48 protein-coding genes, 1 rRNA gene and 3 pseudogenes (1 of these 52 running past the window's edge) are annotated in these 57671 nt (G+C 38.8%); 24 read left to right on the top strand and 28 right to left on the bottom strand.

What is annotated here, in order from left to right; genetic code table 11:
• Positions 1-103, bottom strand: partial view of a tRNA dihydrouridine(20/20a) synthase DusA gene (dusA, locus tag IE199_RS03580; RefSeq protein WP_189767375.1) — the 5' portion only. It extends 875 nt beyond the left edge of the window; only the first 103 of its 978 coding nucleotides appear in the window; it begins with the start codon at positions 101-103; the stop codon falls past the left edge of the window.
• Between the two features lie 289 nt (positions 104-392).
• Between dusA and zur the strand changes: the two genes are divergently transcribed.
• The 4 genes and pseudogenes from zur to IE199_RS03560 all read left to right on the top strand — a co-directional run.
• A complete protein-coding gene (gene zur / locus IE199_RS03575; protein WP_189767374.1) occupies positions 393-830 on the top strand; it encodes a zinc uptake transcriptional repressor Zur in 438 nt (145 codons plus the stop codon).
• Positions 831-1050: 220 nt separating this feature from the next.
• On the top strand, positions 1051-1515 hold the full coding sequence (locus IE199_RS03570) for a chemotaxis protein CheX (RefSeq protein ID WP_189767373.1): 465 nt from the start codon (positions 1051-1053) through the stop codon (positions 1513-1515).
• A 148-nt stretch (positions 1516-1663) separates the two neighbouring features.
• Positions 1664-1936: pseudogene (locus tag IE199_RS03565) on the top strand (secondary thiamine-phosphate synthase enzyme YjbQ); the annotation flags it as partial.
• Between the two features lie 172 nt (positions 1937-2108).
• Positions 2109-2339: pseudogene (locus IE199_RS03560) on the top strand (transposase); the annotation flags it as partial.
• A gap of 312 nt (positions 2340-2651) precedes the next feature.
• Here the strand turns inward: IE199_RS03560 and IE199_RS03555 are convergent.
• Genes IE199_RS03555 through IE199_RS03545 form a run of 3 tightly spaced genes read right to left on the bottom strand, consistent with a single transcriptional unit; the run spans position 2652 to position 13757 of the window.
• The gene (locus IE199_RS03555) at positions 2652-3563 is read right to left on the bottom strand and encodes a hypothetical protein (RefSeq protein ID WP_189767371.1); all 912 of its coding nucleotides are present in this window, start codon (positions 3561-3563) and stop codon (positions 2652-2654) included.
• Between the two features lie 59 nt (positions 3564-3622).
• Entirely contained in the window at positions 3623-7900 is a 4278-nt protein-coding gene (locus IE199_RS03550; protein ID WP_189767370.1) for a hypothetical protein, read from the bottom strand.
• Positions 7901-7919: 19 nt separating this feature from the next.
• Positions 7920-13757: a hypothetical protein gene (locus IE199_RS03545; RefSeq protein ID WP_189767369.1), complete on the bottom strand. Its 5838-nt coding sequence runs from the start codon at positions 13755-13757 to the stop codon at positions 7920-7922.
• A gap of 268 nt (positions 13758-14025) precedes the next feature.
• On the opposite strand from IE199_RS03545, the gene IE199_RS03540 reads away from it, so the two are divergent.
• On the top strand, positions 14026-15504 hold the full coding sequence (locus IE199_RS03540; RefSeq protein WP_189767368.1) for a hypothetical protein: 1479 nt from the start codon (positions 14026-14028) through the stop codon (positions 15502-15504).
• Positions 15505-15843: 339 nt separating this feature from the next.
• Here the strand turns inward: IE199_RS03540 and IE199_RS03535 are convergent, their stop codons facing one another.
• Positions 15844-15996, bottom strand: a complete 153-nt coding sequence (locus IE199_RS03535; RefSeq protein WP_189767367.1) for a hypothetical protein — start codon at positions 15994-15996, stop codon at positions 15844-15846.
• A gap of 237 nt (positions 15997-16233) precedes the next feature.
• Here IE199_RS03535 and IE199_RS03530 point away from each other — a divergent pair.
• A pseudogene (locus IE199_RS03530) lies at positions 16234-16398 on the top strand (YjbQ family protein); the annotation flags it as partial.
• 31 nt (positions 16399-16429) lie between these two features.
• Here IE199_RS03530 and alr read toward each other — a convergent pair.
• The 6 genes from alr to rpmE all read right to left on the bottom strand — a co-directional run bounded on the left by alr (position 16430) and on the right by rpmE (position 21616).
• Positions 16430-17509: an alanine racemase gene (gene alr / locus IE199_RS03525; protein WP_229854562.1), complete on the bottom strand. Its 1080-nt coding sequence runs from the start codon at positions 17507-17509 to the stop codon at positions 16430-16432.
• Positions 17510-17520: 11 nt separating this feature from the next.
• Positions 17521-18936 carry a replicative DNA helicase gene (dnaB, locus tag IE199_RS03520; RefSeq protein WP_189767364.1) on the bottom strand — a complete coding sequence of 472 codons (1416 nt, stop codon included), beginning with the start codon at positions 18934-18936 and terminating at the stop codon, positions 17521-17523.
• A 305-nt stretch (positions 18937-19241) separates the two neighbouring features.
• Positions 19242-20186: a DUF4097 family beta strand repeat-containing protein gene (locus IE199_RS03515; RefSeq protein WP_189767363.1), complete on the bottom strand. Its 945-nt coding sequence runs from the start codon at positions 20184-20186 to the stop codon at positions 19242-19244.
• 10 nt (positions 20187-20196) lie between these two features.
• A complete protein-coding gene (locus IE199_RS03510; protein WP_189767362.1) occupies positions 20197-20691 on the bottom strand; it encodes a hypothetical protein in 495 nt (164 codons plus the stop codon).
• 1 nt (position 20692) lies between these two features.
• Entirely contained in the window at positions 20693-21262 is a 570-nt protein-coding gene (locus IE199_RS03505) for an RNA polymerase sigma factor (RefSeq protein ID WP_189767361.1), read from the bottom strand.
• Between the two features lie 141 nt (positions 21263-21403).
• Positions 21404-21616 (bottom strand): 50S ribosomal protein L31, encoded by a 213-nt coding sequence (gene rpmE / locus IE199_RS03500; protein WP_189767360.1) that lies wholly within the window; start codon positions 21614-21616, stop codon positions 21404-21406.
• A 225-nt stretch (positions 21617-21841) separates the two neighbouring features.
• On the opposite strand from rpmE, the gene priA reads away from it, so the two are divergent.
• The 5 genes from priA to IE199_RS03475 all read left to right on the top strand — a co-directional run bounded on the left by priA (position 21842) and on the right by IE199_RS03475 (position 29085).
• A complete protein-coding gene (priA, locus tag IE199_RS03495; RefSeq protein ID WP_229854519.1) occupies positions 21842-24055 on the top strand; it encodes a primosomal protein N' in 2214 nt (737 codons plus the stop codon).
• 115 nt (positions 24056-24170) lie between these two features.
• Entirely contained in the window at positions 24171-24728 is a 558-nt protein-coding gene (locus IE199_RS03490) for an SPOR domain-containing protein (protein WP_189767359.1), read from the top strand.
• A 92-nt stretch (positions 24729-24820) separates the two neighbouring features.
• Positions 24821-25339, top strand: coding sequence for an ATP-dependent protease subunit HslV (hslV, locus tag IE199_RS03485; protein ID WP_189767358.1), 519 nt, complete (start codon positions 24821-24823; stop codon positions 25337-25339).
• 18 nt (positions 25340-25357) lie between these two features.
• Entirely contained in the window at positions 25358-26686 is a 1329-nt protein-coding gene (gene hslU / locus IE199_RS03480) for an ATP-dependent protease ATPase subunit HslU (protein WP_189767357.1), read from the top strand.
• Between the two features lie 227 nt (positions 26687-26913).
• Complete coding sequence (locus IE199_RS03475; protein ID WP_189767356.1) at positions 26914-29085, top strand: M3 family metallopeptidase; 2172 nt, start codon at positions 26914-26916, stop codon at positions 29083-29085.
• Between the two features lie 83 nt (positions 29086-29168).
• Here the strand turns inward: IE199_RS03475 and IE199_RS03470 are convergent, their stop codons facing one another.
• Positions 29169-31028, bottom strand: a complete 1860-nt coding sequence (locus IE199_RS03470; protein ID WP_189767355.1) for a methyl-accepting chemotaxis protein — start codon at positions 31026-31028, stop codon at positions 29169-29171.
• 132 nt (positions 31029-31160) lie between these two features.
• Positions 31161-33164 (bottom strand): putative bifunctional diguanylate cyclase/phosphodiesterase, encoded by a 2004-nt coding sequence (locus IE199_RS03465; protein ID WP_189767354.1) that lies wholly within the window; start codon positions 33162-33164, stop codon positions 31161-31163.
• Positions 33165-33344: 180 nt separating this feature from the next.
• Here IE199_RS03465 and rraA point away from each other — a divergent pair, with 180 nt between their 5' ends.
• Positions 33345-33830: a ribonuclease E activity regulator RraA gene (gene rraA / locus IE199_RS03460; protein WP_189767353.1), complete on the top strand. Its 486-nt coding sequence runs from the start codon at positions 33345-33347 to the stop codon at positions 33828-33830.
• 5 nt (positions 33831-33835) lie between these two features.
• Here the strand turns inward: rraA and IE199_RS03455 are convergent, their stop codons facing one another.
• The gene (locus tag IE199_RS03455; protein WP_189767352.1) at positions 33836-35416 is read right to left on the bottom strand and encodes a GGDEF domain-containing phosphodiesterase; all 1581 of its coding nucleotides are present in this window, start codon (positions 35414-35416) and stop codon (positions 33836-33838) included.
• A 77-nt stretch (positions 35417-35493) separates the two neighbouring features.
• Positions 35494-36735 (bottom strand): imidazolonepropionase, encoded by a 1242-nt coding sequence (gene hutI / locus IE199_RS03450; protein WP_189767351.1) that lies wholly within the window; start codon positions 36733-36735, stop codon positions 35494-35496.
• 149 nt (positions 36736-36884) lie between these two features.
• Here hutI and hutC point away from each other — a divergent pair, with 149 nt between their 5' ends.
• From hutC to IE199_RS03425, 5 genes are all read left to right on the top strand, one after another.
• Positions 36885-37595: a histidine utilization transcriptional repressor HutC gene (hutC, locus tag IE199_RS03445; protein WP_189767350.1), complete on the top strand. Its 711-nt coding sequence runs from the start codon at positions 36885-36887 to the stop codon at positions 37593-37595.
• A gap of 163 nt (positions 37596-37758) precedes the next feature.
• Positions 37759-38481 carry a helix-turn-helix domain-containing protein gene (locus IE199_RS03440; protein WP_189767349.1) on the top strand — a complete coding sequence of 241 codons (723 nt, stop codon included), beginning with the start codon at positions 37759-37761 and terminating at the stop codon, positions 38479-38481.
• A gap of 146 nt (positions 38482-38627) precedes the next feature.
• Complete coding sequence (locus IE199_RS03435; RefSeq protein WP_189767348.1) at positions 38628-39080, top strand: NfeD family protein; 453 nt, start codon at positions 38628-38630, stop codon at positions 39078-39080.
• 45 nt (positions 39081-39125) lie between these two features.
• Entirely contained in the window at positions 39126-40046 is a 921-nt protein-coding gene (locus tag IE199_RS03430; RefSeq protein ID WP_189767347.1) for an SPFH domain-containing protein, read from the top strand.
• A gap of 20 nt (positions 40047-40066) precedes the next feature.
• Positions 40067-40981, top strand: a complete 915-nt coding sequence (locus tag IE199_RS03425; protein WP_189768349.1) for an SPFH domain-containing protein — start codon at positions 40067-40069, stop codon at positions 40979-40981.
• Between the two features lie 15 nt (positions 40982-40996).
• Here IE199_RS03425 and IE199_RS03420 read toward each other — a convergent pair whose 3' ends face one another.
• From IE199_RS03420 to IE199_RS03405, 4 genes are read right to left on the bottom strand one after another with little or no spacing between them, the layout of a single operon-like run.
• On the bottom strand, positions 40997-41284 hold the full coding sequence (locus IE199_RS03420; protein WP_189767346.1) for a hypothetical protein: 288 nt from the start codon (positions 41282-41284) through the stop codon (positions 40997-40999).
• A 16-nt stretch (positions 41285-41300) separates the two neighbouring features.
• The gene (locus IE199_RS03415; protein WP_189767345.1) at positions 41301-42140 is read right to left on the bottom strand and encodes an NAD(P)-binding domain-containing protein; all 840 of its coding nucleotides are present in this window, start codon (positions 42138-42140) and stop codon (positions 41301-41303) included.
• Positions 42141-42620: a nuclear transport factor 2 family protein gene (locus IE199_RS03410; RefSeq protein ID WP_189767344.1), complete on the bottom strand. Its 480-nt coding sequence runs from the start codon at positions 42618-42620 to the stop codon at positions 42141-42143. It lies immediately after the preceding gene.
• A 1-nt stretch (position 42621) separates the two neighbouring features.
• Positions 42622-43512 carry a bifunctional GNAT family N-acetyltransferase/hotdog fold thioesterase gene (locus IE199_RS03405; protein ID WP_189767343.1) on the bottom strand — a complete coding sequence of 297 codons (891 nt, stop codon included), beginning with the start codon at positions 43510-43512 and terminating at the stop codon, positions 42622-42624.
• A gap of 41 nt (positions 43513-43553) precedes the next feature.
• On the opposite strand from IE199_RS03405, the gene IE199_RS03400 reads away from it, so the two are divergent.
• Entirely contained in the window at positions 43554-44318 is a 765-nt protein-coding gene (locus tag IE199_RS03400; RefSeq protein ID WP_189767342.1) for a class I SAM-dependent methyltransferase, read from the top strand.
• Here the strand turns inward: IE199_RS03400 and dtd are convergent.
• From dtd to IE199_RS03385, 3 genes are read right to left on the bottom strand one after another with little or no spacing between them, the layout of a single operon-like run.
• Positions 44280-44717, bottom strand: a complete 438-nt coding sequence (gene dtd / locus IE199_RS03395) for a D-aminoacyl-tRNA deacylase (protein ID WP_189767341.1) — start codon at positions 44715-44717, stop codon at positions 44280-44282. The genes IE199_RS03400 and dtd overlap by 39 nt on opposite strands.
• A 5-nt stretch (positions 44718-44722) precedes the next feature.
• A complete protein-coding gene (pip, locus tag IE199_RS03390; protein WP_189767340.1) occupies positions 44723-45682 on the bottom strand; it encodes a prolyl aminopeptidase in 960 nt (319 codons plus the stop codon).
• A 2-nt stretch (positions 45683-45684) separates the two neighbouring features.
• Positions 45685-46545 carry a virulence factor BrkB family protein gene (locus IE199_RS03385; protein WP_189767339.1) on the bottom strand — a complete coding sequence of 287 codons (861 nt, stop codon included), beginning with the start codon at positions 46543-46545 and terminating at the stop codon, positions 45685-45687.
• A 106-nt stretch (positions 46546-46651) separates the two neighbouring features.
• Between IE199_RS03385 and IE199_RS03380 the strand changes: the two genes are divergently transcribed.
• Both IE199_RS03380 and IE199_RS03375 read left to right on the top strand, forming a co-directional pair.
• Positions 46652-46876 (top strand): hypothetical protein, encoded by a 225-nt coding sequence (locus tag IE199_RS03380; RefSeq protein ID WP_189767338.1) that lies wholly within the window; start codon positions 46652-46654, stop codon positions 46874-46876.
• Between the two features lies 1 nt (position 46877).
• A complete protein-coding gene (locus IE199_RS03375; protein ID WP_189767337.1) occupies positions 46878-47534 on the top strand; it encodes a DUF2959 domain-containing protein in 657 nt (218 codons plus the stop codon).
• A gap of 33 nt (positions 47535-47567) precedes the next feature.
• On the opposite strand, the gene IE199_RS03370 is transcribed toward IE199_RS03375, so the two are convergent.
• From IE199_RS03370 to typA, 3 genes are all read right to left on the bottom strand, one after another.
• The gene (locus IE199_RS03370) at positions 47568-47732 is read right to left on the bottom strand and encodes a hypothetical protein (protein ID WP_189767336.1); all 165 of its coding nucleotides are present in this window, start codon (positions 47730-47732) and stop codon (positions 47568-47570) included.
• Between the two features lie 36 nt (positions 47733-47768).
• Positions 47769-47948 (bottom strand): hypothetical protein, encoded by a 180-nt coding sequence (locus IE199_RS03365; protein ID WP_189767335.1) that lies wholly within the window; start codon positions 47946-47948, stop codon positions 47769-47771.
• Between the two features lie 323 nt (positions 47949-48271).
• On the bottom strand, positions 48272-50089 hold the full coding sequence (gene typA, locus IE199_RS03360; protein WP_189767334.1) for a translational GTPase TypA: 1818 nt from the start codon (positions 50087-50089) through the stop codon (positions 48272-48274).
• A 301-nt stretch (positions 50090-50390) separates the two neighbouring features.
• On the opposite strand from typA, the gene glnA reads away from it, so the two are divergent.
• The 4 genes from glnA (at position 50391) to glnG (ending at position 55004) form a co-directional block, all read left to right on the top strand.
• Complete coding sequence (gene glnA, locus IE199_RS03355; RefSeq protein ID WP_189767333.1) at positions 50391-51797, top strand: glutamate--ammonia ligase; 1407 nt, start codon at positions 50391-50393, stop codon at positions 51795-51797.
• 112 nt (positions 51798-51909) lie between these two features.
• The gene (locus tag IE199_RS03350) at positions 51910-52440 is read left to right on the top strand and encodes a DUF4124 domain-containing protein (protein ID WP_189767332.1); all 531 of its coding nucleotides are present in this window, start codon (positions 51910-51912) and stop codon (positions 52438-52440) included.
• Positions 52441-52518: 78 nt separating this feature from the next.
• Entirely contained in the window at positions 52519-53607 is a 1089-nt protein-coding gene (glnL, locus tag IE199_RS03345; protein ID WP_189767331.1) for a nitrogen regulation protein NR(II), read from the top strand.
• Positions 53601-55004 (top strand): nitrogen regulation protein NR(I), encoded by a 1404-nt coding sequence (gene glnG, locus IE199_RS03340; RefSeq protein ID WP_189768347.1) that lies wholly within the window; start codon positions 53601-53603, stop codon positions 55002-55004. Before glnL ends, glnG begins: the two co-directional genes overlap by 7 nt.
• Before the next feature lie 47 nt (positions 55005-55051).
• Here the strand turns inward: glnG and IE199_RS03335 are convergent, their stop codons facing one another.
• From IE199_RS03335 to IE199_RS03325, 3 genes are all read right to left on the bottom strand, one after another.
• Positions 55052-55435, bottom strand: a complete 384-nt coding sequence (locus IE199_RS03335) for a MerC domain-containing protein (RefSeq protein WP_189767330.1) — start codon at positions 55433-55435, stop codon at positions 55052-55054.
• A 113-nt stretch (positions 55436-55548) separates the two neighbouring features.
• A complete protein-coding gene (gene epmA, locus IE199_RS03330) occupies positions 55549-56508 on the bottom strand; it encodes an elongation factor P--(R)-beta-lysine ligase (protein WP_189767329.1) in 960 nt (319 codons plus the stop codon).
• A 1062-nt stretch (positions 56509-57570) separates the two neighbouring features.
• Positions 57571-57671 (bottom strand): 23S ribosomal RNA (locus IE199_RS03325); the annotation flags it as partial.

The raw sequence follows: 57671 nt of genomic DNA, 5'->3' as shown, positions 1-57671 counted from the left end.
CATGTTTTGACATCGTTCTGTAAAAATAACGACAGTGGCGATCTGTCCAATCGAGCATGGGCGCAACACTTAATAAGTGTTTATATTCTTTGGATTTATTCATGATTAATACTTGGCTTGTTTTCAAATTCTAAACAACACAGCTGGATAATGATCCGCAGTCATTTATGATAAAAAATAACTGCGGCGATTGTACCACATTGTTTCTGTTGTTCCGCGTTATAATTTAGCCTGCGCCTTTTAGGTGATGGTCGGCGTAACGTTTTTTTGTTCAAACGCCAGAGGGCTTCTAAATCGATTTTAAAGACAACAGAACTAGTTTGAACTAAGTTATGTCATGATAAATTTCACTGTGATAGACTGCCCTTAGAGCAAAAAGAGAACCATTTAACATGAATTTAGAAAAGCTAATTGAGCAAGCTAAACAGCAATGCATTAGACGCGAAGCACGATTTACACCGACAAGAGAACAGGTATTTCGTTTACTAGCGGAAAAACAAGGGGCAATTGGTGCTTATGATCTTTTGGATGAATTGAAGAAAACGGATCCTGCTGCCAAGCCTGCAACTATCTATCGCGCTTTAGACTTTTTAAGCCAACAAGGTTTTGTTCATAAAATAGAATCAATTAACGCTTTTGTTATGTGTCACCATTTTGGTGATTGTAATCACCCGGTGCAACTTCTAATTTGTGATGAATGTGGGCATGTTGATGAGATTCAATCGAATGACTTTTATAAGTCGCTAAAAGAAATGGCGGTAAATAAAGGATTTAGTATTAGCCACCAGATTATTGAAGCGCACGGTAGATGCAATAATTGCCGAGAATAAAATTTTTAAATGATTATTGGTAAAAAAACGAATAGTCGTCGATACTTGTACTGACAACTTAGTTCGCAAGTAATAACCGATTGCAAAAATATTCAATACTGGTTTAAAAGTAGTACTACGGGCAACATCTAAAAAGAACAATTTTTATTCTTGATTTACTTTTTAGATTAATACGTGCAAAATCAGAATACTAAAACTGAAAAAGGCTTTGTAAAACTTCATGAATGTAGAGTTTATTAACCCGTTTCTATCATCAATGCTTAACGTTATGACAACCATGGCTCAAATGGAGTTAACTCCAGAAAAGCCAAAAGTGAAAAAAAATGAAGTTGCTATGGGTGATGTATCAGGCCTAATAGGTATGGTTAGTGAACAAACCAAAGGCTCGTTGTCTATTACATTTGATGCACCGCTTGCGCTTGCTACAATGAAAAACATGGTTGGTGAAGCACCTGATGAAGTTAATGAAGAGATCACCGACCTAGTGGGTGAAATTACTAACATGGTGACAGGTGGCGCCAAACGGATGCTAAGTGAAAAAGGCTATGAGTTTGATATGGCAACACCTATGGTGGTTTCTGGTAAAAATCACACCATTAATCACAAAGCAGATGGGCCAATTATCATCATCCCGCTCAATGCGCCTCAAGGCAAAGCCTATATAGAATTCAGTTTTGACAAATAAGAAACCTCTAACGAGGTTTTTTATTTTCTATTGGATTATTCATCCCCCTATTTACAGGCGTATATTCCGTTAACAACAAAACGACTAGCCTTTTATAACAGTAACTGTCATTGATAATACGGTTATTGGTATTTCCTCGGTAAATAATATGTGGTTCCAAGAAACAATTGTACTTCCAGCCAAGCCAAGAGGCTTTCATCTGATCACTAATGAAGTGTTAGCTTCTGTACAAAAAGTACGTTTAATCGATGTTGGTCTATTACATTTTTTTATTCAGCACTCTTCTGCTTCTTTAACAATTAATGAAAATGCCGATCCTACGGTACGAGCAGATATGGAAAGGCATTTTAATAAATTTGTCCCTGAACGAGCTCCTTATTATCAACATACCTACGAAGGTGACGATGTACACCTACACATTTTACATACCACTTCGTAGCTATACACATTTGACAAGTTGAGAACCACTATTATGGTAGTTACTTACATATAAATTTATATGTAAAAGCATGACTTGTTAGATCGTTGATAAGCGGTAGCTAAACAAGACCCTTTGATAATGGAATGTTTGCATTTAGGGGAAAATCAGGCTAAATGTTCGTGCCTTGTTTGATTATCCGGACGATATTCGCAAAGCGGTTCATACGACTAATGTGATTGAATCTTTCAACTCGGTAATCCGCAAAGCAATCAAGAAACGTAAGGTATTCCCGCATGATGATTCTGCTAAAAAAGTGGTGTTCCTGTTAATTGAGGCGGCATCTAAAAAATTGACGATCCCCATTAGAAATTGGAAAGCGTCATTAAATCGGTTTATGATCTAATTTGAAGAACGCTTAGTGGATTATTTTTAAATCAGTCGGTTACAAAAATCTGTTACAGGGTTGATCGGCATCATGTTATTACGCAAAAGTTATAAAGCGTCCAATCTTTTCCTTGGTATTCTTTACTTTGCGCAATGTTAGCAGTTAGAAAACTAGCAACCAACATCAATGTTAAAACAACATTTTTACTACTTAACATGTTTAGACCTTTTAGTTTAATAAACAGCTTTGTTCAAAATAAACCACAAGACCTTTATAGTGATATCTCTATTGCATCGGCATATGAAAATTCGATGAAAAGCTTTATATCGTCTATTTATCTGTGACATTAATAGTAACATTGTGCCCATTTGAAGGATTTATCGCATTATATAATCGCGACATTTCGGAAGGTCTAATCACAATACAGCCGTCAGATGCCGATGGGCTAGTACCTTTATGAATAAAGATATCTTCGACTGTAGAACCCGGAGTAGTGGCACCTTTTATATATACCGAAATATAGCCTTTGGTTGCCATCACAGTTTTTGAACAATTTTTATATATACGTGCTTCTATCTCTTTGCCTCCTTCCCACCAACACGGGGTTTCAATGTTAGTAGAACCATCTTGAAATCGCAGCGTACCAGAATCTGCACTTTCTCTAACTACATCAATTGTATAGTATTTATCGGGCGTCACATCTAGAGGGCCATTGTTTCTTGATGAAGGGGTTTCTGAAACCGAAAACAATGCCTTTATACGAGCAAGTCCAATTTGAAGTATATTTATTATTTCATGGAAAATTGCTGCACCACCAGCAAGTAGACCTCCTGATATAACAACATCAATACCATACCAACAACTTCTAAGAATAAAAGTAGTTGTCGCTGATCCAGCCACAGGGATACCAAATACGTCCATAAGTCTCACACCGGCAAATGCGGCCAAAACACCTAATATAAGGCTAGCTTTGGCAGCAATAATCTGCGTTGCATGATTCTTAGCTGACAGGGATAAACAAGCCGCGCTATTTCCATTTAACCCATGGCTATTTAGATATACTTCAACAGAACGTTCAATTAAAACAGCGACAGCCATCATCAGTGCAAGACGGCTTTGTAAATTTTGTGACCAATTTTGTTGGAATTGAAAACTCGGTTCACCGAAAGCGAGAAAGATCCCCGAAAAAAGTAATATACCGCCTACGATCCAGGCGCTTTTATTAATTGTTTCTTTGTCCATAACTTTCCCCAAAACTCCAATCTTTTTATCATATTTTTTTAGTTAATTCTGAAAAGTATCTAAGGTAACTTAACGATCGCTTGAAATACGCAACGCTCAGTTGTTTCAACCGTCTTTTTATCTAGTTCTTTCCAATATAATGAATCTTGATCCATCTGTTCATATTCTTCTATCATCACCCACGAGCTAGCATTCGAACCATCAACTCTAAAATCAAACTTAACTTTATTATTATCAAATTCTCTCTTTATTGGTTGCTCTTTACTTTCCCATATTTTAACCACATCAATCCAATCATATTGTGTTGCCGTTAAATACGTTTTGAACTTGTCTGTATTTTCACGTTTGTTTTGACGAGTGACATAGATTTCACGTTCAAAAAGTTTATTACCCTTTTTAACTTCAATAGAAAAGTCAGGTAGAACGGATACAGTTTCACTAATAGGTGGAGAAACAAGGTTGTTGCATTCAGCATGTTCCTGATATCGTACTAGCCCTAAATGCAGTATGTTGATATTATTTTTTTCCTCGGCAAAGGTAAGGTCAGCATAAAGCCCTTGCTCAGGGCTAAACTTCACTTCTAACGGCAATATCTTTACTTTTAACGTTTTAAGATCTCCTGCATCATTAGGCAAAAGTGATAAATTTACGTCCTTTATTTTCTGCCCTTGTTCATCAAAATGCTCAGCTCTTAAAAACAAAGGCGATTTGTCTCCTTTTAGATAAGCCAACCTTGCAGGCCTACTGATAAAATCTTTAAATGGTTTCAATTCATCTTTTTCAAAACAGTCAACCGACGTGACATGGCTATGATAATCATCATGTAACAGAACAACACCCAACTTCTCACCTTCACCCGTCGCATACCAGTCTTTATCCAAATGAAACCTAAGTTTATTGGTACGTTCCATTGTGTAGTTTTCGTTGCGTGATTCTTTCTTATCCCAAATTAATACTGGATGTATTTTTCGAATTGTTGGTTCTGGTGGGCGATACGCACAATTAAGCCATATGGCATATTCATTAGAAAAAGGAGCTGATGCTTTATCAAATGGCCCTACTGATGCAACGGGAGTTTCATTATTATCACTATCATCTATCACTCCGTCAGGATAAAAATGAGAAAATCGCGATGTAGCGACCAATTGTAGCCTTAACTTGCGTGCACGTTGATCGGTAAATTTCACATCTAACGAGCCCTCAAACGCTGTACTAGGTTGGTTTAAATCAAGTCTGTGTCCATCGCGATCAAAAAATGGTTTTAAATCTATTAGAGTTTCTTGCCTTCTCGCTAAATTTTCAGCCCAAGTTCCGTCAGGCAATTCCACGTATGTACCTGGCGCATATTCATCCCACTCGGCATCACACCGAATCTTTCCTACAACTCTACGATCTAAATTATCAATGAAACCACTCATTACTGCTAAGTCTTCTTTTTGGTCTACATTACTTAACTGATTGGGATCTTTGATATTAAAAGCAATCTTAAGAGTCGGACGATGACCATCCATAAAACTAGGTGAAAAACGAGGTCGGCGAACCGCATGAACAACATTGATTGTTTGAATTCTCTTCTCTAAAGGTTTTACTTCCGCGCCGCGAATGTTTTCCGGTAAGGCCTCTAGTTCAATTATTCCCTCATCACCTTCTTCTAATTCAACTCGAATACAAGGTAATGTCCTAACTTTTTCATCAATGCAAAAGAGCCTATCAGTACTTTGATTAATAATTCTAGTTTGGTTTCCTTTAAATACCTCTAATAAGATAGGGTTTGCATCTTCTGGCTTCTCATCTGATTGCCAAAATTTTCTGAGAGTTCTATCACTTTCAAGTGGGTTCCAGTCTGTAGGATCTATTGATATTACGTTAATTTTTAAGCGACATACAAGAGTAGAAGACTCCTTAAACGGGAAAAAACCCTCTGAGAAATCTAACCTACGAATCTGATTATTAGGTTCACCAATAATAAAAACAGAACCACGGCTTTGGGAACCTTCCTTTTGAGCCATATAACATTGTGGGATACTTACACTTTTCCCTCCTTTTATTGGTAAACTGTGAAAAAATGTTGCTTCATTATCATCGCCAGCGTTTTTTTCCACAGGTTCAGTTTTGTTGTACCAAAACTCTACTTGCCGTGGTTCTGCTTTTTTTGCTTCGGGGAACATGGCATCTTGGGTAAACATCCACGCAGGAAAATGACTATTTAAACTGAATGCACCGGTAGGAAAATTAACACCTGTTAAATGATCAAACTGGCCTTCTAATTCAGCTTCAGTAAAACCTATCCTCGGCGGTGTAATAATTCTTTTTCTGCTCTTTTCTGGTCCTACTACAAGATAATTTGCCGCCTCAACAGGGTGTGTTTTTTCAGGCTGTTTTTCTTTTACTAAAGGATCATCTTTCCATAAAAGGTGAATATCAGGCGCACCTGATTGATGCCCTTCATACCTTATTGGTTCGGATCCTGTCGCTTGCGTGTAATTTAGCAACGCATTTTTTTTATAAAGAGTTTGTGCTTCTTTTAAACCGATACTAATGCCCAAAGGAAACACAAATCGACAACCTAAGTTATAAGATTTATCGACTCTAAGACGCGGAAGTAACTTATCGCTAATATCTGGATCTGTATCGTCATTCAACTCCGGCAATGCGTATTCTCGTTCCACCCCTAGATCTTCAGCTTTTGTTTCATATGCCGGTAATTCTTGGTATTCGACGCCCGCAGGTTCGCCATTCCACATGAACACATCATCACTTTTTCGTTTTTGTCCTAAAAATAATGTGCTATTACTGTTATCTACCGGAAAAGTATCGGGAACTGGCCAAGGAGAAAAACCATCATCTTGCAATGTCGCTACTGCCTGTATTACATCTGAATGCCAGAATTCACTGAAAAGATCATTGTTTAAACTGCCAAACTGCCAGTTTATTCTGCGCTGCATAATTGAATAAAACTGAGTAGACTCTTCGGGGACTTTATTATTTTGTATGGCAAAATCAGGCCTTAACCCAATCACTAAATCTTCTAAATAATTTACCTCTGGTTTGTCATATTCTTCATTAATTCCGGCATCATAAAACACCAAGGCGCGTTTTTGTGGCAATGAATTTTTCAATTCCTCATTTTTATTAGCAGCAAGCCTATTTGCACGATCGATAATATCAAAAATTGTGGCGGTAGGAGTGTGGTTCGAGAATTTAAAACGATACGCGCCTGTTGGTATTTTACTAGAAAAATCAAGGCAATGGCCATTACTGAAAATGTTGATATTGCGGGGGACAACTTCAACACCCCAAATTTCATCGTCATCTTTTGTCAGCCGAACCATTGTTTTAGCTGAGATTCCAGAGCCATCAGAAAAATTAACTGCTAGCTTATAGTTGTTGTCAATGGTTAACTTAAGTTCATCTTTTGGAATTTCTATTTTTAATGGCACCGCACAACCGAGCCAATAAGCCAAAGAAGGGTGAGACATAATGCCGGCTAGCCGCCGAGTTGCAATTTCCAAAGCATTGTTATCTTCTTCATAAAAGACCGTTCTATAACTTTTTGGAACTTCGCCAAGCTTTTCGAAACAAGCTAAAAAATCAACAAAATTATGATAAAGCGTACTAAAACTACTGATAATAACCTGATCGCTAACATCTGCATTCGACCCCCCTAATGTTTGTTCATCAAAAAGCAATTCTATTTCTTCTTGGGGAACAAAGGCTTCCTCTTCTCCTTTTGTTAAAGCAGCATTATAACGCATTGCACTTATTTCAGTTTTATCGATACTATTTAAAGCCACTAACGCCACTCTACATAGTCTTTTATCAGCAATTTTTTGTTTTATATCACTTTTATCTGAACCAGAGGCTGCAACTGTCGCTAATTCTCTTTCGAAGCGTTCAAAAAAGTCAGCAAAAGCTGCTGTTCTATAGTTTTGTTGGCCAGGAAGTTGATTGGCAACAAGGTTTTGGGCATTACCTTTACTTTGCAAAGCTTTTTTTAATGATTGAAATCCACCACCGCCACAAAAAACTTGTTTCCATGTGTCCACCATTGCTTGACGCCGGTCAGCATTATCGTTGACCAAGTCACCCGTTAGATAAGCTAGTTCAGATTCAACATCATAGGTAAAAATATCCTGATTATTTTCTGATGTAAAAGTTACTGACATTTGCTGACTCAGCAAAGCAATGCTTTCAGGCCATTCAACGAGTTCAATTGATGTACTGCCTTCAGTCGATGGCGACACTTGCACCGCAAGGTTAAGTACTAGAACATTGTCTTTCGTTTTAGTCGATACTGGGATCGCCAGAAGTTCCGCGGCTACTTTGAGATCGTCCATATTTTTCTCTCCTTCTTGACTACTCAGCAAAATGACTGGAATACTTTTTCCATTGTGTTCGCTTATTTGGTACTTTTGTGGTTACTTTTATCAATTCACCATCGTCAAAATTTATACCTATAGCTGCATTTTCTTGATTTTTACCTTTAAAGTTTTTACGCGCAGTCACCTTATATCGAAACTTTGCGAACCCCACTTTAAATTTAAAAACCATTTTAACTTCGCCATTCATATCGCCCTGACTGGTTTGCGACAAGGTCATTCGAATAAAAACAGAAATAGAGAAAAACGCGACTTTACCATGAGCACCGGCCTCAAACAGGCCAGTTAAGGTCCAATTTTTTTCTATTTTTAAGTACCAAATGCCGACAAAGGCATAAGCTTGAGCTGATAATGGTCCGTAACGCATATACACTTGACCACCAAAAACTAAACCGACACTAATAAGAGAGCCAACTTCGCCTTCACCAAATGGTCTTTCAATATTTAACCACCCTCCACCTGCGTATGGAGGACTGGATATTAAAAAAGGCCTATCTTTATTGGCTAGATTTAGATATGCAATGGCTTTATCACCAGAAAATGGCAGATGTGCACCAATATCAAAATTAACATTGAGTATTTGAAATGTGCCCATTTGAATTAATCCGGCAGTATAACGCACGCCAGCACTGACTTTATTTGACGTTAAATTGATGTATGCCCCATTGCCTTTATTGCCAAAATAAGGAGCCAAAGCATTAAGAAATTGTAAAGCACCATGAATCTCAACATTGTCTATCTCCATCGTTAATTTAGGGCTTTCACCATTTGATGATTTAAAAATTGATTTTTTAAAGTTGATAGTGCATCCGCGAGGACTTGGTGGAATATGTATCTTAAAAGGCTGTAATATTCCTCGTATACTCGCTTCTGTTTCGCCTTTAATGGGGTCAACCATAAATGATGCGTTTAAAGATAAATCCGGAACCGCTTTACTCCCTTTTTTAGCCATTTCAAAAACTGGCGTTCTATCATTCGGGTAGCTTTTTAATTCGAATTGACTTTTGTATGTGGTGGTAAAACGTGAAGGAACCATTTGCTCAAGCATTAAAGTGGCTTGTTCTTCTATATTGCGCAATGGTTCAATAAACTGCCCAATAACATCTTCAAACACTTCTTTTAACTTGATTCCTTTTAACGATGTCAAGATGAGTAATAGCCCACCTTGTAATTGTGAATAAGGAATTAGCAACTCCTGCTCAATAACTTTCCACACTTCAATTAAAACAGGTGTACTGTTAGGGTTATTTCTTAATCTATCAATTAGCTCATTTGCGGTCTTTATTTCATCATTTATTTTTACTCGACCAGGTTCAAGATCAGCTAACAAAGACTTAAAAAAGACTCCAATTGGCGTTTGTTTAATAGCGTCCTCAAAAGTTTGAATTAATTCTTCAACTTTGTTCAAACCTATAGTTAAATTCCCTAATAGAATTTTGCTTTGTTTTCTCGCAGGTTCGTTTAGATACTGGACTAACTTTTCACCGTATGCCAAAGGAGACATTAAAATAGACGCTAATTTTCCTTCCAATATCTCTCTATACGGAACTAATTGTTGTTTAACAAATTGATGTAACTTTCCAGGTTGAATAGTCGATAATGACGACTCTGCTTGTTGCTGGTGATCTTTGAAGTCTTCTAGAAGGCCTTCCAATTCATCTGCCTCTACCCCTAGCGACTTTAATATCGCAACGGATTGATTTAGCTTGACTATTTGATCTTTTTTAACATCCGCTGCAGCAATCTGAAACATAAATTGAGCAATTACAGGAATAATGTCTTCGAAGTCTGCATGAATACTCGTGTTTGCTTGATATACATCATCTAATCGTTCACCAATAACTAGCAGTATGTTAAGTAAGTCCCCTCTTAACCCTGTAATGCGAATTAATAAACCAAGGGCTTTTCCAGGTTCACCACATATATCCGTCGAATTTAGCTGTTTCCTAGTGTTATTTAAAGCAGCTAATGTACGATTTTCGATATCATCCATGTCAGATAAAATACGATCTTTGATGCGTTTTACAAAATCGTTGTTTGGAGTCCAATTGATAACCTGTTGTTTTAATTGGTTAAAAGATAGTTCTAAATCTTGTTCACTAGGCAATAATTCCGATGCGAGTAACCTTAAATAACTCGCCAATTCTCGACAGGCATCTTCGGGTTTTCTGGCGATTAACGGAAGACCAAATAGATCGGGTACAACGACTAAACTTTGTTTTATTAGCCAATAACCTAGCTCAAATTGACCTTTTTTTGCTACTTCAACCGCAGGTGCTAATTTTGCTTTTATTAACTCAATTTCTTCAGTTAGCTTTTCGACTAAAGCGTCTAACTCCTTGTCGACGATTATCATCACTTCGTCTTTAATGCTGCTAGGCACACCATTTTCTAATACTGTAGCGTTCTTTATAAATTGGCTAAACTTTGCTTTTTCGGTTTCGATGTCTTGCGGTAAATTATTTACAAGCTCAAATAATTGACATAAAACTTTATCAAGTTGCCCTTTTTCTCCAGTAACAATTGCTTGAAGTTTTCCAGCCCACAACTTCACTAAACTGTCTAGATATTGATTAATTTTTTTCTGTACAAAATCTTTATCACGAATAGATTCAGCGGCATCTTTTAAGCTATCTTGATAGATATCTACCGCCCTATGTGCAGCAAGTTCAATTCGTTTTTTTACTTTTTCAATGTTAATAGCTTTTGGCCACGAAACACCATCCAATAATGCAAATACCGTTTCAAAAAGCGTCCATATTTTCTCAGTTCCATAATTCAATACGCCATCTTGCATTGCCCTTAAAGCTTGTTGCGGATTGTTGAGAAAATCACTATCTGTAAGCCCTAATGGGCCAAATAATGCCTCACCATATCCTTGTTCATCAATTGCTGTGGTAAAGCCATTTACTAAATAGCTAGTCACTTCTTTTACAACAAGGTGTAAAGCTCGTTTTAAAATGGAATCTAAATTACCATTAAAAAATTTTAACCAATTCTTATACTGTTCAATGATCTGATCAATAGCGTCGGGTATTGGATCATTAACAAACCTATCAATTGCTTTGCTTAGTTTATTGAGGTATTCATAAAGATCATTGATTGGCTTCATTATGCCTGAAGGATTTTGAGCATTTATAATAGCATTCAGATCTTTTTTTACCGCTGCTTGGTCACTGATTAAAGGTTGAAGCGCATTAAATAGCCGCGGGTAATAATGCATGAAGTTTTCTGGGCGACCGGTTGTATCATCAAACCTTTTAATAAATTTCTTAGTTTTCTCTACAAGTTTGTCTGAACCATACAACAGCTCATATAACGATTCTGCGATATCTTGAACAGTATCAAATGCTTCTCGCACGCCATATTCAACAGTTTCTCTAAGTTCAGGCGCATTTTTAAAATTACTATCAACTTCTTGAATAAGGCTATTCAGGTCAATACCTAAAACAAGGCCGTTAGGTAAAAATTCTGTTGGCGAATAATTTCCGCTTAACGCTTTGGTCACATCAAAGCTACCTGAATTCTTTGCAAGTGAAGTTGCGTTTGTACCACCAATTAAACCTCTGCTGCGCGATATAGCGCCTACATTAACCTGAGGCCCTGCAAAACCGCCCACAGTATTTGATTTACTGTTTATATCTAAAATTGAATTTTTATCCTTAACCCTCAAAAATATTTCTGGGCTGACTGTTTTTTCAACCGCTGTTTTTGCATTTGTTTCAAAGCCATGTTTTACATAATGCTCATGATAGACAACATGCGATACCTTTGATGATTCACCACTAATTGCAGCAATGGTTTGCAATCGAATATCTGCCTTTTCAAGCCTCGGATATATCGGAATTTGTTTCGCCGCAACCATCCTGCCGTCACGGTTAAAATGTTCTTCATCGCTACCATTGTCGATACCTAGTCTTCCTTGAGTGGCCATCAACCAAGAAACGGTATTAAAAGAAGTATCACCGAGCGTTTTACTCTCAGCATATTGGTGACGAACTCCTGCTAAAGAAGCAGTCCTTTTCTCAATATTGGTATCATTATATGCTTTTTTCACTCTCCCCATAATTGCTGGTTTATCGATGGCACTATAGCTCAAAAACATCAGTTCACTGGTTATTTTAGGCGCGTCTTTTGTGCGCCAACTAAACACAAAGGGTTTATCCGTTGTGTTATTCGCCTTATCGTCAAGTATTACCCAAAAGGCTTCTGATACTGGAATACCATTTCCAATACAGGCTTCTTTATGCTTTTGATTTATGCGGGGAGTTTTCTTTGTTAGCATTTGTACGCTTTCGGCAGGAAATCCTCTACCTTCATACGGTTGATAAACGGCAGGATAGGCCTTCCAAGCTGTGTCACATACAATAAATTTATATTGATGGATAAAACTCACCCCATCTTTTTCGCCTTGTGGCCCTTTAGTAATGCTACGCTCAGTAACAGAAACCAACGTTGCGGAAACACCCAATGGCAATAAATACCCTGTTTCCACAGTAACTAGTTTGTGAAGGTGCCCCATTGTATATTTTGAATCAAATGATTGAAGCGAAAATCCTTGAGTAAGATCCTCTGGGTAAATGCTAGGTGGAAGAACAGCCCAACTGGCTTTATGAGTTGAGCCGTAACTTGAAAGCAACAAATTAAATGACTTAAAGGGGTCTGCTTGCAACAACCCTAATTCACCAGACAGCCCTGTTTCTTTCTCTATAAGGTCAATTATTTCAACAGTTTCATCTTTTGTTAACTTAGGTCGAATTATTCGCGGATTAGCGATATCTATATGACTTAACCTAGCCTCTTCGGTTTCATTCTGTTCAAATTTTTTATCATCTGCTGGACGCAACGCAATAAGACCATACAAACTGGTACGACCGACTATATCCCAGTGGTATTTTTGCTCAACTACTGTATCAAAATAGTCTATTGTATCAGGGGGTGGGTTCGAAATATCGTGGCTAGGTAATTTGCCTGTTTCCAAATGCTTCGACCATAATGCCCGAACGGACTCTCTTCCCTGCCTATCAAACGACACACTAAAAATTGGTTGTTCGTTGCTTAATTTCCCGGTTCCTTTTCCTGCAACAGGTGAAGAAGGTCGCCATTTTGTTTCATCTGACGCCGACATAATAATTCTAGGAATGACTTCAAATTGACTGACATCCGAGTCAGGTGGCTGCATAGCTTTATTTAATAACTCTCGCCACTTATCTTTATCACTTGGACCTGCCTCAGATCCAAAAGTTGAACTTAATTGATCTTTCCAACTATTTAACAAACTAGCCCTAGCGCGTTTGTCTATCTGCAAATCGCCGGTTGATAACATCTGAAAAAATTCATCAACCTTAATGACGATGCGTTTACTTTCTTTGTAATCAGGCTTAATAACTATTTGGCTTTTTCCACTTAACCTCACATCAACCGGTTCTTTAATTTGGCTAGGCTCTTCTTTGAAGACTTGTTCCATCACTATTTGAGGAGGAAAAATAAAAGCGATACTTAAATTGTCTTGTCCAGCGCCTTTTTTTCTAAATAGAAATGGTCCTTTTCTTTTGAAGAAATCTCCTTGCTTGGAGCCCAGCTCAAATCCGAGTGCTACAATTGTTAAATCGGTAAAATCTTGGGGCCTTTTGACTTTGATTAACACCCCCTTAGAATAAGAGACCACTTCAAAGGTTTCATACACCTTTTTAGATTTAGTAAGATGTGTCCGAGGTGTATAGGAAATAGCAAACCTAAGAGGATTTGAACGCTTACTACCAAGTTTTTTTATCCACGCCTGTAATAAGTTACTGTCGTTATCAAACCCTTCCATGTGCGGCCCTCCTGACTGCCTTTTGGTTTTAATGACTTCACTACCTAACTACGAAGATTTTTTAATATTCACAACAACATAGAAACTTGTTGATGCTATTTTTGATAGACGTTGGCTCTATCCAGATAAGAGAACTATTGTTAACCTGTGTACAAAAATAAGTCAACTGATTAATAATTAAACTTGAACATCCGCACATTAGCTCTAAAATCGTAATTGATTTATCGATGAAGTGAAAATAACAAATCAACATCACAAGGAAATAAGTATGAATCATGCCCCTAATAAAAATACTGTTTGTCCTATAGATTCTCTGCAATATTTAGCTGTTGGCGATCAAGGTGGATATTCTTCAAGTGGAAATTGTACAAGCTCAGCGTCAAATGTTGATCAAATCATCAAGCATATAAAAAATACAGGAATAGAGCATGTAACCCTTTATTTTCATGGTGGATTGGTTAATGAAGCTGACGGTGCACCAAGCGTTAATAACGTCTGTAAATCAGCAATGCTTAGTCCACTAGCAAATCACCACGCCGTGGGCTTTCTTTGGAAAACTGGTTTTAGCGAAACGGTCATAGACAACCTTAAAGATATATTTGATCGAAGATTCGGCAAAAGTGTGATGCGGTGGGCGATACGTGCAGTATTAAGACGATTAGAGAAAAATAGCCCTTCATCTAAATCTGATACCGGCGTATTAAGTATTGACGACATCAGTGCAGAGTGGGAAGCCGCCTCAAACAGTGGCCGCCCTCCTTTTGAATCTCTCGAAGCTAACATTCATCAACAAGTCATCGGGCTTTGTGTTGACGATGTACCTGAATATGATGAAGAGTCGATAGCATTAATTGAAAAAGACATGCAGGATCGCTACCAAACAACTGATACCGTGCAAGAATGGGGAAAAATAAACAGCAGAATTCAACCTACACAAGAACTCATCGACGCATACCCTATACGTGAATCAAAACAGGTTATCTTTAGCTGGTTAAAAATAGCAAAAGCAGTCGTAAAAATAGCTGCACGCGTTATTTGGCGGTACATCAAAAAAACAGATCATGGATTACAAGCGACCATTGTTGAAGAAATTCTTAGAGCCTATTACTTGAGTGAATTTGGTCAGTGGGTTTGGGGCGGAATGAAAGAAAAAGCGCGAGAAATGTTTGAGAAGCCGGGAAAAGTAGGATTTGATTTTCTTAATAAACTCAGCATCGAATGCCCAACAGTAAAACTAAACTTAGTGGGTCATAGCGCTGGTAGCATTTGTATTTTGCATTTATTACAACATAAGCGAAAATTTGGTTGGGCAAATGAAGTTCGTAAAACTATATGGTGGGCTCCTGCCTGTAAGTATGATCTGTTTATTAGAGAGTTGCTTAATCATCCTAATGACTTTGGCGAATTTAGAATGTATACCATGCCAGATAAGCTTGAAAAAGTAGATTTTCTAATTAATCAAATTCCTTGGTTATACCCTTCCTCGTTATTGTATTTTATTTCAGGTGTACTGGAAAAAAGCAGGGATTACGCCTTGGGTGGTATGCTTCGTTACTATACGGGGAAAAAGCCTTATACATCATCTGAATTAGGAAAAGTCAAAACTTTCATTGAATCCAATAAACAACTAGTGAGAAGCAACTCAATCTCTATCGATCCAGGTATGCAATGTGGCGCCGACGATCATGGTGAATTCGATGGAGATGAAAAAACCTTAAACAGCATGCAACACTTTTTGAGTAATTAAACGGCCAATAGCCAATAATTTGAGGCCAACAATCGATTTTGGTTATGTTGAGCAACTAAATTGATTGAGACTAGTTTGCCTGTGGTTTGGTATTTTGAGGTGAGAGTTTTTACGAGCACCAATAAATTGCAGGTAAACAAAGCTTGTAAAGTTTAAAGTGTATGAGAATACCTAAGAGACTTGGCTGCAGATGATATAGCGCTATCTTAAGCATTTTGTTCGATTTCCTTATCCATTAATATTCTCTTAATTTTTGGTATTTATTTAACTGACAACACTGCATTAGGCAATTTGCACCATGGCTCCATGATAATTATCAACCACTAAATTAGTAGTTCGTCAGTCATATATATTAACGCCTTGAGGCCATAATCTCTCTTGAACATCATTTAACTCATCTTCAGTCATGTTACTGCCTGTTTGCCATTTTCCTTCAACTGAATTTTGAACATAACTTAATCCTTCTGACTGAAGAAAAAGTCGACAAATCATTTTATACATGCTTGTCATCTAATGATAGTGTATTGGCCTTGGACTGGTAAGCTTTATTGTGCACATATGGCATCTAAATTTGCAATTGTACGGTTTACGATAAGTTGAAAATAATCTTTAATGTCCTCAAGTTTTTCTCAACTTTTTACAATGAATATTCACAACTTTGCAAAAACATCTCTACCCCTAGTTTAAAGGGAATTCACAATATTCATAATAGGTTTAAGTGTAACGGTGGATATGATGCCAGCTCACATTAAAGCAAGTACGTTAGGTTCTAGTGTTAGCATTCCCATTACTAATGGCAAGCTCAATATGGGAATTTGGCAAGGAATTTATTTAGGTGAGCACCGTGATTACGCGTCTAGTAGAACTATCATTGCTACGGTTCATGGTGAATAATGCTTAACCTTAAACGAGCACATTTACACCATTAAGGTAATGCGTATTGTGTTTGCACACGTCGGCTAATATTACATAAAAGCTCGTACGGAATAGTGGTCGCATATGTTGCAATTTCGGCAACAGTGAGCTCTTTGCCCCACAATGTTGCAACATCTCCTACTTGGTCTTTTGGAGCAGGCCCTAAATCAACGGTAATCATATCCATTGATACACGCCCAACTAAAGGAACCCTGCGACCGTTTAACAGCACAGGTGTACCGTTAGGGGCGTGCCTAGGATAACCATCACCATAACCGATAGCTATAATCCCCAAGGTCGTATCAGAAGTACTTTGCCAGTTACCACCATAGCCAACCGTTTCATTTGCTCTAATTGCTTTAATTGCAATTAAACTTGCCTGTAATGTCATTACCGGTTTCACAGGTGAAACACTAGCATCATTTGGTAATAACGGCGAAATACCGTACAACATCAATCCTGGTCTTATCCAATGATAATGGCTGTTTGGCCAAGCCAAAATGCCTGCGGAGTTTGCCATACTTTTTTCTTCAGCAAGTGTTGACGACAACGCCTCAAATACCGCTAGTTGCTGCTCTGTTGTAGCACTTGTTCTATCATCAGCACATCCAAGATGACTCATAATTACAATATCATTTTGTACATTAGGGCACTGCTTTAATCGTTGATAAAACGCATTGAACTGTTCAGGGTATATGCCTAGACGATGCATACCAGTATCAATTTTTAGCCAGACTTTTAATGGGCGATCAAGCTTTGCTTTTTCTATTGCTTGCAGCTGTTGCTCGTTATGTACAATAGTTTGTAAATTATTAACAGCTAACACTGCTAAGTCATCACCGGTAAAAAAGCCCTCCAGCAAAACAAGGGGTTTAACTACACCTCCTGCTCTTAAAGCTAGCGCTTCATCAATTCGAGCAACGCCAAAGGCGTCGGCTTGTGGTAAGGCTTTGGCGATACGTTCTAGGCCATGCCCATATGCATTAGCTTTTAAAACCGCTAAGATTTTACTCTTTGGTGCCATCTGTTTGATGGCATTAAAGTTATATACTAATGCTGACAAATCTATCGTTGCCGTTGCACTTTTGATCGCCATTGAACTTAATCTTCCTCAAGCACGTGAGGACCAGCGTAATTATCAAACCGAGAAAATTGACCTTGGAAAGTCAATGGAACACGCCCTATCGGACCATTACGCTGTTTACCGATAATAATTTCTGCCATGCCTTTAAATTCAGAATCATCGTGATAAACCTCGTCACGATAAATAAACATGATCAAGTCGGCATCCTGCTCGATAGAGCCTGATTCACGAAGGTCAGAGTTTACAGGACGCTTATCAGCTCGTTGCTCTAGACTACGGTTTAGCTGAGAAAGTGCAACAACTGGCACTTCTAGCTCTTTCGCTAGAGCCTTAAGTGAGCGTGAAATTTCGGCAATTTCTAATGTTCTGTTGTCTGAAAACTGTGGTGCGCGCATCAATTGTAAGTAATCGACCATGATCAAGCTAATGCCACCGTGGTCTCGGGCGATACGACGAGCTCTTGACCGCACTTCTGTCGGTGTTAAACCCGCAGCGTCATCTATGTACATTTTGCCTTTTTCAATGAGCATGCCCATCGTAGATGACAATCTAGCCCAGTCTTCATCATTAAGCTGGCCGGTACGTATTTTGGTTTGATCTATACGCCCTAACGATGCCAACATCCTCATCATGATTTGTTCTGAAGGCATCTCTAATGAAAAGATCAAACAGGGATAATCCGAAGTCAGTGCAGCACTTTCACACAAGTTCATGGCAAAGGTCGTTTTACCCATTGATGGACGTGCCGCTACGATAATCAAATCTGATGGTTGCATTCCAGCAGTCATTTTATCGAGATCAGAAAAACCAGTCGTCACCCCTGTCACACCATCGTGAGGTTGTTGATAAAGCTTTTCAATTCTATCAACGGTTTTTTCTAATACAGTGTGAATATTTTCAGGGCCTTCCGATTTGCTAGCTCGCTTCTCAGCAATCTGAAAAACTTTAGTTTCAGCAAAATCCAATAAATCTGCACTGGTACGCCCTTGAGAATCAAAACCTGCCTCAGCAATGTCGTTAGCTACGCTGATCATTTCTCGTGTAACAGCGCGTTCACGCACGATCTCAGCATAGGCAGTAATATTGGCCGCACTTGGCGTGTTTTTCATCATTTCAGCCAAGTATACAAAACCACCTGCATCATCTAGCTTTTGGTCATTTTCTAAAGATTCAGATAAAGTTATTAAGTCTACTGGTTCGCCCTGTTCTATTAGGCGGCCAATAGTTTCAAATACAAGACGATGAGAGCGACTGTAAAAATCTTCCGCTACAACACGTTCAGATACTCGATCCCAGGCTTCATTATTTAGTAGTAAACCGCCCAGCACTGACTGTTCCGCTTCTAAAGAATGTGGTGGAACTTTTAACTCATCAACTAACTTGTCATGTTGCTGTTTGTTTTTCGATATGTTGGCTGGCTTACGATCTGCCATGAATAATGCACCTGTACGTTAAATCTTGCCCTGTAACACGTTAACAAGACATACATAAGATAAGGGGGGTTATTATGGCTTAGAAGCGGATTTGAAGTAAAGCAAGATAACTTTAGGTTTGTATAAGACATAGTGCTAAGCCAAAGAAAAACAACTTACCAACCTATTATATTTCTAGCTTGATATTTTTGTCTGGATTTAAAGATTTTTGGAGCTGAAGTAACTAGCTACTCCAACTCCAAAATAACGTAGATATCAGTAAAAATAGTACTTATACACGCATTACTTATGCGAAACTGAGGTTGTTATTTACCAAGGCGAATAGTACCACTAACCGTTGTTCCTTTTACCGTAGCACTTGCATTACCTGTGGCAAAAGTAAGTTTTGAACTTGGGCCATATTTCGCTTCTTTTGCTTTTTCATCAGTGATGCGGTTAACTAAGTTACCGCCAGCATTAGACTTTAATCTAAAACTTGCTTGGACATCATTATTAAATTTAATATCAATGTCGCCACTCACTGTCGACATTTCTAATCGGCCATTGTCGTTTAACGATAACTTGCCCTCAATTTCACCGCTGACTGACGAAACTTCTAATTCGTCAACTTTTGCTAATGAAAATTCAATATCACCAGAGACCACGCTTAAATCTACATCTTTCGCATTAGACTTAGTATCAACCTTACCACTGACAGATCTTAACTTTAATTTACCTGATGAACTCACATCATTAACATCACCACTAACACTAGTCATCTGAATTTTTCCGTGAAGATCTTTAGCATCAATATTGCCACTTACCGTAGACAATTCTGCGTGACTTTTGATCGCCGACGCTGTGATATTGCCACTTACTGATTTTCCTTCAACGCCACCTTCAATATCTGCAATACTAAAATCTGAAGATACGCCATTAAACTCTACCCTAACATTCTGCGGCACAGAAATGTTCAGATCGGATCCATCTTCGTCATTGAAATTTCGTTGATTATTATGAACTTTAACTTTAATGACTATGGTTGACCCTATCTTTTCAAAAACAAACTCTTCTGTTTCATCATCTAGTTCACCCGATACGTCAACCTGCTCTTTCGACCAACCTTTGATCTTTACCTCGCCACGCAGATTATCAATACAGACTTTAGTAACGTCTTTAGCTGACAACGATTTATCAACTTTTTCCCCCGCTAATGCCGGTAGAGAAATAGCGATAATCGCCAACCCGCCTAATAATTTTGAAAAATGCATACTTGCTCCTTTAAATTGTTTGCCATTTAGGGCTGTAAATTTGCTTTAGCAAGTCCAACTCTTGCTTTTGGGTCCAGCGCAATAAGTTCAAAAGCTCAACACTGGTTGGATCGTTTTCGAGTGCTTTACTAATGGCTTGCTGCGCTTTCTTAAGTTCATCAAACTGTTTTTGCATGTCTGGTGATAATTGCTTTAAATCTGGCTGTCCAAGATTCACCAACATTAGTTGCTTTTGCTCATTAAAGTCTTGCTGCATTACTTGAGCAATATCAACATTAGAGGTTGATGTGCCAGGTTGCGGAGAAAAGCTCAACCACGATACTAGTACTGCAACAACAACAGTTGCCGCCCAAGCCACAGGATAAAATGGCCTTTTTACATTCGATCGAGATTGTTTTGCCATCGCTTTTTCTATACCTGGCCATAAATCTCTTTCAGGCGACATTTCTTTAGATAATTCATCAACTTGTTGTTGAAGTGATACATCAGTTATTTCATTTTTCATACTACTGCTCACTTAACGCTTCTCTTAATAAGGATTTTGCGCGGTGAAATTGCGCCTTACTTGAACCAACCGCCATTTTCATCATGCTAGCAATCTCTTCATGTCGGTAGCCCTCTATAGCAAAAAGAACAAATACTACTCTTGCTCGCTCAGGCAACGCCTGTATTTTTTGGTCTAACAACGACAATTCAGCGTGATCAGACATTGGTGTATTACTTTCTTCCACTCGCTGTTCTTCAATACTAAATACTCGCTGTAACCAGTTTTTTTGCTTTCGTAAATGCCCAAGCACTATGTTAGTGGCTACGCTGTGTAACCAGGTGGCAAATTTACTTTCACCACGGAAATTGCCAATTTTTTGCCACAATTGTACAAACACTTCCTGACAAACATCTTCTGCACTGTCTTTATCAGCAAGCATACGCCAGCACAAAGCGTAAACACGCTTATGGTGCAATTGATATAATGCATGAAATGCTTGTTGATCCCCTTGTTGTGCTCGAGTCACTAGCTCACTGTCTTGGTCGTGGCTAAACAACTGTTGGGCATCAATTACTGTTGAGGTATTCAAATACGAACTTCCCACAATCTCTTTGTTTAATTGATTAGATGCAGTATGCCGAAATAGGGTTTAAATAAAAAATAATTTTTCTTAGGTACAAAAAAAGCGCCTATTAGGCGCTTTTTAAACAAACAGTTTACTGTGGGTGAATTACTTCTTACCCAAAACAGCGAAACGCTTGTTGAATTTGTCAACACGACCACCAGTTTCAGCAGCTTTTTGCTTACCAGTATAGAACGGGTGACACTCTGAACATACGTCTAAGTGAATATCTTTACCTAACGTTGAACGAGTATTGATTACGTTGCCACAAGAACAGTTTGCTTTGATATCAACGTAATTAGGGTGAATACCTTCTTTCATGGAAAACCTCAAATAATGGGCCGTATCGCCACTTGGTCATACCTTTTATGCCAAGCACCATACGAGTTAAAATTAACGGTGGCGAATCATACTGGATCACTGCTCGCTATTCAAGCAATTTAAACGCTTTTATCAACATTTCTTAGCAAAGACAATTTCCCTTGAGAACTTATCATTAACGTCGCAAAATACCGACCTATCGCTAAAAAGAACCAGATTACCACATTGACTATACATACCTTTGTTCAAGTTGCTGTACCTGTTCCATTAAGACAACTTTTTACCTACAGCATTCCACAAGAATTACAAAGCCAAACCTTAGTTAGTGGTCAGTTGGTAGAAGTTCCTTTTGGCAATAGGCATTTAGTTGCAATGGTAATTGAAACTAACCCCGCTATTGATTCAACAATAGATTTAGGCAAAATAAAGCCGATAACTCGTGTTTTTACTCATCAACATCAGTTACCACAAAGTATTATTAAACTGCTGCACACTGCAGCTAACTATTATTCTCACCCCATAGGTGAAGTAATTCAATACGCTTTACCAGTCTTAATGAGGCAAGAAGAGCCTGAGCCGTTAGAACAAATAACTTATTGGCGAACAACATCAGAGACCTTAGAAGCCGGCCTTGAACAAATCAATGTAAAACGAAGTCCTAAACAAGGAGAGTTGTTTGCACTTCTTTTCAGTCATACACAACTAACTTGGCCAGAAATTAGAACCTTAGGTTTTAGCAAAACTCAATTAGAAGCCTTGGTCAGCAAAGCTTTAATAGAACCTTATCAAAAGCCCATTATCCCTTTAAATTGGGATAACGAGTGTATTAACACTGCAGATAAACACCATTTAACAGCAGAGCAAGCAATTACCGTCTCTTCTATTACTACAACGTTAGATCAGTATGCTTGTCATCTAGTACACGGTATTACAGGAAGTGGGAAAACCGAAGTTTATTTGCAGGTAATGGAACAAGTCTTGGCAAAAAGTAAACAAGTACTTGTGTTAGTGCCTGAAATAGGACTGACGCCGCAGATGTTGGCTAGGTTTGAACAAAGATTTAACGTGCCTATTTTTCTACACCACTCAGGACTTAACGACAAAGAGCGATTTACTACTTGGTGTCAGGCACATCAAGGCCAAGCAGCTATAGTCATAGGTACACGCTCGGCTCTGTTTACCCCTTTAGCTCAATTGGGGTTAATTATCGTAGATGAAGAGCACGATACCTCATTTAAACAGCAAGATAGCTTTAGATACAACGGCAGAGATCTCGCTATTGTAAGAGCCAATCAAGGTGCGATTCCAATCGTTCTGGGCTCAGCCACACCAAGTTTTGAATCGTTGGCCAATGCAAATAGCGGCAAGTATTTCTATCACCAATTGACCCAACGCCCAGGTAAGAGTGTTAAAGCGAAGCTTTCTTTAGTCGACATCAACAATCAACAACTATCTAGTGGTTTGGCCGCCTCAACGATTCGAGATATAGAACAAGTTTTGGCGCGTAAAGAGCAAGTACTCGTTTTTTTAAATAGGCGTGGCTTTGCCCCCGCGATCAATTGTAAGGAGTGTCATTGGGTAGCAGACTGCACACGCTGTAATAGACCATACACCTTACACAAAAACCAAGGCTTATTGATATGCCATCACTGCAATAGCCAAAAACGAATTCCACACCAGTGCCCTAGTTGCGGCAGTATCAGGTTGACCCCAGTGGGACAAGGTACAGAGCAAGTTGAACAGTGGTTAGAACAACACTTTAACGATAAAAGCATCGTTAGAATTGACCGAGATAGCACGCGCCGCAAAGGTGAGCTTGCTAAACGACTGGAGCAAATCAACCAAGGTGAACATCATATTTTAATTGGTACTCAAATGCTCGCTAAAGGTCACCATTTTCCCAATGTAACCTTAGTTGTAATGTTAGATATAGACGGTGCATTATTTAGCTTTGATTACAGAGCTGCCGAGCATATGGCTCAGCAGCTCGAGCAAGTTGCAGGTAGAGCTGGGCGAGCGAGTAAACCAGGAAAAGTATTAATACAAACACAGTACCCGCAGCATCCGCTATTGATGCAATTGGTAAGTGAAGGCTATAGTGAATTTGCCAAACAAGGTTTAGAAGAGCGTCAATGGGCGAAACTACCACCATTTGGACATCAAGCCTTAATTCGAGCGGAAGCCAATAAACCCCATTTACCTGAGCAGTTTTTACGTGATATATCACAACTTAGCTTTGGTTCAGATATCGCAGGCCCAATGCCTGCAGCCATGGAGAAAAAAGCGGGTAAATTCCGGTTTCATTTATTATTCCAAGCCGCCAATAGAAAGGTCGTACATCAAGATTTACACACCCTCATTGCATTTGCAAAGCAACACCCACTAGCAAACAAAGTGAGATGGTCAATTGACGTTGATCCTATTGACTTAAGTTGGTAACGCTTTGCTTTTATCATTGGATAATTAAAAAGTACAAATAAGTGACTAGGAATTTCTGTCCACTTGGTTAAAATAAAGCAATTCCTTAATTCTAAGCTACATTGTACAGCAGTTAATGACGCACCAAGATTACGTTTCTCGCTCAAGAAACACTAAAAATAAAAAAAGCCCTTATAAACAGCAAGAAGCTGTTCAACCTGCAATACCTGCAAGAATGAAGTTACTTGCACTTTGTACGTTAGTTGCCTGTGCAGGTTTTGGTTATTTTTTGTGGTCCATAAAAGATATAGAGCCTGAAGTTCCAACAGTAACAAAACCAAAATCTTCAACTGAAAAGAAATCCTCTGATATCCCAAAACCACCAGAAGAAAAGTGGCGTTATATCGAAGAATTAAAATCCAAAGAAGTCGAAGTCGGCGAGTACAAAGTAGAAACCAAGGGACCTTGGAAAATGCAATGTGGCTCTTTTAGAACGCTTAACCAAGCTGAAAAAATGAAAGCAACCATTGCTTTTGCTGGCCTTGCATCACAAATTAGCGTTTCTAATGGCTCTAATGGTACTTGGCACAAAGTATTCTTGGGACCTTACGAGAAAAAACGAGAAGCTGAAAAAGATAAACGTAAATTATCTAACAACAATATTTCTACTTGCCAGATTTGGTTATGGAATTAATTTAGCATTACCCTTGAATTTTCACGATTCATTCTTATGTTAGCTACATTGTTACATGCCGCAATACGCGGCAATCAGTGTAGAGGTTTACAGTGACTACCATAGTTTCAGTTAGACGCAATGGCAAAGTAGCCATAGGTGGTGATGGTCAAGTATCACTAGGCAATACCGTAATGAAAGGTAATGCTAAAAAAGTTCGACGTTTATATAACGACAAAGTTTTAGCGGGTTTTGCTGGTGGCACCGCAGACGCATTCACACTATTTGAACGCTTTGAGAGCAAACTTGAAATGCATCAAGGCCACTTAACAAAAGCGGCTGTTGAATTAGCAAAAGATTGGCGCAGTGACCGCGCCCTACGCAAACTTGAAGCATTATTAGCTGTGGCGGATGAAACGGCTTCATTAATCATTACGGGAAATGGTGACGTTGTTCAACCTGAACACGATTTAATTGCCATCGGCAGTGGCGGTAACTTTGCACAAGCTGCTGCAACAGCACTTCTTGAAAATACTGAGTTATCTGCTCGTGAGATTGTAGAAAAGTCTCTTACTATCGCCGGTGACATTTGTGTGTTCACCAACCAAAGTCAAACAATCGACGAACTATAACCGCAGTAAGGAAAATCTATGTCTAATATGACCCCCAGAGAAATTGTTTCAGAACTAGATAGCCATATTGTTGGTCAAGCTGATGCAAAACGTGCAGTAGCTATTGCGTTACGTAACCGCTGGCGCCGCATGCAGCTTAACGAAGAGTTACGCACAGAAGTTACACCGAAAAATATTTTAATGATTGGCCCTACCGGTGTCGGTAAAACTGAAATCGCTCGCCGCTTGGCCAAGCTTGCAAACGCACCTTTTATTAAGGTAGAAGCCACTAAATTCACTGAAGTGGGTTATGTTGGTAAAGAAGTAGAGACCATTATTCGTGATCTTGCTGATATGGCATTTAAAATGACCAAAGAGCAAGAAATGGCACGTGTAAAACACCTTGCTGAAGAACGTGCTGAAGAGCGAGTTTTGGACGTTTTATTACCAAAACCACGTGATAGTTTTGGTAACGAAGAAACGGCTGACAATGCAAGTACAAGGCAAGTATTTCGTAAAAAGCTACGTGAAGGACAACTTGACGATAAAGAGATTGAACTTAACTTAGCAGCGCCACAAATGGGTGTGGAAATCATGGCGCCACCAGGCATGGAAGAAATGACGTCTCAGTTGCAAAGCATGTTCCAAGGAATGAGCAGTGAAAAAACCAACAAACGCAAACTAAAAATTAAAGATGCGATGAAAGCACTTCAAGAAGAAGAAGCTGCTAAAATCGTCAATCAAGATGATATTAAAGTAAAAGCGTTAGAAGCAGTTGAGCAAAATGGTATTGTGTTCATCGATGAAATCGACAAAATCTGTAAACGTGGTGATACTTCTGGTCCAGACGTATCACGTGAAGGTGTACAGCGCGATCTTTTACCTTTAGTTGAGGGCTCGACGGTTTCAACTAAACACGGAATGGTAAAAACTGACCATATTCTATTTATTGCCTCTGGTGCTTTCCAAATGGCAAAACCTTCTGATTTGATCCCAGAGCTACAAGGCCGATTGCCTATACGTGTGGAACTTCAAGCATTAACTAGCGAAGATTTTGTTCGTATTTTAACAGAGCCTAATGCTTCACTTACCGAACAATACACGGCATTAATGGCAACAGAAGGTGTTAACTTATCATTTAGTGAATGTGGTATTAAAGCGATCGCCAATGCTGCATGGCAAGTGAATGAATCAACTGAAAATATTGGTGCTCGCCGCTTACACACTATGATGGAACGTTTAACAGAGGAAATTTCCTTTACTGCCAACGATCGCGACGGTGAAAGCATAGAAATTACAGAAGATTATGTGAATAACACCCTAAATGATGTTGTTAAAAATGAAGATTTAAGCCGCTTTATTTTGTAACAAACGACATTTGACGGTTTCATAAAACCTATTTTAAAAGCCAGTTAACTCGATAACTGGCTTTTTTTCACCTGCGTTTAGCATACGACAACCTGAAATGCTTAGTAGTCCAACGAATTTTCATGGCATCGTATATTAAATTCTGGCAGGCTAACACCAATTGAAATATATATTGAATTCAATTGGTAAAACTAAGACTTAATAAAAATCACAACCAGAGAACAAAAATGAAAAAACTCACCTACTCTCTAGTCACTGCTGCGATAGTCTGCGCACTATCAGCATGCGGTAATCCATCAAAAGCTCCAGAATCGACCCAAACGAAAACAGAAGCTCCAGCAGTTCAACCACAGTCACAAAACGTTTTATTGGCAGAATTTCAAGGGCCTTATGGCGGTGTACCAGCTTTTGATAAGATGGACTTATCTTTGATCAAACCTGCTTTTGATGAAGGAATGCGTTTAAGCCTTGAAGAAATTGACGCCATTACCAACAATTCAGAGCCTGCTACTTTTGACAATACGATAGCAGCTCTTGAACGCTCTGGCAGTGCTTTATCGCGCGCATTTACTTATTACGGAATTTGGTCATCTAATAAATCTAGCCCGGAGTTTAGAAGTATTCAGAAAGAGTTGGCTCCTACACTTTCAGCTTACAGCTCAAAAATAACGCAAAATGAAAAGCTGTTTAAACGAATTGAAACTGTTTATAGAAGTGAAGCTTTTAAATCGCTGACACCTGAGCAACAGCGCATTACATGGTTAAGATACAATAGCTTAACTCGCAATGGCGCCACCTTAAACGAAGAAGCTAAAAAGCGTTATGCTGCCATTAACCAAGAATTGGCGACATCGCACACTCAATTTGCATCAAACGTACTTGCCGATGAAGAGAACTATGTTGTTTATCTAACTAAGGAACAACTTTCAGGTTTACCTGACTCTGTTGTTTCGGCTGCCGCTGCCGCTGCGGAACAACGTGGTAAGGCTGGCCAATACGCTATCACAAACTCTCGCTCTTCTATGGATCCTTTTTTAACCTACTCAACAGAGCGAGAGCTTCGCAAACAGGTTTGGGAAAACTACTATAGCCGCGGCAACAACGGTGATCAGTATGACAACAGTGAATTGATTGAAAAAATATTAACGCTACGTCACGAACGAATTCAGTTACTAGGTTATGACAACTACGCACAATGGCGCTTAGAAGATCGCATGGCTAAAACACCTGAAAACGCCATGGACTTAATGAACAAAGTTTGGCCTGCAGCAATTGCACGTGTTAAAGAAGAAGTCGTTGACATGCAAGCAGTTGCCGACAAAGAAGGTGCAAACATTACCATTGAACCTTGGGATTACCGTTTTTACGCAGAAAAAGTAAGAAAAGAGAAGTACGCGTTAGATTCAGACGAAGTAAAACAATACCTTCAGCTTGATAAGTTACGTGACGCAATGTTTTTTGTCGCAGGCGAGTTATTCAACTTTAACTTCAAACCGGTACCAGAAGGCAGTGTTCCAGTATTTCATCCAGACGTAAAAGTATGGGAAGTTACTGATAAAACATCAGGCGAGCATATTGGCTTATGGTACTTAGATCCGTTTGCCCGACAAGGTAAACGCTCAGGCGCTTGGGCCACTACGTATCGCAGTCATACAACGTTTGATGGCAAAAAGACGGTTTTATCATCAAATAATTCAAACTTCGTAAAAGGGCCAGAAGGTCAGCCAACACTTATTTCATGGGACGATGCCGAAACATACTTCCACGAATTTGGCCACGCTTTACACTTTTTATCAGCCAATGTTGCGTACCCAACTTCTCACTCTGGAGTGAGGGATTACACTGAATTCCAATCTCAGTTACTAGAGCGCTGGTTATCGACAGATGAAGTGATCAACAAATACCTAGTGCATTACAAAACAGGTGAGCCAATTCCACAATCTTTAGTGGAGAAAATCAAAAAGGCTGCAACATTTAATCAGGGCTTCAAAACCACTGAATATATGGCATCAGCAATGATGGATTTGCTATACCACACCACTGCTCCTAGCAAAATAGACGCTGAAAGCTTCGAACAACAGGAACTAACAAAATTAGGCATGCCTAGTGAAGTGGTTATGCGCCATAGAAGTACACATTTTGGGCACATATTCTCTGGTGAAGGCTACTCTTCTGGGTACTATGGCTACATGTGGGCAGAAGTATTAACGTCTGATGCGGCGGAAGCTTTTGCTCAAGCACCTGGAGGATTTTACGATAAAGATATGGCAGATAAGCTAGTTAAACATCTTTTTTCAATTCGTAATGCAATGGATCCTGCCGAAGCATACCGCTTATTTAGAGGCAGAGATGCACAAGTTGAAGCATTGATGAGAGACAGAGGTTTTCCTATCAAATAGGAATAACAATGTCAAAGATAAAAAAATCCGGTCTGTAGATACAGACCGGATTTTTTAATGACGAAGTATTTTGAAAGAGTTTATTAAACCCTAAACTGATTAACTTCCTTATCTAGCACTACAGCTTGTTGCGATAACTCTTCACTCATTTGTGCGTTTTGCTTCGCTGCTTCACCAGCTTCTTCAGCAACATCACGAATCATCACGACATGTTCATTAACTTCACTTGCCACAGTACTTTGTTCTTGAATTGCCGTTGCAATCGCACTATTCATTTCCATGATCATTGAAACATCTAGTGTGATTTCTTCTAACATCTTACCCGCAGAAGACGCTTGGTCTGCACTTTCTTGCCCCTGCGCTCGACATTCAGCCATATGAGAAACAATATCTTTAGTACGTGATTGTAAAGAGCTGATAATACCTTCAATTTCTTTAGTCGACTCTTGTGTTCGACTGGCCAAGGTTCTTACTTCATCAGCAACAACGGCAAAACCTCTACCCTGCTCACCTGCCCGTGCAGCTTCTATTGCAGCATTAAGTGCCAATAAGTTAGTTTGTTCTGCAATGCCACGAATTACATCAAGGACAGAGCCAATAGTATCACTGTCTTTTGCTAATTCTTGAACTACGTTCTCAGACTCTAATAAAGTTCCCGATAACAGATCAATGCGCGCAATGGTCGAATCTACACCCGCTTTGCCTTTTTCAGCGTTTTGATGTGTTGCCTCTGCTTTACTCGCTGCTTCATGCGTGTTGTTGGCAATTTCTTCTACTGTTGCCACCATCTCTGTAACTGCCGTTGCAACTAGGTCGGTTTGTTGAACTTGGGTATCAACCCCTTCATTTGCTTTGTGAATGTTTTCAGACAAGCTTTGAGTTGCAGTATTAACACATTCAACAGAGTGATTAACCTCGACAATAAGCTTTCTGAAACTACCAATCATAGTATTAAACACTCTGGCCATTTCAGCTAATTCATCTTCATTATTAGTTTCAACTTGAATAGATAAATCTTTAGATTCAGCCACACGATTCATAGTGTCTTTCATGTTATCAATGGCATTTAAAATACTACGTGTCACAACAGCTGCAAAGCCTATTGCAATCACTAAAACGACAATAAAAACAGAAAGTGATAATGTGCCAACAAACGTCGTATGATCTTTCACCGCTTTAACACTGGCCGAGACTAAAGCAGATAAGTTCTGATCTACCTGATGTACTGCTTCGCGCATTTTACCTTGCAACCCCTGATCAGGGGCATAACCTAACAATCGCTGTGCATCGGCCAGCGTTTTAAATGAAGTTTGGTAAACACCTATGTTAGTGATAATTTTTTCTTTTGTACTGGCAGGGAGTTCACTATCTTTAACATCACGAATAAATGTCGCGGCATTTTCATTCCATTGGTCGACATATTTATCATCTAAACGCAACATAAAATCTTTTTCATTGCGTCTAAGTTGCAACATGTCACTCAGTAAGCGGTAATCTTTGCTTCCTACAAGTTCTTCAAAACCATGAACAGCACTTCGTAAATTACCATAGTGGCCATCTTTTGGGTTAAGCCCAATGATTTTTTGTGCTTCGACTAAGTCATCAAAGTTTATTTTGTATTGCTCAGTAACGCGCCTTAAGTTTGAGATTTCCGAACGATTTTGACCAATTTCTAAAAATGCTTGATCAAGTTCATTAATTTTATTAACCAAAATTTGGTAGCTAGTCGAAAATTCATCAGCATAGGTCAAATCCTTTCTGGCTAGAAAATCCTTTTCTTCTCGTCTCAACTGCAGAACATTACTCTCAACTTCACCCAATTTTTGTGCGATGAGAATGTTGCTTTTTAGTGATGATTCAGAATACGAAATCAACCCCAACATAAACAACATTGCAATTGCCAAAATACTCGTATTAGCAATCAGTTTGTGTTTTATCAACATAGACAGTTAAACCTTCTTGAAAAGATAAAATGCAAAATTTTATTTACCTGTTCAAGTATAGTATTAATCTGAATAAGTGTTATAAAAATCAGGGATTTATTACTTTTTTTTTACAACTAACTGAGCTAGTGGCTATTTTCTAACCAAGTAAGTAGCTAATTTCTGTTGGGGAAGTGGTGGATTAATATAAAAACCTTGCACAGCATCGCAACCTAATTTACGTAACAGTGACAATTGCTCCTCACTTTCAACACCTTCTGCAAGTACTCTTTTTCCTAAGCCGTGTGAAAGTTTTATCATTGATTTAACAATGGTTAAATCGGAATCATTACTGGCAAAATCAGTAATAAAGCTGCGATCTATTTTAATTTTATCTATAGGTAATTTACGTAAATACGATAAAGAAGAATAACCCGTTCCAAAATCGTCAATGGAAACTTTTATCCCCATATTTTGCAACATAACGATGGTATCCATTGCAGAAACCATATCTGTAATGACAATATTTTCGGTAATTTCTAGCTCTAAATATTTCGGTGGAATTTCAAATTCAACTAATAGTGATTGAATTTTTGCGACAAGTTTAGGGTCTTGGAATTCCACCGCACTAAGGTTTACCGCGATAGTTATTCGACGTTTATATTCACTATACCAATGTGCACCAATTTCACAGGCTTGTTTAAGCACGTAGCTATCTAATTGGCCGTTCAGCCCTAGCGCTTCAAAGTCGGGTAAAAATTGATCTGGACTCAATATGCCTTTTTCCGGGTGATCCCATCTAACTAAGGCTTCTACCCCATCAATACGATTTGTTAATAGATTTAATTGAGGCTGAAAATAGAGGACAAATTCTTTATTTTGTAAGCCTCGCCTTATTTCCTTTTCAGCCGCTGGTAAGTGGCTACCGTGCGCTTGCATTCCCGAGGTATATTTAACACTCGCTATATTTTTACTTTCAGCTTGAAATAAGGCTAAATTTGCTTTGTGCAGTAAATCTTCAGCTTCCATCCCATCAACTGGAGCTAAACAGTAACCGATACTCGCTTGTAGATGAATTTCTTGATGTTGCACCTTATAAGGGTGCGAAATGACGTCATGTAAATGCTGAGCCACTTTTTCTTGTTGATAGTTATCGTTAATCTCTACTGCAAATACAAATGAATCACCACTAATACGTCCTATAACTTGTGGCAGCATAATACTATCAGCTAAACGTCGAGCAATTTTACCCAGTACAGAATCACCAACTTTCAGGCCATACGTATCATTGATAAACTTAAAACGTTTAATATCAATTAAATAAATAGCTAGTTTTTGTTCGTTAACTTGGGCTTTTTCAATACAAGCAGGAATTTTTTCGATAACTTGTTCGCGGTTTAAAGAGCCCGTCAACATGTCATGTTTACCTAAATATTTGGCACGATTAATCGCGACTTCTGCTGCATCTCTTTCCGCCGACTGCATCCAAGTAAGTAAGGCCACACCAAGCATGTTAAACGCCATAAAATCAAAGTATTGGGCAATAAGGTGAATGGAGGGAAATATTGCCAGTTCAATTAAAACCACAGATAGGAAAGATAAAGCTAATGCTTTGGCACTAATAGCAAATGAAAGATAAGTTAATATTCGACCAGAAAAGTATTGTTTTTCAATATTCAATAACAAAATCGCGATAAAAAGAAAAACACCCGCAGACAAAAAGTCAGATAAGCTTTCTCTTATATAAAACCGGTTATAAGTGTCGTACAGATCAAAAGTAAATGCTAAAGTTGTTGAAAGTGATAGCGTCAAAACGGCTAGTGCAATCATGTGTCTATTTCGACTGTGAGTGCGATATTTTTTTAAACCGTCTAATAACCCGAGTAACAAATACATTAAAAACAGGTAGAGGCAAAATTGCTCAACAAAAGTAAGCATTAACATCGGCCAGCTTGTTTCGTTCAAAAAAGAAAGAAACTGTTCTGTAGATAAACTGACGTAATGCAGGCTAAGACATGCAAATGCGAAAGACCAAAATTTCACATAGCGTCTACCAAAACTGGTAAAGCTGCTATAGAAGATAAATGACAGAAAAGTAGTAACCAATGCCTGAAACGTAAAGAAAAACCCTAAGGTGTACGTATTGTCGAGCATCATGTACAAACTCTTCTTTTTGTCTTAATTGGTTACAACTGAGTGCATTAAATAGCCTTTTGCAAGTTATTACAAGTTGAAATTGCTACATCTCGCTTTCTACTCTTGTCTGAACGTTTAAGCAAGGTATACTAGAGGCAGTTATTCTTTGGAGTCTATCTTTGACAGTTAAAGGAAACGCAGATGGAATATAATACCTCAGAACTTTGTAACCTTTATGCAGATCTAATTGATGTTGTTGAACCTATATTTTGTAATTATGGGGGAAGAAATTCATTTGGCGGTAGCGTAGTTACGATTAAATGTTTTGAAAGTAATGGCTTAATTGCTCAAATGGTCGAAACTGACGGCACAGGGAAAGTATTAGTTATCGATGGTGGTGGCTCAACAAGAAGAGCACTAGTTGATAGCTACATTGCTGATGCAGCAGCTAAAAATAACTGGGAAGGTATTATCTGTTATGGCAGCGTTCGCGATGTTGACGCTTTAGAAGACATTGAGATAGGCATCCAAGGATTAGTGTCCATACCTGTTGGTGCTGATGACGAAGATATTGGTGAGACAGATATTCCAATTAATTTTGGTAGTGTTACTTTTTTACCAGAAGATCATGTTTACGCCGACAATACTGGCATCATCTTGTCACCAGATCCATTGGATATAGAATAACGCGTTCAGTTGGCTTGGCGATGAACATTTCGACTGTCGAGCCAACTCTGCAATTCATTTGTCGTTAGCCCTTGGTGAATTAATTTACCTTGGCCGATTTCACCACCAACCGACATATAATGCTCTCGAATTCCCGAATTGTTAATACCTATTGCAATAACAGGTATGTCCATTTTACGGATCAAATTGATTAAAGCACTAGCAATGGTTTTATCTGCTTGGTAAATATCTTTATCATTTAAATGGTGGCAATCTATTTTAACTTGTTGAATCGACGCTTTTCTCAAATATTTTAACGACTCATAGCTTCCAGAAAAATTATCTACGGCAATATTTACACCTAAGGCTCTTAGCTGATCTATCATCATACGGGCTCGAAAAGTATCAGTTAAAATTACGCTTTCGTCGAGTTCAATAACCAATTGCTTTAACTCTATTCCGTGTTGATTGGCTTCTTGTTCAATAAAATCAGCTAACTCTGGCTCTAGTAAGTCTTTACTACTTAGGTTAATTCCAACTTTGATGTTTTCTTGCATGGTATTTGCTATTTTTGCAACAATCAATGCATCTCTGATCAACTGTTTGGTAATTTGGTAGATAACACCACTAAACTCAGCAATTGCCTCAAATGCTTTCTTTTCAATAACATCACCATCGCTGGACTTCCACTTGGTGTTAACTTCAAAGCCAACCAGTTCACCCGTATTTAAAACAACTTGTGGTTGTATCATTGAACACAAGCGATTTTCTTGAATGTCTAAGCGCAACTTTTCCATTTTAGCTAAACGTTTAGCCGTATAAACTTTACTTTGCTCATCAAAATACCAGATTTGTTGCTGCTCTCTTTCTGCTAGGGATAATGCATCGCTTGCTTCAGAGAAAAGCTGTGTGGCATTGTGTTTTTCACTGCCTAATGCAATACCAAACGCCAGCCTAAAGCTTAACGAAAAGTTTTTAAAACTTAGTGAATTTGGTAAAGACTTGGTGACTTGTAGACAAATATCATCAAGCACATATTTATCTTCGTGCTTAAACTGTCTTCTGTCTGCAACAATAACAAAATCTAGCCCTTGCAGCCGGCAAATGTTAAGTGGATGTGTTTTACTTCCAAAGTTTAATAACAGTGCATGTTGCTCTAATTTTTGCTGGATTTTATAAGCTAATTGCAATAACAAAATATCAGAATTTTGGTGGCCCAGAACATTGTTAACATGCTCAAAATTTATCGGCTTAAAAGCAATTGCTACATAATGTTGTGCAGAGTTTTTACCGATACATTTTTCTAAGACATCGATACCGCGCTTCATCACGGGCAAATTTGTTACTGCATCTAACGCTATGTGACTGCCGGATGGTTTTACTTTTACGCCCTGTTCAGATTGTAGCTTGTTATTGGTACGCTTATTAAAAGCATGATAAAGCTTGGCTATAGCAATGGGAATTATGACCGCTAATGCACCGAGTATAAAGGGCCAAATAAAGCTACCACTATTAAAAGGTGTACCCTGAACATTGGCATAGGCGGATAAAGACGCTGACATTACGGACAGCGAAAGTAACACTTTTAAGGTCAATTTAAACATCATTACACCGCCTCATACAGGCAACAAACACGGGCGTCTACCTTAAGAGTATCTGAGACACCTGTGTTTGTACAGTACGATTAATGTTCAATGACAATAGAGCCCTTGTAAAACAACTTAGTTAATGGGTTTACACCTATTTGATAACAAAGTTCTGCTGGTTGGCTAATGTTCCATATGGCAATGTCAGCATCATAACCCAAGGCAATTTGACCTTTACAATCACTTAAGCCAAGTGCTTTTGCACCATGACAAGTTAAACCCGCTAGCGCTTCTGCCGGTGTCAATCTAAATAGAGTGCACGCCATATTTAACATCAGTTGAGGCGAGTTTATTGGCGAGGTTCCTGGGTTAGCATCTGTTGCAACTGCCATCGCTACACCGTATTTTCTTAGAAGTTCGATTGGCGGCAGTTGTGTTTCTCTAAGAAAATAAAAAGCACCAGGCAAAAGTACTGCTGTCATATCAGCTTGTTTCATTGCGCAAATACCAGCTTCATCTAGAAATTCAATATGGTCTGATGACAATGCTTGATATTTTGCCGCAAGCTCAGTGCCTCCCAAATTTGACAATTGCTCTGCGTGAACTTTAACTCTCAAGCCTGCTTGTTTTGCCGCCAAAAAAACTTGCTCAGTTTGCTCTGCTGAAAAGCCAATGCCTTCACAAAACACATCGACAGCATCTGCTATATTTTGCTTTGCTACTTGTGGAATCATCTCCTGGCACACTAATTTGATATATTCGTCTGCTTTACCTTTATATTCTACGGGCACGGCATGAGCTCCAAGAAAGGTCTTTTGCACTGACACAGGTAAAGCTTGAGCTATCTGCTGCGCAACTTCCAACATCTTGATTTCATTTTCAGTATCTAGGCCATAACCTGATTTAATTTCTATGGTGGTCATGCCTTGTGCTTGCATTGCTCTTACACGAAGTAAAGCCGCATCAAGTAGCTCTTGCGTTGTAGCAGCTCGCGTAGCTGCTACGGTCGATACAATGCCGCCGCCAGCTTGGGCGATTTCTTCGTAACTCGCACCATTAAGACGCATCTCAAATTCATTTGCCCTATTTCCGCCATATACCGCGTGGGTGTGGCAATCAACAAAACCTGGGGTTACCCATTGACCTTTAGCGTCAATAACTTGCACAGATTGTTTATCATATTCAGGTAATTCGCTTTCACAACCTACCCAAACAATAGTACCGTTTTCAATCGCTATCGCGCCGTTAAGAATTTCACCATATCCATTAGCGCCATCGGTCATTGTAGCGATATTGGCGTTGACGATTATGGTTTGCCAAGAAGGGAAATTGTTGTTCATTTGCTGTACTCTGCGTCTTATCTCTGCTGCAACTCTAGCTTAATGACGTTAACTTTGCAAACTTGTATATACAACTATTGACCTGCTTTTGATTTCGTGCGAGGGTATACAAGTATTTTTAATGAACTGAAAGACGTTGAGGCCCAATTTTGACACAAACAAAAACAGCTAAGTTTAGCGTTATTAAAGAATTTATCTGTCAAAAGATTGAATCGGGCGAATGGCAACAGCATAGCAAAGTTCCGTCAGAAAACGAACTAGCAGAACAATTTTCTGTGAGTCGAATGACCGCCAGAAGAGCTTTGCAAGAGCTTACCGAACAAGGTTTGTTAGTACGTACTCAAGGTGCAGGTACTTTTGTAGCAACGTTTAAATCTCAGTCTTCAATTTTAGAAATCAGAAATATTGCCGACGAAATTCATGATCGTGGCCATCAGTATTTTGCCAAACAAATCACGTTAACATCCGTATCTCTTGATGAAGAAGTAGCGATATTACTCGGATTGAAAAACAACGAGCAAGCTTATTACTCGCAAGTGTTGCACTTTGAAAATAATAGTCCAATTCAATTAGAGCAACGCTATGTTAGTCCTAAACTGGTGCCTAATTACTTAACGCAAGATTTTACACAAATTACACCTCATGAGTATTTATCAAATGAAGCACCATTAACTGAAGCAACTCATGAAATTGAGGCCGTTTTAGCAAACAAAAACGTTTGTAAGTTACTCGTCATTTCTACATCAACCCCTTGTTTACAAGTTAAACGCAGGACCTGGTCTAGTCATGGTGTGGTAAGTTTAGCGACTTTAACCTCGCCAGGGCATAAATATAGATTAGGTAGTCACTTAAAATTTTAGTCTGTTACCCTTATGCTCATGTATACTACATTTCAGCTATAAGCCTTGAATAATATGGTCTGTCGTAACTTTGGCGTTAAAATGGCGTAAGCTTTTTCTGGCGTTTTGCACAATTAAATTTGATATTTTCAGGCGAAACAGCATTGAAATTGAGGAGTATCAATTGCAACCTTTAAACCAAATACTTTCACCGGAGCGTATCAAATCGTTACGTAAAGATAACGGCTGGTCTCAAGAGTTATTGGCTAAAGCGGCAGGATTAAGCCTTAGAACAATCCAACGCGCCGAAAAAGATGGTAATAGTTCACCAGAAACGCAATTGGCGTTAGCCGCTGCATTTAATGTCTCTCCAAAAGAGCTCTTTTCTGTTTCAAATCAACCTGATGTAAACTGGAAAAGGAAAAATATGATGCAAAACGTTTTCGCTTTGTTAGTGGTTACCGGAGCAATACTGATGTTAGTGTTACTCGGTGGTGATCTTGGCATGTTTGCCGATTTTTATGGAGTACTGTTTTTAGTACTTTTTACGTATTCGTCAACGGTTATCGCTTTTGGTACCCACGGCTTTATCAAATCGCTCACCGGTTTAAGTTACTTGTTTGCCAACGACATTGCGCATACGCCTGCAAGTGACTATTTATCGGTCATATTCAAACGGCAAGTTGTATTTATTTATGGCGCGGCATTTATCGCTTTTTTGATTGGCTCTATTGCCATTTTTTCAAGTGAAGAAGCTATTGCGTCAAATACAATATTCTTCAGTGCATTTGCAGTGAACCTACTGATCGTAATGTATGCCGCCATTTTAGCTGAGGGTGTTTATCGTCCATTGGCGACAAAACTTGAAACAAGATCTATCGCTCAACAATTTAAAGTAGCAGAGTAAAATTTGTGATTGACATATTATGTCACCATTGTTAAGTTAAATGTCATGGTAAGGAATAGCTTTGTTATCTCCTACGCTATGATATGATTGTTGCGAGTCATTAATTCAATTTTTGACTCGTCTAACTAGAAAACAAGGAGCTTTCAATGGATTACATCATGTTTTTTGAAACTTGGATTGTATTGGCAATCTTGTTTTCTTGTTTAGAAATCTTCATTCCAGGCGGTATTTTATTAAATCTAGGTATCGCCTCATTACTTGTTGCCATTGGCGTTCAACAAGAGCTACTCGATACTTGGGTGTTAACCCTTACCACTTGGTTTATTCTCGCCACAATTTTACTGTTTGTGCTCTACTTTTTCTCAGATAGGTTTTTCAAAGGTGACGAAACTATAGGTAATGTCTTTGAAGAGCTCGATATATATGGACAAACCGTAGTCGTTGTCGAAAACATTGGCCCTGGCACACACGCCGGTCGTGTTGAATTTCAAGGGACAACTTGGAAAGCGCTTGGTGACGGTTCAACAATAGTAGCAGGCACTCAAGCAACCATAGTGTGTAAAGACAATATTTCATTGGTCGTAGAACCAGTAAAGTAACCCTATCTAAATAAATTTTTGATCACTTAACAAGGAGAAAGCCTTATGTTAGCCAGCCTAACTATTGCTTTACTTGCGTTGATTTTCATCGTGGTAAAGTTAATCCTGATTGTTCAAATGAAAGAAGTCTGTGTCGTTGAGCGGTTGGGAAAATTTCGAGCCGTGATGGAACCAGGAGTCCACTTTTTGATCCCATTTATTGACCGCGTTGCATATCGTCATGAAACAAGAGAACAAGTGTTAGACATTCCTGCACAAAGTTGTATTTCACGAGACAATATTCAAATTGATGTTGATGGTTTGGTTTATATCCAAGTGATGGATGGTGCAAAAGCAAGTTACGGGATTGAAGATTACCGTCGAGCTAGCGTTAACCTTGCACAAACCACGATGCGAAGTGAAATAGGTAAATTAAATTTAAGCCAAACATTTTCAGAGCGTGATGCATTAAATGAAACCATTGTCAGAGAAATTGATAAAGCTTCTGATCCTTGGGGTATTAAAGTACTGCGCTATGAAGTCCGCAATATCACGCCATCAGATAATGTTGTTCACACATTAGAAAAACAAATGGAAGCAGAGCGCAGAAAACGTGCTGAAATCACTTTAGCGTTAGCTGAAAAAGAGTCAACTATCAACCTTTCTGAAGGACAACGCCAAGAAGCGATAAATTTATCAGAAGGTGATAAACAAAGACAAATTAACGAAGCCCACGGGCGAGCAAGAGAAATTGAAATATTAACCAACGCCTCTGCTCAGGGTATTAACCTCATAGCCAAAGCTGCTGCTCGCTCTGGCGGTGATAAAGCAATTAAAATGCGCTTAATGGAACAGTTTATCAAACAAACTGGCGATATTATGAAAACAGCAGACGTGTCAGTATTACCAAGCGATATGGCAAAACTCGAAGGTTTTTTTGAGGGAATGGATAAAGTGACACAAACGGTTCAAGGAGCAAAATCATGATTGACGCCAATGCAACACCGATGGAAATAGCCGTATTAGTCGTTTGGGCTTTTATCTTTTTATATCTTGCTTTTAAATTTATCCAAGCCATATGTTTAGTGCCAACAAAATCTGCGTATGTCGTCGAAAGACTGGGTAAATATAAATGTACTTTGGAAGCAGGTTTCCACGTATTGTTACCTTTTATTGATCGAGTAGCCTTTGTACAAGATTTAAAAGAGGAGACCATCGATGTTCCGCCTCAACAGTGTTTTTCTATGGATGAAGTCAATGTAGAAGTTGATGGTGTTATTTACATTCAAGTTGTTGACCCGATAAAAGCGAGTTACGGCATTACAGATTATCGTTTTGCCGCCATGCAATTAGCACAAACAACAACACGTTCAGTCATAGGTACTTTAGATTTAGACCGAACCTTTGAAGAACGGGACATTATAAGTGCAAAAGTGGTTGAGGTATTAGATAAAGCTGGTGAGGCTTGGGGCATCCGAGTTCATCGGTATGAAATCAAAAATATCACTCCACCGCTAACAGTTAAAAATGCCATGGAATTACAAGTAAATGCCGAACGCGAAAAACGCGCTATTTTGGCTAAAAGCTTAGGTGATAAACAAAGTCGAATAAATCGCTCAGAGGGCGACATGACAGAAATGATTAATATTTCTGAAGGTGAAAAACAGCGAAGAATAAACTCAGCAGAAGGTAAAGCAGAAGAAATATTAGCCATTGCCACGGCAACCAGCGAAGCGATTAACAAAATAGCCGATGCTATCGAACAACCAGGTGGCGATCAAGCAATCGAAATGCAGCTAAATGAACAATATATCCAGCAGCTAGCAGGCCTTAGTGCAAAAGATAGAAAAATTGTTTTACCTGCTAATCTACTCGACTTTAATCAGTGGCTTGGCACCTTGGGCGCTTCCAATAAACAGTAATAATACCAATTTGCGCTAGGGTAAAAGCAGTACGCCTAGCGCAGCCATCATGGCGATAGCCATAAAAAACCACACTCTATCACTTAGAAAGTATGATTTACGTTTTAGTGCTTCTCTAATTCGTATATTCACAACAAACATTAAAGATGCACTAACAGCTATCGCAAGATAAGTAAGAATCGCTTTGACTGTGGTGTTTTCCTCTACGTAAAAATAAAATGAACCACCGTTAACGACGACAAAGTTAAGTACAAATACATGAACAAATAAACATATTGCCAGCATGCCTGCTTGTTTAACCATAAGACTGCCCTTTAATCTATACTTTGGTTTCTACCGCGCTCAACCACATAATGAGATCATCAAATTTGTATTGATAACTCAATGACTCTCTTAATTTGTTGCCAAGCACTAGTCTTCCAGTATCATTATCGTTTTCTTCAAACATCGGGCATGTTTTATCCAGAGCTTTTGCTGCATGTTGGTAAAATGTTTTCTTGTTCACTTGCATATCACTGACACAGTTATATAGACCACCTATATTTGCCTTTGACAATAACAGCAGTAGCTCTACAACATCATATTGATGTACCAAATTAACAAAGGCATTAGCCGATTTTAATCGTCTGTCTGCATTAAAAAATTTACCTGGATGCCTATTTGGACCGACTAATCCAGCACAGCGAAGCACGATGGAGTTATCACTAAAAGCCAAAACATATTGTTCAGCCTTATTTATCAATGAAACCTTTTCATCTTCCAAGCAAAGCTCACTTTGTTCGTCCACTTCGCCAGAAAGCCCTTCGTATGCAGCCGTTGTACTAATTAACACAATACGCTTTACTGCACCTTGCTGAGCGGCTAATACTAGCTGCTTAATTTTATCCGGATAATCCTTTTTTCCCTGTCTAAACTGTGGCGTAATACAAATGATCAAAACTTCACAGTCAAACACTGGGTAATGCTGGTCACTATTTTCAAAAGGTAATATTAGCTGATGTGAGCAAATCCCTTCTTGCTCTAACGTGACTAATTTTTCAGCGTTTTGACTGGTTGCAACAACACTGACGTTTTGTTGGATAGCTTTTTGAGCCAACGCATACCCTAACCAACCACAACCAACAATTCCTAAGGAAAAACTGCTGTTAGTCTTTTTCATTTAATTTACACCTTGCTTTGACACTGACGCCGATTCAATTGTGTTTACGATAACCTTTGATAAATCGTTTGGAATAGGAATGGACAAGTTGTACTGCAGAATTTGCCAGCGTCCATCAATTTTCATTACAACACCTGAACCACGGCAAAGACCGTAACTATCATTATCAAGTAACTCATCAAAAAACACGATATCAGGATTGTTAGTTTCTGTGACATGACGCTGACGAGTGACGTACTTCCAACCTTTACCTTTACTAAAATACGGCTCAGCAAACGTTTTAAATTGCGCTTTTGTCCAGCGTTCAGTGGGGTCTGTCCCCAAGAAAACACTATTTTCCGCCAATAAAGAAAAGTAGGTGGTGCCATCAGCCTCAGCAGCAGCCAAATGAAAACTATCTAAAACTTTATTAATCTCCTCATTGGCCATACTTGGTAAGGAAACTAAAAAACAAACAAAAGCAGTAATTAAAAATTTCATATTATGATTTTATTGCAACGTAAGCGCCGTTAAACGTCGCTGCAATTTTATCTCCTGAAAAAAGGTTTATTGATAGGGTAAATCGCGCTTTGTTCGATTGTGATAATTGCGCTACATCACCCTGTATTTTATTAACATCGACCTTTGCACATGCAACATCAGGAATCGGTGCTAAGTATTTAATATCAGCCTTAGCCAATACAATATCGGCATCAATGTTCGCTGTTTGCAAACTTAAATAGACCCAGCCCCAGCCAGTCAAAGTAGCTAAAGTGTATATACTGCCAGCAAACATAGTGTTGTGTAGATTTTTATTAAACGATACATCACAGTGTGTCACAAACTGCTGACCATCAAAATAATCTGCAGACATACCCATTGCAAGGCTCATAGGAATCGTCTGATGCCAAGTAGACTGCAGTTGTTTTAACAACTCGCTGTGACTTTCTTTTGCTTCGCGAAGCGATTTTTCCATACGAAAATGCTGGATTTCGTCATACAGCACATGAGCGCTTCCTGTTACTTGATAACCAAGCTTTTCATAAAAAGCAACAGCGAGTTCTCGTGCATTTAAACATATTTTTTTTACCCCTCGCTGGCTAGCCTCTGCTTCCAGCGCATCAATAACTACTTTGCCATAGCCATTTCCTTGAGCATCACTTGCCGTTGCCATATAGCGAATGTGGCCACACCAATATTGATCAATATGTAATCGCCCGACAGCAAGTACATTGCCTTGCTCATCAATGATCATTCGATGGATTGCGCTTGGCTCCAACTCATCTTTTTCACTGCCCTGCGGTTGTTGCCACGGCGCTCTTAAGACTTGCCAACGTAATTGGTAATATTGAATAAACTCCGCATCATTTTGTGGCGCTCGACAATGGATCATAGGCTATGCTTTGTAGGTAGTATAAATTTGTTTGGTATTTAATGAAATTAATCACCCATTTACAACAAGGAAAGCTACTATTTTTACAAGACCAAGGATTTAGGTTGACCATAGAAGAAAATCAACACTTTCGCTGGATGTCATTTAATGGTGTACCACAAAGTGTCATGCATTTACGCCAGCCACACTGGCTGACTTTACCACATCACTTTTTTCTTATTTTACCTCTTGCTTTTATTACGCCAAACCGGGTTGTTGAAGTGGGTTTAGGTGGTGGAAACTTGAGTCGTTATTTATGTACAACATTACCAGAAGTCATCTTAACGTCTTTTGAGTCCGCACCTTCAGTTATAGATTGCTTTACAAGATTTTTTAGCCCAATACCACTGCTAAATCATCGGGTAATTTTACAAAATACCAGCACTGAGCTATTTAATATTACTCGAGATATCGATTGGTTTATTTATGATGTATTTTCGACTACAGATAACAACGGTATCGAGCTAAAAACAGTAACTTCCTTGCTAAACAAGATCGAAAATAACGCTTGGCTAACACTAAATCTGCCAAACTTGTCACCAAACAAACTGGACTTAGTGTTGAGGCAGTTACAAAAACATCTTGGACAAAACTGTATGTACTACTTTTTTGTCCCTTATTACAAAAATATTATTGTGCACATTGGTCCAGCCACTAACACGAAGCAGGCATCGGTTTTACCACGTCGAACGTCAAATCGGCTGCACAATCTATGGCAGCATGCATGCTTAGATCGTCAATTGAAAAGTGACAGGACCATCGTTTAATAGTTCAACTTTCATATCAGCTCCAAATATACCAGTAGGCACACTAAACCCTTTCTCTCGAAGTTGCTGGCAAAAATACTGATATAACCCTTTGCTAAAATCTGGCGCTGCAGCCCCAGTAAAACTAGGGCGTAAACCACTGTTGGTATCTGCAGCTAGTGTAAACTGAGATACGACTAAGATATCCCCCCCAGCTTGCGCAACATTAAGGTTCATTTTACCGTTTTCATCTTCAAATATTCGATAGCCAGCTACTCTTTCAGCTAAACGAGCCGCCTTTTTTTCATCATCGGCAGGTTCAACTGCCAGTAATACTAAAATGCCTTTTTTGATAGCACCAACAGTTTCGTTTTCCACTGTTACGCTAGCGTGAGATACTCGTTGGATCAGAGCGATCATGTAAATTAGTCCTGTAAAAAACTAGCCATTACCTCAGTTGCTTTACACATAGCATCTATTGTCTGACTTTCAAATCCACTGTGACCTGCTTGCGGTAAAATTTGTAAGCTGGCATTATCCCAGTGCTGCACCAGTCTATAGGCATTGTTTAATTGGCAAACCATGTCGTAACGACCATGAATAATAATGGCGGGAATATGACTGATTTTATTTATATTTTCAATAATATAATCTTCTTCAACAAAGCAATTGTTAACGAAATAATGATTGGAAATCTGCGCCATACATGCAGCTTGATGATAATCTTCAACATGAGACAAACTCGACGCGTTATGCTCTAAGCTCGACAATCTCAACTCCCACAAATACCAAGCTTTGCAAGCAGAAGAAATCGCCAGCTCGTTATTATCGCTAAAAATATCACGGTATTGCTGTAATATGTTTTGTCGTTTGTCTGGGTCGAGCGGAGCAATAAAATCTTGAAAATAATCAGGGAAAAACTGAGCTGCGCCGCGGTATTGATACAACCAGTTCAATTCTGATTGTGTTGCCAAAAACACCCCTCGAAGAATAAATGCGATAACGTGTTTCGGGTATTGAATGCCATAAAGCATAGCTAAGGTTGTTCCCCAAGAGCCACCAACAATCAGCCATTTGTCTACATTGAGATGCTTCCTTATTGTCTCTATATCAGTTACCAGCATTTGGCTATTATTATCTTCAATTGATGGTGCAGGCTTTGAACGACCACAACCTCGTTGGTCAAAACTAATGTATCGATATTTTTCAGGATCAAAATAACGCCGGTGATTTTCACTACAGCCACTGCCCGGCCCGCCGTGAAGGTACAACACGGGAATGCCCTCTGGGTTTCCCGCCTGCTCAATATACAACTGATGATGATCGCTAACTGTTAGCCATTCTTCTTTGTAAGGCGAAATTTTTGGATGCAAAATTCTAGACATAGTTATTGCTCGTCACTTTTGATCTTTTCATTATAGTCTTCGAGACACACAGTAAATAGTGCCCCAACTAAAACCACTAACCAAGACACATAAACCCATAAAAATAGAATAGGAATAGTTGCTAAGGCGCCATATATGGCTTGATACGACGGTAATTGTGTTACGTATATTGCAAAACCTTTTTTCGCTAACTCAAATAATACCGCAGCCAATAATGCACCGGATATAGCAAACTTAAAAGGTACAGCTTTATTAGGCACAATTAGGTACAACACTAAAAAAGCAATGACTGATGTAAACAAAGGGAGCAAACGCATCAACACGTTACTGATGCCAAAAAAGTCGTAATCACCAAGAGACACTGCGGATAAAATATAGGTTGTTGTTGTAATACTGCTACCAACAAGTACAGGGCCAAGCGTTAAAATCATCCAATAAATGGAAAATGCCGTCACTATCGGACGCTTTTTATCTACACGCCAAAGCTTGTTTAAACACTGATCAATGGCAGAAATAAGCAACAATGCAAAGAAAAACAAAAAAGTTAACGCCACTGCGGACATCTTAGAGGCATTTTCAACAAAACCAGTGATATGATTTTTAACAATGTTGCCTGAAGCTGGTACAAAGTTTTGGAAGACAAATTCTTCAATCATCACTTTAATATCAGCAAAAATAGGGAAAGCGGTCATAACCGATAGCATGACAACCAGTAAAGGGACGAGTGACATTAACGTGACGTAGGTTAAATAGCCCGCATTAACGTGGACTTGTTCAGCGTTCATACGCTTAACAAAAAAAATGCTAAAGCCCTTTAATGTCGTCCAAATGCCTGACTCTATATAGTGTTTAATCGTCTTCATGCTGATTCATTAGTTACAAATCGATAAATTTGTGTATATCATGGTAGTTAATTAAAGACTATCACCAATCATTTATATAAAACAATTATTGAATAAGGAGTTATGTATGGCAGGACAAGGTTCTGGCGGTAACGTATTAGCAGCAATTTGTAGCTTTTTTATTCCTGGGCTAGGTCAGCTCGTTCAAGGTCGTATTATTCCTGCTATATTATTTTTTGTAGCAATGGCAATTTCGTGGGCACTTGTTTGGATTGCAATAGGTTGGATTTTAGTTCCAATCGTATATTTATGGTGCATCATCGACGCCGCTCGATATAAAGGTGGTGATTGAAATGAAACAACGTAGCGTAACAACCCTGTGTTGGCTTGTTGCAGCGTTAATGCTTGTAGGCTGCCAGTCAGCCTATTACTCTGCGATGGAAAAAATGGGCAACCATAAACGTGATATCTTAATTGATCGTGTTGAGGCGGCCACAGAATCACAGGAAGAGGCAAAAGAAGAGTTTAAAAGTGCTCTAGAGCAACTCACGACTCTGGTAAATTTTGATGGTGGCGAACTGCAAACTCAATTTGAATTAGCAAAAGATCGCTTCGAAGCTAGCGAAAAAGCAGCACAAGAAGTTACCGACAGAATTGATGCCATCGAAAACGTTGCAGAAGCACTGTTTGACGAATGGAACGAAGAAATAGATCAATACAGTAACGCGTCACTTAAAAGTCAAAGTAAGTCGCAATTACGCCAAACTGAACGCAGATACCAATCAGTTATTTCAGCAATGCATAATGCCAGAGAAACTATGTCACCAGTGCTTGCCGCCTTAAAAGACAATATGTTGTTTTTAAAACACAACTTAAATGCAAAAGCTATTGGCGCTTTAAAAGGTGAATATAGAACTATCCAACGAGATGTTGACCGTTTAGTTGCCCAAATGAATAAATCGATTCAAGACTCAAAAGCTTTTATCGATACACTAAAGGCGACTAATTAATAACACTATATTTGTTAATGGTATGCAAAAATATCAAGTGAGCTCATCTAGCTCACTTTTTTTATCTATAAAACAGTCTGATTGCTCATTCACAAGTGCTAACAGATCAGATAGTTCCTTTACCTGATTAATGCCAGCTTGTCCCTGTTCAAATAAATCACTGAGTCTTTGTAATTGTCTTAGTTGCTCGGGTGACATCCTAACTTCCTTTTACAATATGGGTCTAAATACCAGTTAACCTGCTAAGCTGTTATCTGGATTTCTTTGCACGGCTATTGGTCCAAGTTGCTCCCTGCCGTCCTCAAAAAACTCTTTGTACAATAATTCCAGCTCTTTTTGCTCTATAATATTTGCTGATTCTGCCAACACTTTTTCAAATAGAACATTCAATCGCTTAACTTTGTCGCTATCCATTTTTATATCCATCGTTTGCTAACCAATCCATAGCACAACCAGACAATCGTAATTTGTATTAGAGTGTAGCAGGAGTTTGTAAGCTTGTTATACAAAGGACATTTATAGGAAAGCCTCCATTTGCTTCCTCAATTAGCACAAACAACAAAATAACTATAAATATCAGTACATTAAATAACAAAAGATAGATGGCACTGCTAATAACTGACACAGTATTGAGATATATCTTACAAAATTGAGCGATTAATCTTACGAGAGAATGACAGTATCTTGAGACAAAAAAATACCGCGATTAACGCGGTATTTCTTGATACTCGGAACGATTATTTTTTCGCTCGACTTTCACGTTTACGATCCGACTCTTTTAGCCACTTTTTACGAATACGGATGTTTTCCGGTGTAACTTCAACTAATTCATCATCATCAATAAACTCTAACGCTTGTTCAAGCGTCATTTTAATTGGTGGTGTTAAGATCTGGGCATCATCTGTACCAGCAGCACGTACGTTAGTTAACTGCTTACCTTTTAACGCGTTAACTGTTAGGTCATTGTCACGGCTATGAATACCAATAACCATACCTTCATAAACTTCTACACCATGACCAATCATTAGACGGCCACGCTCTTGTAGGTTAAATAGTGCGTTTGTCAGTGCTTTACCTTGGGCATTTGCAATTAATACACCGTTGATACGTTGTCCAATTTCACCGCCTTTGTGAGGACCATACTCAAAAAATGTATGATAAATTAGACCAGAACCTGACGTTAGCGTCATAAACTCAGTTTGAAAACCAATCAAACCACGACTTGGCATGATGAAATCCATACGTATACGGCCTTTGCCGTCAGGTGCCATATCAGTAAGCTCTGCTTTACGAAGACCCATTTTCTCCATAATAGCGCCTTGGTTAGCCTCTTCTACGTCAACCGTAACGGTTTCATATGGCTCTTGTAGTTCACCATCAATTTCGCGCATGATTACTTCAGGACGAGAAACAGCAAGCTCAAAGCCTTCACGGCGCATGTTTTCGATCAAAATACCTAAGTGAAGTTCACCACGGCCAGAAACTCGGAATTTATCAGGATCTTCAGTTTCTTCTACGCGAAGAGCAACGTTATGCACAAGCTCTTTTTCTAAACGTTCTAAAATATTACGCGAAGTAACATACTTACCTTCCTGACCAGCAAATGGTGAAGTATTTACTTGGAATGTCATAGTAACAGTCGGTTCGTCTACTGATAATGCAGGAAGTGCTTCTACTTCTGAAGGGCAACATACCGTATCAGAAATTTTAAGCTCACCTAAACCTGTAATAGCAATAATATCACCAGCTTGTGCTTGCTCAACTTCATGACGGTCTAGGCCTAAATAACCAAATACTTTACCAACTTTAGCATTGTGAATCTTGCCATTTGCACCATGCACGGTCATTTGTTGATTCGGCTTTACAGTTCCACGAGTAATACGACCAACACCGATTACACCTAAATACGAGCTGTAATCAAGTTGAGAAATTTGCATTTGGAATGGACCATCCAAATCAGCATTTGGTGGTGGAACTTGATCAATGATGGTTTGGAACAATGGCGTCATGTCTGTGCCTTGTTCACCTTCTTCTAATGAAGCCCAACCATTAATTGCAGAAGCATAAACAACTTGGAAATCTAGCTGATCATCTGTAGCACCTAAGTTATCGAAAAGATCAAAGACTTGATCCATTACCCACTCAGGTCTAGCGCCTGGCTTGTCTATTTTGTTGATAACAACAATAGGCTTCAAACCTTGTGCAAAAGCTTTTTGTGTTACGAAACGCGTTTGAGGCATAGGACCTTCTTGCGCATCAACGATTAAAAGCACAGAGTCAACCATTGACATAACACGTTCAACTTCACCACCGAAGTCAGCGTGTCCCGGTGTATCTACGATGTTAACTCGATAGTCATTCCAGTTAATTGCGGTATTCTTCGCTAAAATGGTAATGCCACGTTCTTTTTCGATATCGTTTGAATCCATAACGCGATCGTCGTGATCGGTTCTGTCGCCAAGCGTTCCAGATTGCTCCAATAATTTATCAACCAATGTTGTCTTACCATGGTCAACGTGGGCAATGATTGCAATGTTTCTTAATTTATCTAACACAAGTTTATGCTCATAGGGCTAAATGATAGGCCGCGTATTTTACAGGACTAAAGCACACAATTAAAAGATAATCCTGATTAAATTTTTTGCACTAGTAAATTACAATTCCCTCAACTACACTTGCCTTGCACCAATGCGATGCGGCCTACGCACCACATTAGTGCAACCGCTAAAACCAGAACACCATATACCACTGATAAATAAGAACTTTATCTTTGGCACAGTTTTAGCTAATAGCATTACAACTAAATGATGCGATGTTGCATTTTTAAATATTAGATAACTTCACTGGAGACACTCAATGTCACAAGCCGTTTTAGATTTGATCAAAGAAAACGACGTTAAGTTCGTTGATTTACGCTTTACTGATACAAAAGGTAAAGAGCAGCACGTTTCATTGCCTCATCACCAAATTGATGAAGACTTTTTTGAAGAAGGCAAAATGTTTGATGGTTCTTCTATTGCTGGCTGGAAAGGCATTAATGAATCAGACATGGTATTGATGCCTGATGCAGCAAGTGCTGTTTTAGATCCTTTCACAGAAGAAGTTACTTTAAATATTCGTTGTGACATTATCGAACCAACTACGTTACAAGGCTATAGTCGCGATCCTCGTTCAGTTGCAAAACGTGCTGAAGAGTATATGCGCTCAACGGGTATTGCAGATACAGTATTGTTCGGCCCTGAGCCAGAATTCTTCGTATTTGATGACATCAAGTTCCACACTGATATTTCTGGTTCAATGTACAAAATTGACGACAAAGAAGCTTCTTGGAATGGTGCAACTCACTATGAAGACGGCAACCACGGTCACCGCCCTGGTGTTAAAGGTGGTTACTTCCCAGTAGCTCCAGTAGATTCTTCACAAGATCTTCGTTCTGCAATGTGTTTAGTTATGGAAGAAATGGGCCTAGTTGTTGAAGCTCATCACCATGAAGTTGCTACAGCTGGTCAAAACGAAATCGCTTGTCGCTTCAATACTATGGTTTTAAAAGCTGACGAAGTACAAATCTACAAGTATGTAGTTCAAAATGTTGCTCATGCTTATGGCAAAACAGCAACCTTTATGCCTAAGCCTTTAGTGGGTGATAATGGTTCAGGTATGCACTGTCACCAATCTTTAGCTAAAGATGGCGTAAACTTATTTGCTGGTGATAAATACGGCGGGTTGTCAGATATCGCACTTTACTACATCGGCGGTATCATCAAGCACGCTAAAGCATTAAATGCATTTACTAACGCTTCAACTAACTCGTACAAGCGTTTAGTCCCAGGTTTCGAAGCACCGGTAATGTTAGCTTATTCAGCGCGTAACCGTTCTGCTTCAATCCGTATTCCTTTAGTTCCTTCAGCTAAAGCGCGTCGTATTGAAGTACGTTTCCCTGATCCAACAGCTAACCCATACTTAGCATTCTCTGCAATGTTAATGGCTGGCTTAGATGGTATCAAAAACAAAATCCACCCTGGTGATGCAATGGATAAAGATCTATATGACTTACCAGCAGAAGAAGCTGCTGCAATTCCTCAAGTAGCCTCTTCTTTAGGCGAAGCTTTAGACTCTTTAGACGCTGATAGAGAGTTCTTAACTGCAGGTGGTGTTATGGATGACGATATGATCGATGCATATATTGCGATTAAACGTCAGGAAGTTGAAAAACTTAACATGACAACTCACCCAGTAGAGTTTGAAATGTACTACAGCTTATAATGTAGCTATAAACATAATAAAAGAAAAAGCTCACTTCGGTGGGCTTTTTTAGTGGCTAAATTTTAGTAATTTATATAAATTACTATATATCAGCCCCAAAAAGGAGAGCGCGTTGTCTAATAAACTCATCGTTACGGTAGTATTATTTGTCAGTTTTGCTCTGTGTGGTAAAGTCTTTTCTGCGTCGACAAAGGTTTATGTGTGGGTTGATGAAAAAGGCAAGGTTGTATATTCCGACACGCCACGTCCAGGCGCTGAAGTTGTAGAAGTAAAAGAAAAAAACATCATCTCTTCTAATATCGATACCTCAATATTGGATATCAAACCCAAGGTCATTGAAGACAAATTTGAAGTTGAAATAACCCAACCTAAAAATAGTCAAACCATCAGAGACAATACCGGCTCTGTTTTGGTGCAAGGACGAATAAAGCCTTTATTCAAACAAGGCCACAAAATACAGCTACTTTTAGATAACTCCCCTTATGGTTCACCGCAAAACTACGCGCTATTTAGACTTAGTAACGTAGACAGAGGCGAACATACACTTAAATTCGAACTACAAGATAACAAAGGCAAGGTAATTGCATCATCTTCTCCAGTTACCTTTTACATGCACAGAACCTCGTCAATCAAGGTAAATTAAACGATAAAAAAGTGCAATTTAGGGTGATTAACTTTACACTAAAACCATAACGCACCATTTTAGTGCATAAGAGGTCTTATGCTTAACTCGTCTACTGATCATCGGCCGGATAAGCTTTATTATCAGCAAAACCTACCCAATCACATGGTGACTGCGGTTATTGTTTTAAACAGCCAGTTAGCTATTCAATATGTTAACCCTGCAGCAGAAGCTCTTTTGATCAAAAGCTTCAACAAATTAAAAAACCAACGCCTTGAAACCGCTTTGTTTAATAGCCCAATTAGTGAACAGAGATTAAAACAACTCCTTACCTCAGGACAGGAGTTTAGCGACAGTGACGTGGTGTTAGAGCGTTTAGATAAACGCACCATCACTGTAGAGCTAACTGCATCATCCATCGAACTAGATATGCAACCTCATATTTTGTTGGAGTTCAAACAGATAGACCAACAAAAACAAATCAGCGAAGAAGCTTTTCAGCACCAACAATGGGAGTCTGCCCGCGATTTGATCAGGGGTTTAGCTCACGAAATAAAAAACCCTCTAGGTGGTCTGCGTGGTGCGGCCCAACTGTTAACGAAAGAATTAACGGTTGATCAACAAGAATATACCAACATGATAATAGAACAAGCAGACAGATTAACTAACTTAGTTGATAGATTGCTTGGTCCAAATCAACTTCCCAAAATGGTTTACAACAACATTCACGTTGTGCTTGAAAAGGTTGCTCAATTAGTAAGTTTCAATTTACCTGAGCATGTCACTATTTTAAAAGATTACGACCCCTCTTTACCTGAGTTTTCGTTTGACGAAGACAAAATACAGCAAGCAATTCTGAATATTGTAAATAATGCTATTCAGGTGTTAGGCGGCAATGGCGTTATACGTATAAAAACCCGAGCTGCAATTAACAAAACAATCAATGGAAAAAGAATAAAACTATGTGCACGGATCAGTATTATCGATAACGGTCCAGGAATTCCAGACAAAATTCAAGATACTTTGTTTTACCCTATGGTTTCGGGTCGTGATAACGGCACTGGGCTGGGCTTATCAATTTCACAAACATTGATAAATCAACATAAAGGAAAGCTATATTGTGTAAGTCGCCCTGGACACACTGAATTTAGCTTGCTTCTTCCTATTTCAGAAGAGATAACATTATGATCGCTGAACAAGTATGGGTTGTTGACGACGACAGTTCGATCCGCTGGGTATTAGAAAAAGCATTCTCCGGTGCTAACGTAAGTTGTGCAACATTTGACAATGCGAATGATTTATTGATTGCACTCGATAGTGCTCAGCCTGACGTAATAATTTCTGATATTCGCATGCCAAACATTGATGGTATGACATTGCTCAAAGACATTAATGAACATCACCCCAACATCCCGGTTATCATCATGACTGCACATTCTGATCTAGATAGTGCAGTTAATGCTTATCAAGGCGGTGCTTTTGAATATCTTCCTAAGCCATTTGATATAGATGACGCATTATCACTAACCAAACGAGCACTAACTCAAGCTTACGAAAATAAAGCAAAAACAAAACAAGAATCCTCCAACATCGCATCAGTAGGAATCATAGGTGAAGCACCTGCAATGCAGGAAGTTTTTAGAGCAATAGGCAGGTTATCTCGCTCAAGCATTAGTGTTTTAATTAATGGTGAGTCTGGGACTGGTAAAGAGCTTGTTGCTCATGCTCTACATATGCATAGCCCCAGATCAAAACAACCCTTTATCCCATTAAACATGGCAGCTATTCCCAAAGATTTAATTGAGTCTGAATTGTTTGGTCACGAAAAGGGAGCATTTACAGGGGCTACTACGGTAAGACAAGGAAGGTTCGAACAAGCACATAACGGAACATTATTTTTAGATGAAATTGGTGATATGCCTCTTGATATTCAAACTAGGTTATTAAGAGTACTTGCCGATGGTCAGTTTTATCGTGTTGGCGGCCACTCTCCAATTAAGGTTGATGTACGAATTTTAGCGGCAACACATCAAAACTTAGTCGACAAGGTAAAGGCGGGTCAATTTAGAGAAGACCTATTTCATCGTCTGAACGTTATTCGTATCCACATTCCTAGTTTACGAGAGCGAAAAGAAGATATCGCTCAGCTTTGCCAACACTTCCTTAAAAACGCAGCTAAAGAGCTAAGTGTTGAAAGTAAAATTTTGGACAATAAGACTCTGGCACACTTGTGCCAATATGACTGGCCTGGCAACGTGAGACAGTTAGAGAATATATGTCGTTATCTTACCGTTATGGCAAGTGGTCAGGAAATTCATTTAGAAGACTTACCAGAAGAAGTCTCAAAAAATAACTTCCACAGTGAACAAACGACACAAAGTTGGCAAACACAATTGCAACAATGGGCGATGGCAAAACTTAATAGTGGAGAAAGCGCCCTGCTAAACACTGTACAACCAGAGTTCGAAAAAATAATGATTCAATGTGCTCTTAATAGTACACAGGGACACAAACAAGAAGCAGCAAAAAAATTAGGTTGGGGTAGAAATACGTTAACACGTAAAATGAAAGAACTGGGAATGTAAAAGGTAATTGTATGGCTTATATAATAAAGCCACACAATTGCTATTTGTTAATCGCTACAACCGTGGCTGCTGCACTGCTTACAACTATCGCATAACTTAATATTGATAATATGAGCAGCGACGATCAAGGTTGCGCCAATTATGATAAAAAATGGTTCCGCTTGTTCACTAAAATCATGTTTGATCCAATAAACACCAATACCCAACATAAGTAAGTAAAACGGGTAAAGCTTTTTATGATATCGCTTAAAACCTGACAACATAGCTATAGAGCCAAGGATACCAGTAATTAGAAGAAACACATGCTCCCAAAAATGATCAGCAAGGAAAGTTAACCCTAACAATGGTAACGCAGGCAAAATTACAGGTAAAAGTATGCAATGCAGTGCACACAAAGACGTTGCTGTAATACCAAGCCTATCTAAAAACACGAGCTACCTTTAGAGTTAATTTTATCAAGGCGCGAATAATATCACACATGCGATATTATAACAAAACAATATTTTTGCGTTGAATGTAAAAATTATTACGTTCAACTACAAGATTACGCATTTTCTGTAGTGAATGTTAAGACTTTTTCTATACTTGTTTTCTTTAATGCAATCATCAACAATCGATCAACGCCCAAAGCAACACCTGCACATTTCGGTAGTCCTACCTCCAATGCTTGTAAGAAATTATCATCTATAGGCATTTCAGGTTTACCTATTGCTTTACGTTTGAGATTATCCTGTTTAAACCTTTCAGCTTGTTCACTGGCATTAACTAATTCGTGAAAACCATTAGCTAATTCAATACCATGGAAATAACATTCAAACCTTTCCGCGACTCTATTATCTTCTTTAGAAATCTTAGCTAAAGCTGCTTGTGAACTAGGGTAATGGTAAACCATCACAGGCCTTTCTTTGCCAATTTGTCTTTCAATAACTTCGCTAAAGAGGACTTGTAGTAAAACGTCTAGATCTTTTTCCGCAGTAATCCAATCCCCCAAAATATCATTAGCTGCAAGGCATGCTTTTAACTCATTAAGGTCGGTATTTAACGGATCTATATTTAAGTAAGTTTGAAAAAGTTGCTGATAAGTAAATTTATCCGATGGTTCGCATGCCAATACGTATTGCAACAGCTCATCTACTTCATCCATTAAAGCATAATGATCAAAACCAAGCCTATACCACTCAAGCATGGTAAATTCAGCATTATGAAATCGACCAGAATCTTCATAACGAAAAGCTTTACATATTTGGTAGATAGATTGAAAGCCCGATGCCAATAACCTTTTCATCGCAAACTCAGGCGAAGTCTGCAAATACATTAACTTATTGTCAATTGCTGGATAAGCCTTTGTAGAAAAAGCGTCTAAATGTACGTCTGTAACTGTGCCATGGGACAACAAAGGCGTTTCTACCTCAATGACTTCTCTCGTGGTGAAAAATTGACGAATAGTCGCAATTATTTCAGCTCTTTTTTTGGCATCTTCCCAAGATAAATTTGCTTGCCACATAAAATTGATGAACCGCTAGGTGATACTCATAATGTAAAACAAAAAAGCTCCAGTCGCTAGAGAGAAGGCTTAATTAACTACTTGGTAATGTCCTATTCTCATATGGGCGTTACATCAATATAAGCCACACGACCATCGAAGTTATTGAACGTCACTTTAGCTTATTTGTGTAAAAACGCATGGGATCAGATAGCCCATATACGAAAAAAGCCCCAGTCAAATGACTGGAGCCTTAATAAGGTGCTTGGTAATGTCCTGCTCTCATATGGGCGTTACTTCAATATAAGCCACACGACCATCAGCGTTATTGAATTTTACTTCAGCTTGTTTGAATAAAAACGCATGGGATCAGGTTTCAGTCTTCATATACGAAAAAAGGCTCCAGTCAAATGACTGGAGCCTTAATAAGGAGCTTGGTATTGTCCTACTCTCACATGGGCGTTACTTCAATATAAGCCACGCTACCATCGACGTTATCGAACTTTACTTCAGCTTATTTGTGTAAATACTCATGGAAACAAGTATCAGTCTTCATATACGAAAAAAGCTCCAGTCAAATGACTGGAGCCTTAATAAAGTGCTTGGTAATGTCCTACTCTCACATGGGCGTTACTTCAATTTAAGCCACACTACCATCGGCGTTATCGAACTTCACTTCAGCTTATTTGTATAAAAACGCATGGGATCAAGTATCAGTCTTCATATACGAAAAAGGCTCTAGTCAAATGACTGGAGCCTTAATAAGGTGCTTGGTAATGTCCTACTCTCACATGGGAACTTTCTACAACGCTATGGTTACCAAGCGAAAACTTGTAAATCTGTTAATGATTAATAAACTAAATTAATTAACTAATCATTCGCAGAGTAAAAAGCCCGATACTTTAGTATCGGGCTTTTTTGGGAATAAAAGCTTAGCGATGTCCTACTCTCACATGGGAACTTTCTACAACGCTATTGTCGCTAAGCATAAACTGGTTACAAAATGGAAAGCTTTTCTATATCGTCTTCTAATTCAAATCTTGTGTACGTGTTTCTATCAAACTCAAACAACTTAGGTGTTGTATGGTTAAGCCTCACGGGCAATTAGTATCAGTTAGCTCAAGGCCTCACAACCCTTACACACCTGACCTATCAACGTCGTAGTCTCCAACGACCCTTTAGGG

The organism is Thalassotalea marina, from assembly GCF_014656435.1.
Taxonomy (GTDB): Bacteria; Pseudomonadota; Gammaproteobacteria; order Enterobacterales; family Alteromonadaceae; genus Thalassotalea_C; species Thalassotalea_C marina.
Note: the sequence above shows the minus strand (reverse complement) of the source record. Positions and strands in the feature narration are given on the sequence as shown.

Coding starts and splice junctions, on each gene's coding strand:
- zur (WP_189767374.1), top strand. CDS start 393: ATGAATTTAGAAAAGCTAATTGAGCAAGCTAAACAGCAATGCATTAGA.
- IE199_RS03570 (WP_189767373.1), top strand. CDS start 1,051: ATGAATGTAGAGTTTATTAACCCGTTTCTATCATCAATGCTTAACGTT.
- IE199_RS03555 (WP_189767371.1), bottom strand. CDS start 3,563: ATGGACAAAGAAACAATTAATAAAAGCGCCTGGATCGTAGGCGGTATA.
- IE199_RS03550 (WP_189767370.1), bottom strand. CDS start 7,900: ATGGACGATCTCAAAGTAGCCGCGGAACTTCTGGCGATCCCAGTATCG.
- IE199_RS03545 (WP_189767369.1), bottom strand. CDS start 13,757: ATGGAAGGGTTTGATAACGACAGTAACTTATTACAGGCGTGGATAAAA.
- IE199_RS03540 (WP_189767368.1), top strand. CDS start 14,026: ATGAATCATGCCCCTAATAAAAATACTGTTTGTCCTATAGATTCTCTG.
- IE199_RS03535 (WP_189767367.1), bottom strand. CDS start 15,996: ATGATTTGTCGACTTTTTCTTCAGTCAGAAGGATTAAGTTATGTTCAA.
- dnaB (WP_189767364.1), bottom strand. CDS start 18,936: ATGGCAGATCGTAAGCCAGCCAACATATCGAAAAACAAACAGCAACAT.
- IE199_RS03515 (WP_189767363.1), bottom strand. CDS start 20,186: ATGCATTTTTCAAAATTATTAGGCGGGTTGGCGATTATCGCTATTTCT.
- IE199_RS03510 (WP_189767362.1), bottom strand. CDS start 20,691: ATGAAAAATGAAATAACTGATGTATCACTTCAACAACAAGTTGATGAA.
- rpmE (WP_189767360.1), bottom strand. CDS start 21,616: ATGAAAGAAGGTATTCACCCTAATTACGTTGATATCAAAGCAAACTGT.
- IE199_RS03490 (WP_189767359.1), top strand. CDS start 24,171: ATGACGCACCAAGATTACGTTTCTCGCTCAAGAAACACTAAAAATAAA.
- hslU (WP_189767357.1), top strand. CDS start 25,358: ATGTCTAATATGACCCCCAGAGAAATTGTTTCAGAACTAGATAGCCAT.
- IE199_RS03475 (WP_189767356.1), top strand. CDS start 26,914: ATGAAAAAACTCACCTACTCTCTAGTCACTGCTGCGATAGTCTGCGCA.
- IE199_RS03470 (WP_189767355.1), bottom strand. CDS start 31,028: ATGTTGATAAAACACAAACTGATTGCTAATACGAGTATTTTGGCAATT.
- IE199_RS03465 (WP_189767354.1), bottom strand. CDS start 33,164: ATGATGCTCGACAATACGTACACCTTAGGGTTTTTCTTTACGTTTCAG.
- rraA (WP_189767353.1), top strand. CDS start 33,345: ATGGAATATAATACCTCAGAACTTTGTAACCTTTATGCAGATCTAATT.
- IE199_RS03455 (WP_189767352.1), bottom strand. CDS start 35,416: ATGATGTTTAAATTGACCTTAAAAGTGTTACTTTCGCTGTCCGTAATG.
- hutI (WP_189767351.1), bottom strand. CDS start 36,735: ATGAACAACAATTTCCCTTCTTGGCAAACCATAATCGTCAACGCCAAT.
- IE199_RS03435 (WP_189767348.1), top strand. CDS start 38,628: ATGGATTACATCATGTTTTTTGAAACTTGGATTGTATTGGCAATCTTG.
- IE199_RS03430 (WP_189767347.1), top strand. CDS start 39,126: ATGTTAGCCAGCCTAACTATTGCTTTACTTGCGTTGATTTTCATCGTG.
- IE199_RS03425 (WP_189768349.1), top strand. CDS start 40,067: ATGGAAATAGCCGTATTAGTCGTTTGGGCTTTTATCTTTTTATATCTT.
- IE199_RS03420 (WP_189767346.1), bottom strand. CDS start 41,284: ATGGTTAAACAAGCAGGCATGCTGGCAATATGTTTATTTGTTCATGTA.
- IE199_RS03415 (WP_189767345.1), bottom strand. CDS start 42,140: ATGAAAAAGACTAACAGCAGTTTTTCCTTAGGAATTGTTGGTTGTGGT.
- IE199_RS03410 (WP_189767344.1), bottom strand. CDS start 42,620: ATGAAATTTTTAATTACTGCTTTTGTTTGTTTTTTAGTTTCCTTACCA.
- IE199_RS03405 (WP_189767343.1), bottom strand. CDS start 43,512: ATGATCCATTGTCGAGCGCCACAAAATGATGCGGAGTTTATTCAATAT.
- IE199_RS03400 (WP_189767342.1), top strand. CDS start 43,554: ATGAAATTAATCACCCATTTACAACAAGGAAAGCTACTATTTTTACAA.
- dtd (WP_189767341.1), bottom strand. CDS start 44,717: ATGATCGCTCTGATCCAACGAGTATCTCACGCTAGCGTAACAGTGGAA.
- pip (WP_189767340.1), bottom strand. CDS start 45,682: ATGTCTAGAATTTTGCATCCAAAAATTTCGCCTTACAAAGAAGAATGG.
- IE199_RS03385 (WP_189767339.1), bottom strand. CDS start 46,545: ATGAAGACGATTAAACACTATATAGAGTCAGGCATTTGGACGACATTA.
- IE199_RS03380 (WP_189767338.1), top strand. CDS start 46,652: ATGGCAGGACAAGGTTCTGGCGGTAACGTATTAGCAGCAATTTGTAGC.
- IE199_RS03375 (WP_189767337.1), top strand. CDS start 46,878: ATGAAACAACGTAGCGTAACAACCCTGTGTTGGCTTGTTGCAGCGTTA.
- IE199_RS03370 (WP_189767336.1), bottom strand. CDS start 47,732: ATGTCACCCGAGCAACTAAGACAATTACAAAGACTCAGTGATTTATTT.
- IE199_RS03365 (WP_189767335.1), bottom strand. CDS start 47,948: ATGGATAGCGACAAAGTTAAGCGATTGAATGTTCTATTTGAAAAAGTG.
- glnA (WP_189767333.1), top strand. CDS start 50,391: ATGTCACAAGCCGTTTTAGATTTGATCAAAGAAAACGACGTTAAGTTC.
- glnL (WP_189767331.1), top strand. CDS start 52,519: ATGCTTAACTCGTCTACTGATCATCGGCCGGATAAGCTTTATTATCAG.
- epmA (WP_189767329.1), bottom strand. CDS start 56,508: ATGTGGCAAGCAAATTTATCTTGGGAAGATGCCAAAAAAAGAGCTGAA.